The 56,482-nt window shown below is 66.7% G+C and carries 52 protein-coding genes and 2 tRNA genes (2 of these 54 cut by a window edge); 31 read left to right on the top strand and 23 right to left on the bottom strand.

Features of this window, described 5'->3' with window-relative positions:
• The 7 genes from AC1REK_RS12120 to AC1REK_RS12090 form a co-directional block, all read left to right on the top strand.
• Positions 1-13 carry the end of an HlyD family type I secretion periplasmic adaptor subunit gene (locus AC1REK_RS12120; protein WP_492267850.1) on the top strand. It extends 1,313 nt beyond the left edge of the window, so 13 of the gene's 1,326 nt are visible here — the last part of the coding sequence; the start codon falls outside the window, past its left edge; the stop codon is at positions 11-13.
• A gap of 530 nt (positions 14-543) precedes the next feature.
• A complete protein-coding gene (locus AC1REK_RS12115; protein ID WP_492267851.1) occupies positions 544-1,035 on the top strand; it encodes an RNA polymerase sigma factor in 492 nt (163 codons plus the stop codon).
• Between the two features lie 106 nt (positions 1,036-1,141).
• Positions 1,142-2,113 (top strand): FecR family protein, encoded by a 972-nt coding sequence (locus AC1REK_RS12110; RefSeq protein WP_492267852.1) that lies wholly within the window; start codon positions 1,142-1,144, stop codon positions 2,111-2,113.
• Positions 2,114-2,250: 137 nt separating this feature from the next.
• The gene (locus AC1REK_RS12105; protein ID WP_492267853.1) at positions 2,251-4,809 is read left to right on the top strand and encodes a TonB-dependent siderophore receptor; all 2,559 of its coding nucleotides are present in this window, start codon (positions 2,251-2,253) and stop codon (positions 4,807-4,809) included.
• Between the two features lie 35 nt (positions 4,810-4,844).
• Positions 4,845-5,738: an ABC transporter substrate-binding protein gene (locus AC1REK_RS12100; RefSeq protein WP_492267854.1), complete on the top strand. Its 894-nt coding sequence runs from the start codon at positions 4,845-4,847 to the stop codon at positions 5,736-5,738.
• A complete protein-coding gene (gene fhuB, locus AC1REK_RS12095) occupies positions 5,731-7,758 on the top strand; it encodes a Fe(3+)-hydroxamate ABC transporter permease FhuB (protein WP_492273795.1) in 2,028 nt (675 codons plus the stop codon). The genes AC1REK_RS12100 and fhuB overlap by 8 nt, the downstream gene beginning before the upstream one ends.
• A 2-nt stretch (positions 7,759-7,760) precedes the next feature.
• Entirely contained in the window at positions 7,761-8,828 is a 1,068-nt protein-coding gene (locus AC1REK_RS12090; protein ID WP_492267856.1) for a siderophore-interacting protein, read from the top strand.
• Positions 8,829-9,068: 240 nt separating this feature from the next.
• Here the strand turns inward: AC1REK_RS12090 and AC1REK_RS12085 are convergent, their stop codons facing one another.
• Positions 9,069-9,953 (bottom strand): LysR family transcriptional regulator, encoded by an 885-nt coding sequence (locus tag AC1REK_RS12085; RefSeq protein WP_492267857.1) that lies wholly within the window; start codon positions 9,951-9,953, stop codon positions 9,069-9,071.
• 121 nt (positions 9,954-10,074) lie between these two features.
• On the opposite strand from AC1REK_RS12085, the gene AC1REK_RS12080 reads away from it, so the two are divergent.
• From AC1REK_RS12080 to ltaE, 8 genes are all read left to right on the top strand, one after another.
• A complete protein-coding gene (locus AC1REK_RS12080; protein ID WP_492267858.1) occupies positions 10,075-11,019 on the top strand; it encodes an ABC transporter permease in 945 nt (314 codons plus the stop codon).
• On the top strand, positions 11,016-11,834 hold the full coding sequence (locus AC1REK_RS12075; RefSeq protein ID WP_492267859.1) for an ABC transporter permease: 819 nt from the start codon (positions 11,016-11,018) through the stop codon (positions 11,832-11,834). Before AC1REK_RS12080 ends, AC1REK_RS12075 begins: the two co-directional genes overlap by 4 nt.
• Positions 11,831-13,495 carry an ABC transporter ATP-binding protein gene (locus AC1REK_RS12070; protein ID WP_492267860.1) on the top strand — a complete coding sequence of 555 codons (1,665 nt, stop codon included), beginning with the start codon at positions 11,831-11,833 and terminating at the stop codon, positions 13,493-13,495. The genes AC1REK_RS12075 and AC1REK_RS12070 overlap by 4 nt, the downstream gene beginning before the upstream one ends.
• Before the next feature lie 38 nt (positions 13,496-13,533).
• On the top strand, positions 13,534-15,084 hold the full coding sequence (locus tag AC1REK_RS12065) for an ABC transporter substrate-binding protein (RefSeq protein ID WP_492267861.1): 1,551 nt from the start codon (positions 13,534-13,536) through the stop codon (positions 15,082-15,084).
• A 5-nt stretch (positions 15,085-15,089) separates the two neighbouring features.
• The gene (locus AC1REK_RS12060) at positions 15,090-16,112 is read left to right on the top strand and encodes a CapA family protein (protein ID WP_492267862.1); all 1,023 of its coding nucleotides are present in this window, start codon (positions 15,090-15,092) and stop codon (positions 16,110-16,112) included.
• 54 nt (positions 16,113-16,166) lie between these two features.
• Positions 16,167-17,771, top strand: a complete 1,605-nt coding sequence (gene ggt, locus AC1REK_RS12055; protein ID WP_492268208.1) for a gamma-glutamyltransferase — start codon at positions 16,167-16,169, stop codon at positions 17,769-17,771.
• A gap of 71 nt (positions 17,772-17,842) precedes the next feature.
• Positions 17,843-19,222 carry an L-serine ammonia-lyase gene (locus AC1REK_RS12050; protein WP_492267863.1) on the top strand — a complete coding sequence of 460 codons (1,380 nt, stop codon included), beginning with the start codon at positions 17,843-17,845 and terminating at the stop codon, positions 19,220-19,222.
• Positions 19,223-19,293: 71 nt separating this feature from the next.
• Positions 19,294-20,322, top strand: a complete 1,029-nt coding sequence (gene ltaE / locus AC1REK_RS12045; protein ID WP_492267864.1) for a low-specificity L-threonine aldolase — start codon at positions 19,294-19,296, stop codon at positions 20,320-20,322.
• 58 nt (positions 20,323-20,380) lie between these two features.
• Here the strand turns inward: ltaE and AC1REK_RS12040 are convergent, their stop codons facing one another.
• The 4 genes from AC1REK_RS12040 to AC1REK_RS12025 form a co-directional block, all read right to left on the bottom strand.
• A complete protein-coding gene (locus tag AC1REK_RS12040) occupies positions 20,381-21,661 on the bottom strand; it encodes a TRAP transporter large permease (protein WP_492267865.1) in 1,281 nt (426 codons plus the stop codon).
• Entirely contained in the window at positions 21,658-22,197 is a 540-nt protein-coding gene (locus AC1REK_RS12035; RefSeq protein ID WP_492267866.1) for a TRAP transporter small permease, read from the bottom strand. The genes AC1REK_RS12040 and AC1REK_RS12035 overlap by 4 nt, the downstream gene beginning before the upstream one ends.
• 64 nt (positions 22,198-22,261) lie before the next feature.
• Positions 22,262-23,434 (bottom strand): mandelate racemase/muconate lactonizing enzyme family protein, encoded by a 1,173-nt coding sequence (locus tag AC1REK_RS12030; RefSeq protein ID WP_492267867.1) that lies wholly within the window; start codon positions 23,432-23,434, stop codon positions 22,262-22,264.
• A 24-nt stretch (positions 23,435-23,458) separates the two neighbouring features.
• Positions 23,459-24,139: a GntR family transcriptional regulator gene (locus tag AC1REK_RS12025; RefSeq protein WP_316019154.1), complete on the bottom strand. Its 681-nt coding sequence runs from the start codon at positions 24,137-24,139 to the stop codon at positions 23,459-23,461.
• Positions 24,140-24,253: 114 nt separating this feature from the next.
• Between AC1REK_RS12025 and AC1REK_RS12020 the strand changes: the two genes are divergently transcribed.
• On the top strand, positions 24,254-25,264 hold the full coding sequence (locus AC1REK_RS12020; RefSeq protein ID WP_492267868.1) for a TRAP transporter substrate-binding protein: 1,011 nt from the start codon (positions 24,254-24,256) through the stop codon (positions 25,262-25,264).
• A gap of 258 nt (positions 25,265-25,522) precedes the next feature.
• On the opposite strand, the gene AC1REK_RS12015 is transcribed toward AC1REK_RS12020, so the two are convergent.
• The 3 genes from AC1REK_RS12015 to AC1REK_RS12005 all read right to left on the bottom strand — a co-directional run bounded on the left by AC1REK_RS12015 (position 25,523) and on the right by AC1REK_RS12005 (position 28,965).
• Positions 25,523-26,341: a methyltransferase domain-containing protein gene (locus AC1REK_RS12015; RefSeq protein ID WP_492267869.1), complete on the bottom strand. Its 819-nt coding sequence runs from the start codon at positions 26,339-26,341 to the stop codon at positions 25,523-25,525.
• A 69-nt stretch (positions 26,342-26,410) separates the two neighbouring features.
• Positions 26,411-26,950, bottom strand: a complete 540-nt coding sequence (locus AC1REK_RS12010; RefSeq protein WP_492267870.1) for a CatB-related O-acetyltransferase — start codon at positions 26,948-26,950, stop codon at positions 26,411-26,413.
• Positions 26,951-27,114: 164 nt separating this feature from the next.
• Positions 27,115-28,965: an aq_1923 C-terminal domain gene (locus AC1REK_RS12005; RefSeq protein ID WP_492267871.1), complete on the bottom strand. Its 1,851-nt coding sequence runs from the start codon at positions 28,963-28,965 to the stop codon at positions 27,115-27,117.
• A 285-nt stretch (positions 28,966-29,250) separates the two neighbouring features.
• On the opposite strand from AC1REK_RS12005, the gene AC1REK_RS12000 reads away from it, so the two are divergent.
• Complete coding sequence (locus AC1REK_RS12000; protein ID WP_316019173.1) at positions 29,251-29,739, top strand: DUF192 domain-containing protein; 489 nt, start codon at positions 29,251-29,253, stop codon at positions 29,737-29,739.
• Between the two features lie 15 nt (positions 29,740-29,754).
• Here the strand turns inward: AC1REK_RS12000 and AC1REK_RS11995 are convergent, their stop codons facing one another.
• Positions 29,755-30,528, bottom strand: a complete 774-nt coding sequence (locus AC1REK_RS11995; protein ID WP_492267872.1) for an IclR family transcriptional regulator — start codon at positions 30,526-30,528, stop codon at positions 29,755-29,757.
• A 248-nt stretch (positions 30,529-30,776) separates the two neighbouring features.
• Between AC1REK_RS11995 and AC1REK_RS11990 the strand changes: the two genes are divergently transcribed.
• From AC1REK_RS11990 to AC1REK_RS11970, 5 genes are all read left to right on the top strand, one after another.
• Complete coding sequence (locus AC1REK_RS11990; protein ID WP_492267873.1) at positions 30,777-31,571, top strand: transporter substrate-binding domain-containing protein; 795 nt, start codon at positions 30,777-30,779, stop codon at positions 31,569-31,571.
• 38 nt (positions 31,572-31,609) lie between these two features.
• Complete coding sequence (locus AC1REK_RS11985) at positions 31,610-32,764, top strand: M24 family metallopeptidase (RefSeq protein WP_492267874.1); 1,155 nt, start codon at positions 31,610-31,612, stop codon at positions 32,762-32,764.
• 127 nt (positions 32,765-32,891) lie between these two features.
• Positions 32,892-32,968, top strand: a tRNA-Pro gene (locus AC1REK_RS11980).
• A 44-nt stretch (positions 32,969-33,012) separates the two neighbouring features.
• Positions 33,013-33,318, top strand: coding sequence for an ETC complex I subunit (locus tag AC1REK_RS11975; protein WP_316019161.1), 306 nt, complete (start codon positions 33,013-33,015; stop codon positions 33,316-33,318).
• 43 nt (positions 33,319-33,361) lie between these two features.
• Positions 33,362-33,438, top strand: a tRNA-Arg gene (locus tag AC1REK_RS11970).
• Between the two features lie 855 nt (positions 33,439-34,293).
• Here the strand turns inward: AC1REK_RS11970 and AC1REK_RS11965 are convergent.
• From AC1REK_RS11965 to AC1REK_RS11920, 10 genes are all read right to left on the bottom strand, one after another.
• Positions 34,294-34,536 (bottom strand): hypothetical protein, encoded by a 243-nt coding sequence (locus AC1REK_RS11965; protein ID WP_316019164.1) that lies wholly within the window; start codon positions 34,534-34,536, stop codon positions 34,294-34,296.
• A 107-nt stretch (positions 34,537-34,643) separates the two neighbouring features.
• On the bottom strand, positions 34,644-35,417 hold the full coding sequence (locus AC1REK_RS11960; RefSeq protein ID WP_492267875.1) for an aspartate/glutamate racemase family protein: 774 nt from the start codon (positions 35,415-35,417) through the stop codon (positions 34,644-34,646).
• Positions 35,418-35,449: 32 nt separating this feature from the next.
• Positions 35,450-36,430 carry an ABC transporter ATP-binding protein gene (locus tag AC1REK_RS11955; protein ID WP_492267876.1) on the bottom strand — a complete coding sequence of 327 codons (981 nt, stop codon included), beginning with the start codon at positions 36,428-36,430 and terminating at the stop codon, positions 35,450-35,452.
• A complete protein-coding gene (locus AC1REK_RS11950) occupies positions 36,427-37,467 on the bottom strand; it encodes an ABC transporter ATP-binding protein (RefSeq protein WP_492267877.1) in 1,041 nt (346 codons plus the stop codon). The genes AC1REK_RS11955 and AC1REK_RS11950 overlap by 4 nt, the downstream gene beginning before the upstream one ends.
• A gap of 2 nt (positions 37,468-37,469) precedes the next feature.
• On the bottom strand, positions 37,470-38,369 hold the full coding sequence (locus tag AC1REK_RS11945) for an ABC transporter permease (RefSeq protein WP_492267878.1): 900 nt from the start codon (positions 38,367-38,369) through the stop codon (positions 37,470-37,472).
• 1 nt (position 38,370) lies between these two features.
• Positions 38,371-39,324 (bottom strand): ABC transporter permease, encoded by a 954-nt coding sequence (locus AC1REK_RS11940; protein WP_327521536.1) that lies wholly within the window; start codon positions 39,322-39,324, stop codon positions 38,371-38,373.
• A gap of 177 nt (positions 39,325-39,501) precedes the next feature.
• Positions 39,502-41,100, bottom strand: a complete 1,599-nt coding sequence (locus AC1REK_RS11935) for an ABC transporter substrate-binding protein (protein WP_492267879.1) — start codon at positions 41,098-41,100, stop codon at positions 39,502-39,504.
• Positions 41,101-41,306: 206 nt separating this feature from the next.
• Positions 41,307-42,959 carry an ABC transporter substrate-binding protein gene (locus AC1REK_RS11930; protein ID WP_492267880.1) on the bottom strand — a complete coding sequence of 551 codons (1,653 nt, stop codon included), beginning with the start codon at positions 42,957-42,959 and terminating at the stop codon, positions 41,307-41,309.
• Between the two features lie 131 nt (positions 42,960-43,090).
• Positions 43,091-43,309 carry a hypothetical protein gene (locus AC1REK_RS11925; RefSeq protein WP_492267881.1) on the bottom strand — a complete coding sequence of 73 codons (219 nt, stop codon included), beginning with the start codon at positions 43,307-43,309 and terminating at the stop codon, positions 43,091-43,093.
• On the bottom strand, positions 43,309-43,800 hold the full coding sequence (locus AC1REK_RS11920) for a DUF6790 family protein (protein WP_492267882.1): 492 nt from the start codon (positions 43,798-43,800) through the stop codon (positions 43,309-43,311). Before AC1REK_RS11920 ends, AC1REK_RS11925 begins: the two co-directional genes overlap by 1 nt.
• 462 nt (positions 43,801-44,262) lie before the next feature.
• Between AC1REK_RS11920 and AC1REK_RS11915 the strand changes: the two genes are divergently transcribed.
• Both AC1REK_RS11915 and AC1REK_RS11910 read left to right on the top strand, forming a co-directional pair.
• A complete protein-coding gene (locus AC1REK_RS11915; protein ID WP_492267883.1) occupies positions 44,263-45,624 on the top strand; it encodes a metal-dependent hydrolase family protein in 1,362 nt (453 codons plus the stop codon).
• Positions 45,625-45,808: 184 nt separating this feature from the next.
• Positions 45,809-46,306, top strand: a complete 498-nt coding sequence (locus tag AC1REK_RS11910) for an MgtC/SapB family protein (protein ID WP_316017269.1) — start codon at positions 45,809-45,811, stop codon at positions 46,304-46,306.
• 33 nt (positions 46,307-46,339) lie between these two features.
• Here the strand turns inward: AC1REK_RS11910 and AC1REK_RS11905 are convergent, their stop codons facing one another.
• Positions 46,340-46,507, bottom strand: a complete 168-nt coding sequence (locus AC1REK_RS11905; protein ID WP_492267884.1) for a hypothetical protein — start codon at positions 46,505-46,507, stop codon at positions 46,340-46,342.
• A 135-nt stretch (positions 46,508-46,642) separates the two neighbouring features.
• Positions 46,643-46,906 (bottom strand): hypothetical protein, encoded by a 264-nt coding sequence (locus tag AC1REK_RS11900; protein ID WP_492267885.1) that lies wholly within the window; start codon positions 46,904-46,906, stop codon positions 46,643-46,645.
• Between the two features lie 279 nt (positions 46,907-47,185).
• Here AC1REK_RS11900 and AC1REK_RS11895 point away from each other — a divergent pair, with 279 nt between their 5' ends.
• The 3 genes from AC1REK_RS11895 to AC1REK_RS11885 all read left to right on the top strand — a co-directional run bounded on the left by AC1REK_RS11895 (position 47,186) and on the right by AC1REK_RS11885 (position 50,037).
• Positions 47,186-48,874 carry an ArnT family glycosyltransferase gene (locus AC1REK_RS11895; RefSeq protein WP_492267886.1) on the top strand — a complete coding sequence of 563 codons (1,689 nt, stop codon included), beginning with the start codon at positions 47,186-47,188 and terminating at the stop codon, positions 48,872-48,874.
• Positions 48,875-48,940: 66 nt separating this feature from the next.
• Positions 48,941-49,693 (top strand): glycosyltransferase family 2 protein, encoded by a 753-nt coding sequence (locus tag AC1REK_RS11890; RefSeq protein ID WP_316017265.1) that lies wholly within the window; start codon positions 48,941-48,943, stop codon positions 49,691-49,693.
• Entirely contained in the window at positions 49,693-50,037 is a 345-nt protein-coding gene (locus AC1REK_RS11885) for a lipid-A-disaccharide synthase N-terminal domain-containing protein (RefSeq protein ID WP_316017264.1), read from the top strand. Before AC1REK_RS11890 ends, AC1REK_RS11885 begins: the two co-directional genes overlap by 1 nt.
• A 9-nt stretch (positions 50,038-50,046) precedes the next feature.
• Here the strand turns inward: AC1REK_RS11885 and AC1REK_RS11880 are convergent, their stop codons facing one another.
• Both AC1REK_RS11880 and metC read right to left on the bottom strand, forming a co-directional pair.
• A complete protein-coding gene (locus AC1REK_RS11880) occupies positions 50,047-50,748 on the bottom strand; it encodes a transporter substrate-binding domain-containing protein (RefSeq protein ID WP_492267887.1) in 702 nt (233 codons plus the stop codon).
• 14 nt (positions 50,749-50,762) lie between these two features.
• Positions 50,763-51,953 (bottom strand): cystathionine beta-lyase, encoded by a 1,191-nt coding sequence (gene metC / locus AC1REK_RS11875; protein ID WP_492267888.1) that lies wholly within the window; start codon positions 51,951-51,953, stop codon positions 50,763-50,765.
• A 278-nt stretch (positions 51,954-52,231) separates the two neighbouring features.
• On the opposite strand from metC, the gene AC1REK_RS11870 reads away from it, so the two are divergent.
• From AC1REK_RS11870 to AC1REK_RS11855, 4 genes are all read left to right on the top strand, one after another.
• Entirely contained in the window at positions 52,232-53,257 is a 1,026-nt protein-coding gene (locus AC1REK_RS11870) for an amino acid ABC transporter substrate-binding protein (protein ID WP_316017261.1), read from the top strand.
• Between the two features lie 143 nt (positions 53,258-53,400).
• The gene (locus tag AC1REK_RS11865; protein ID WP_316017260.1) at positions 53,401-54,420 is read left to right on the top strand and encodes an amino acid ABC transporter substrate-binding protein; all 1,020 of its coding nucleotides are present in this window, start codon (positions 53,401-53,403) and stop codon (positions 54,418-54,420) included.
• Positions 54,421-54,574: 154 nt separating this feature from the next.
• Positions 54,575-55,600 carry an amino acid ABC transporter substrate-binding protein gene (locus AC1REK_RS11860; RefSeq protein ID WP_492267889.1) on the top strand — a complete coding sequence of 342 codons (1,026 nt, stop codon included), beginning with the start codon at positions 54,575-54,577 and terminating at the stop codon, positions 55,598-55,600.
• Positions 55,601-55,740: 140 nt separating this feature from the next.
• Positions 55,741-56,482, top strand: partial view of an amino acid ABC transporter permease gene (locus AC1REK_RS11855; protein ID WP_492267890.1) — the 5' portion only. 452 nt of this gene lie beyond the right edge of the window; the window shows 742 of its 1,194 coding nt (coding positions 1-742); it begins with the start codon at positions 55,741-55,743; its stop codon lies off the right edge, out of view.

Below are 56,482 nucleotides of genomic sequence, written 5' to 3'. Positions count from 1 at the left end.
CAGGGAAAGGTGAGTGCCGGCAGGCATGTTCGTGAGAACGACGGAGCAGAAAGGAACCTCGGAGAGGGCCTCCTGCAGGAGCCGGTCAAGCGAAGTCGGGATCTCCCGGACACCGCGCCGGCATCAGGAGGGGGAATAGAATCCGCTTTCCGACCACTCCCGACGTCCGTTAATGGCGCCGTCTCCAATGTCAGGCGAAGTCTTGGCAGGCCATCTGTCACTTGGTCGATTGGTGGTCAGATGCCGCTCGGCTCAGGTGCAGAGCTTCTCAGAACTCGGCACATCGCATCTTCGCCAATGGAATGAGCCGCGGATTGCCGCTCGAAAATGATGAGGCAAATCAAAACGTAAAGCGTGAAGACCACGGCACTAGCCTCCGTACTTAGAATCAATGTAAATCATTGAGATTGCATCGATTTTTTGATCAACCTATCAGGGGGGCGTGCTCGCGGGCCTCGGGCCGTCGCGGGTATTCGATTGGGCACCCGCATTTTACCTCCGGTGATGACGACAACCACGAAGCTCGATGACGAGAATGAGCTCATGTCGGTCTATCTCCGGCAGTGGAAAGTCCTGCGCGGCTTGCTGCGCAGGCATACCGGTTCGCTCGAGCTCGCCGAGGATGCGCTGCAGGAAACTTGGCTGAGGCTGGCGGGTCTCAAGGCCCAGTCGGGTGTGATCCATGACCGGCAGGCTTTCATCCTGCGCATCGCCGGTAACATCGCGATCGACCTGGCGCGGAGGGAGAAGCGGCACAGCTCGCGCTGCATCAACGATGACGTGCTGCTGGAAGCCCTGGCGGATAGCTATCCGTCACCGGAAACCTTCGCGATCGATCGCGACCAGCTGCGCCAGCTGACGCGGGCGCTGATGCAGCTCCCTGCCAAACCGCGGGCAGCGCTGCTGATGAACCGTTGCGACGGCATGTCTCATCGCGATATCGCAGGCCGGCTGGGCGTTTCGGAGAGCATGGTCGCTCGCTACCTGGCCCAGGCGCTGCGTCATTGCCGCGATCATTTCCGCGGCCTGCTCTAGTTTTTCCGAACCGAGTGCATGTTTTGCGATCTCGCATCGTCTTGATTAGCGAGGTGCTCTCGCACCGCATGCACGGATGTCGGCGCCGCCACGGGATGAAAATCGGTTGAAGAACGACCCGGACCAGCAGGGAGTGCCGGATGTCGCCCTGAGCGACGAGGCGATCGACTGGCTCGTCGCGCTCAATTCCGGCCGTGCGACCGACCAGGACCGCGCCTCCTTCGCAGAATGGCGTGCCCGGAGCGCCGCTCACGAGCTGGCGGCGCGCGAAGCCGAGGCTGTCTGGCACGGCGTGGGCATCGCAGGCGATCGGGCGAGGACATCGGAGCGCAAGGCTTCGCGCGCGAAGCTGACCCGCCGCGCGGTGGTGGGGGGAGGCGTGCTCGTCGCGGGAGGCTGGGCGCTTGGCCAGTCCGGCGCCTTGAGCTTTCGCGGCTTCGCCGACCACGTCACGGGCACGGGCGAGCGGCGGACCGTCATGCTGCCCGACGGCTCGTCGGTGCTGCTCAATGCGGGTACGGCCCTCTCCGTCAATTTTGGTGAAGGGAAGCGTGCGCTACGGCTCCTCGCCGGCGAGGCGACCTTCACCGTCAGGCCCGATCCTTCGCGACCGTTCGTCGTGGAAGCCAGTGGCGGCTGGACGCGGGCAGTGGGAACGGCCTTTAACATCGACATCCGCCCCGGAGAGACCGTGGTGACGGTGCTCGAAGGCGTCGTGGAAGTGGCAGGCGCCGCATCGGCCACCGAAGCCGTCGTCGTGCGGGCCGACCAGCGCGTTCGCTATGCTGCGAGCGGCCGCCTTTCCACTCCCCAGGCGGTCGACGCCGACATCGAGACGGCCTGGCGGCGCGGCAAGCTCATCTTCAACCGCAGACCGCTCGGCGATGTCGTCGCCGAGATCGAGCGCTATCGCAGCGGGACGATCATCATCGCCGGCACCCGGCTGCGCACGCTCGAGGTGACGGGGGTGTTCGACCTCGACGATCCCGAGGCAATCCTGAGGACGATCGAGGAAACCCTGCCGGTACGCGCCCTGCGGCTGCCGCTGGTGACCGTGCTGCGCGGTGCCGGGGCGTAGATTTTATCGTTCAGATACAATCATTTGCAGCAGTTTTCGATTTTTCTTTCGCCTTGCGGTGCAAGATTGCCGAGGTCGCTTCGTCCTTGAAGCCGAGGACCTCGGCATGGCGCATCGAAGCACAGCCGACGTTCTCGATGCGCGACAGGAACGGACAGGCGGTATTCATGGGCGACGGGGCGACAAACCGGGGGCGCGGCTACAGGACGAGGCGTTCGATCGAGGCGGTTCTACTCGGATCGGCCGCAATTTATCTCGCTGGAGGGTTCGCTGCTGGCCTGACCGCGCCAGCCTTTGCCCAGACTGCGACGACGCAGCGCGCCGTCTCGCAGCCGATCCCGTTCAACATCGCCTCGCAGGATCTCGGTGGCGCGCTGACCCAATTTGCCGACCGCGCCGGCCTCAGGCTGCTCTTCCGTTCCAGCCTTGTCGCCGGCAAGAAGAGCCCTGGCGTATCCGGCACCTTGCCACCCGAGGCAGCGCTCAGCCGGCTGCTCGCCGGGACGGGGCTCAGCCATCGCTTCACGAGCGGCAACAGCGTCACGATCACCGATCCGGCGGCAGCGTTCACCTCGAGCTCGGCGCCCGAAGGCTCGATGCTGCTCGATACGATCGATGTCGATGGCGAGAACGCCTGGGGGCCGGTGCAGGGCATCGTCGCCACCCGTAGCGCGACCGGCACCAAGACCAACGCCTCCATCCTCGAGATCCCGCAATCCCTGTCGGTGATCACCCGGGACCAGATCTCGCGCCAGGGCGCGACCAATATCGAGCAGAGCGTGCGCTACACGCCGGGAGCGATCGCCGAGGTCCTCGGCCCCGGCACCGAGCGCGACAAGATCTATCTGCGCGGTTTCGAGCCGAACTACTATCTGGACGGCATGATGCTGCCCTATGGCGCTGCCGGCCAGGGTGCCCGGGCGGAGCCCTACGGGCTCGAGCGGATCGAGGTGCTACGCGGCCCGTCCTCGGTCCTGTTCGGCCAGAATGCACCGGGCGGCATCGTCAACATGGTGAGCAAGCGGCCGACGACAGAGCCGCTGCGGCAGATCGAGCTGCAATATGGCAGCTTCCAGCAATTGCAGGGCGCCTTCGATCTGTCCGGCCCGGCCAATGCGGACAAGACCTTGCTCTATCGCCTGACGGGCGTGGTGCGCGGCGGCGACACGCAGATCGACTACGCCAAAGACGATCGCGTCTTCATCGCGCCGAGCTTCACCTGGCGGCCCAATGACGCGACCAGCTTGACTGTGCTCGGCCAGTACCAGCGCGACGATGCCGGCATCTCGGTCATGTACTACCCCGCCTGGGGCACGCTCTATCAGAACCCGTTCGGCAAGATCCGGCGCGGAACCAATGTCGGCGAGCCCGACCATGACCGCTTCAAGCGCGACTTCTACGCGATTGGCTACCTGTTCGAGCACAAGTTCGACCAGAACCTCGTGGTGCGCCAGAACCTTCGCTATGCCGAAGCGGACGTGAAGCAGGGCGATTCCATCTACGGCATCGGTCTGAGCATTAATCCGGCGACCGGCCTGCCGAGCAATTACCGCTCGCTGAACCGCTTCCAATGGGATGTCGATCGGCGCCAGCGCTACTTCACCGTCGACAACCAGATGGAAGCGCGCTTCGAGACCGGCCCCCTGAAGCACGACCTGCTGCTCGGGCTCGACTATCGCCGTTCGCTGCTCGACCAGACCGTCTATGGCGGGCTTTCCTCGCCGATCGACATCTTCACGCCGGTCTACGGCAACTACTCGGTGCTCGGCACGAAGGCGGCGGATTCCTCCGAGCGCCAGTCGCAACTTGGGCTCTACGCCCAGGACCAGATCCGCTTCGAGCGCTTCCTTCTGACGCTCGGCCTGCGCCAGGACTGGGTCTCCGGCAACAACTTCAACCGGCTGACGCGGCGCGACACCAGGATCGACGATGCGGCGCTGACCGGGCGCGTCGGGCTGACCTATCTCTTCGATTCCGGGTTTGCGCCCTACATCAGCTACTCGACCTCGTTCCAGCCGGTCAGCGGCTCCGGCTATGGCGGCGTGCCGTTCGAGCCGACCGAGGGCGAGCAGTACGAAGCAGGCATCAAATACCAGCCGACCTGGTTCAAGGGGCTCTTCACCGCCTCGGTCTTCCAGCTCAAGCAGACCAATGTGCTCACGCCCGACATGGAACACCGCAACTGCGTGCGCTATCCGGGAACATGCGGCAACTTCAACACGCAGACCGGCGAGGTGAAGGTTCGCGGTCTTGAACTGGAAGCGCGGGCCAGCCTGACCGACGGCCTCGACGTGATCGGCTCCTATGCCTATCTCGACACCGAGGTGACGCGCAGCAATACGAGCAATCTCGGCAAGCGCCAGCCACTGGTCCCGCAGCATCAGGCCTCGCTCTGGCTGGACTACACCTTCCGCTACGGAGCGTTCGACGGGCTCGGCCTTGCCGCCGGCGTGCGCTATACCGGCTCGTCCTATGGTGATGGCGACAACCTGCTGCGGGTGCCGTCCTACACGCTGGTCGACGCGGGCGTGCGCTATGACCTCGCCAAGCTGAGCCCGCAACTCAAGGGCGCGACAGTCTCGGTCAATGCGACCAATCTCTTCGACAAGGAGTATCTGACGACCTGCGCCGCAACCAGCGCCTGCTTCTACGGAGCCGGCAGGACGGTGACGGCAAAGCTCTCCTACACTTGGTGACGATGCACTCGGCGGCCTACGTCGCTGGTGGCGCGATGACGACACGGCGAGCCCTTCTGGGCTCGCTCGGCGGCTTCTGCCTGGCTCCCGGCGCCGTCGCGCAGCCCGCGAGCCGCTCGGCACGCGTCGCTGCGATCGATTGGGCAGCCGCCGAGAGCCTCCTCGCTCTGGGAATCGAGCTGGTGGCGGTCGCAAACACTGGGCTCTACCGGCAATGGTCGACGGAGCCGGCATTGCCGGCGACGGTGGCCGATCTCGGCATGCCGGAGGAGCCCAACCTCGAACGCCTGCTGGAGCTGCGCCCCGACCTGATCCTGGTCTCGGGCTGGCAGGTCGCCCTGCGCCAGACGCTGGCGCGGATCGCCCCGGTCCAGATCTTCTCCGTCTTCGAAAGCAACCGCACGCCCTTGAGCAACGCGCTCGCCTCGATGCGGGCGCTCGCGCGCGAGTTCGGCGTCGAGGAGGTCGCGGCAGCCTTCGAAAGCCGGCTCGAGCACGGCTTCGAGCAGAGCCGAATGCGGCTGCAGGCGACACGGCGGCCGGCTGTCCTCCTCGCGGTCCTGCTCACCGACGGGATGCGGATCACCATCTACGGCAAGGGCAGCCTGCTCGGCGACGTGCTGGATCGGCTCGGCCTCGAGAACGCCTGGATGGGGGCGATGCCGGTTTTCGGCCGGATCACGATCGGCATCGAGCGCCTCCTGGAGCTGCCCGATGTCTGGTTGCTGTATATGGATCAGGGGCACCGCACGCGGGTGGCGCTGCAGCGCCTGCGGGCGAATTCGATCTGGCGCGCGCTGCCTGCCGTCGCGGCTGCACGCGTCCGCCCGATCGCGGCGGTCTGGCCATTTGCCGGCGCACCGACAGCATTGCGCTTCGCCGGCATCGTGACTGACAGAATGTCAGATGGCGGCGCTGGCCATGGTTGAGCACGGGCTGACCGATCGGACGAGGCCCCGCTGGCTTGTGCTGGCGCTCGCCTCGATCGTGCTTCTGGCGATCGCCCTCAACCTCTGGGTTCTCGCCGGCGCCTGGACAGGCGGCGGCGACCCGGGCCATCGCACCCTGCTGATCCGGGAACTCCTCCTGCCGCGCATGGCGACTGGCTTGCTGGCAGGGGCCGCCCTGGGGCTTGCTGCGACCCTTTTCCAGCATGCCCTGCAGAACCCGCTCGCCGAACCGACGACCCTCGGCATCTCCGCCGGCGCGTATTTGGCGCTGACCGGCGCGACGCTCTGGGCGCCCTGGCTGTTCGAGTCCGGGCGTGAATGGATTGCGCTGCTGGGAGCCGGGCTTGCGATGCTGGCCGTGTTCTCGCTGTCGGGCGGGGCTGCCTCGCCCCTGACCATGATCATTGCTGGCCTGCTGGTCAGCCTGCTGTGCGGGGCGCTGGCCGCCTTGCTCGTCCTGCTGAACCATGACTACCTCACCGAGATCTTCATCTGGCAGAGCGGGTCACTTGCTCAGATCGGCTGGAACACGCCCCTGCGCTTTACGGTCGCGCTGGCGACGACGGCGATACTCGCGACCCTGCTGATACGCCCGCTGACGCTGCTCGAACTCGGCGATGACGGCAGTCGGTCCCTGGGAATGCCGGCCGGGTCCATTCGCTGGGCCGCGCTGTCCCTCGCCACGGCGCTGAGCGCCATCGTTGTCGCAAGCGTCGGCGTCCTCGGTTTCGTCGGTCTCGGCGCGCCGGCTCTCGCCAGGTTGGTCGGGGCGCGGCTGCTCGCTCATCGTCTCGTTCTGGCCTCGGTTTTCGGCGCCTTGCTGCTTACCCTCGCAGATGCAGTCGTCATGTTGCTGCCGACGGCGCAGCCGATTCCCGCGGGAGTCGCCACCGCGGCCCTCGGCGCACCTCTCATCCTGCTTCTGCTGTCGCGGTTGCGGCCATCGTCTCTGCCTGGGAGGCAGGCATCCGCGGAAGCGTCTTTCGAGACGGGCCCGCGGCCGAAGCTGCTGTTGGCCGGCGTCCCCGTCCTGCTCGCGATCGGCCTGCTGGCGCTGCTACTCGGCCGTGGCGGCGATGCCTGGCACGGCTTTCGACTGGACGGCTTCTCGTCCGCATTCGTGGCCTTGCGCCTGCCACGTGTCCTTGCAGCCGCTGCGGCCGGCGGAATGCTGGCACTGGCGGGAACGCTGCTGCAGCGCTGGACCGCCAACCCCCTGGCATCCCCCGAAGTGCTCGGCATTTCGTCGGGAGCCTGTCTCGGCGTCGCGGGCTTGATGCTGCTGATGCCCGGGCTCGACGGAGCCTGGCTCGCTGCCATGGGCGGGGCCGCTCTTGCTCTGACCTGCCTCGTCCTCATCGGCCGCTCCGGCAAATTCTCCTCAGAACACATCCTGCTCGGAGGGATCGCGCTCTCGGTGCTCTCATCTGCGGCTCTGGCGATCCTGATGACCAAGGGAGACCCGAGGGTCGGCTTCCTGCTGAGCTGGATGACCGGCTCGACCTACCGGACCACGCTCGCGGAAGCCGAGTTGGCGGCCGTGACCGCATTCTCTCTGCTCGTGCTGTCGCCATTGCTGGCGCGCTGGCTCCTGATCATGCCGCTGGGCGAGCCGGTCGAGCGCATGCTCGGCGTGCCGTTATCCGCCGCACGCATGCTGGTCCTGCTGGTCGCCGCCACCGCCACCGCCACCGCGACGATGATCGTCGGGCCCTTGAGTTTCGTTGGCCTGCTTGCGCCGCACCTTGCGCGTCAGCTCGGCTTTCGGCGCCCGGTCGAGCAAATCGTCGCCGGCACTTTGCTTGGGGCTACGATCATGGTGCTGGCGGACTGGCTGGGGCGGGTCGCGGCCTATCCCTGGCAGATTCCATCCGGCCTGATCGCGACTCTGGTCGGCGGCCTGCTTTTCGTTGTCCTGCTCGCCCGTTCGCCCTCCACGCACGCCGCTGGCGCGATCGCAGCCGGGCAAGGACGACCTGCCCGGAATGGAGACCGGTGACGATGTCTGCGGATCCGATGCTGACGACGACGGCGCATGTGGCGCTGAAGGAGCCGGAGCTCATGCTTCGCAAGCTCGTCCGTGCCTTCTCCGAGCACGCCGCTGTCGTCGGCTCGGCGCCGTCCTGTCGCCTGGAGACGCGGGCAGGGAGCGTCGCGCTGACCGCCGCGGCAGATGCGCTGGCCATTCGCATCGACGCCTCGAGCCAGCATGCCCTGTTCGCGCTCAGGGCCGCTCTCGCTGAGCGGCTGCTCTCGCTGTCGCAGGACGATCGGCCCTCGCTTCTCTGGGCAGGCGCCGGAGCCGCTGAGCGCGAGATCCCGTCCTTCAAGGCGGTCTCGGTCGCGCGAGCCCGAAGCATCACCCCGTCGATGCGACGCGTCACCCTGGCCTGCGACGACATCTCCCATTTCGAGCGCGACGGGATGCACGTCTCCGTGCTGATCCCGACCTCAGGCAGAGAGCCGATCTGGCCAAGCCTCGGCGAGGATGGCCGTGTGATCTGGCCGGTGGGAAAGGACGAGCTCGCCCGGCGGACCTATTCGATCCGGCGCATCGACCGCGAGGCGCGCGAGCTCGACATCGACGTCGTCCTGCATGGAGATTCGCCGGGGGCGACGTGGGCGAGGACCGCCCGCGCCGGCGATCCGATCGGCCTCATCGGGCCATCGGGAGGCGAGCTGCCGGCGGCGGACTGGTATCTGCTCGCCGGGGACGAAACCGCGCTGCCGGCGATTGCGCGGATCGCCGAGGAACTGCCGGCGCAAGCCCGTGCCACGATCCTGCTGGAAGTGCCCGATTTGCGAGAATGCCAGTCGCTTTCCGGCCGAGCGCGCCTCGATGTGCATTGGCTACTGCGTAACGGCGCGCCGGCGGGCTCGACAGCCCTGCTCGAAACCGCGATCCGGTCGCTCGACTGGCCGCGTTGCGACAATCCCTACGTACTCGTCGGTTGCGAGAAGCGAGCGGCTCGGGAAATACGTGCCATTCTCCGGCGAGACAGGGGAATGGCCAAGGACCGGCACCTCGTGGTGGCCTATTGGCAGCGCTTTGCGGGCGATCACCGATGAAGCTGGATGGCAGGCCGCCGATGCACGAGCCCTCCGCGACAGCGCTGCCGTTAGGGTTGCCGACTTGAGAGCATTTCAGACAGCATTCGGATCACTTCAGGAGATCGCTCGTGAGCGCGACATCCACTTCTCGCCCCTGAAGAAGGCTCTCATGAAGCATGGCCCTGCCATGCTCGTTGGTGCGGCCGAACCGCAGCACCGGATGAGTGAACCGCCGGCTCCGCCTGCCGCTGTTTGATTTCACGACTGCTTGTCGGACGTCAGCTCGAGCAGGAGATGGCGCAAATGGCTCGTCAGCTGCCGCTTCCGTTCGTTCTCCATCAGGCCGATTTCGCGCCTCGCATCTGGGAAGTCGAGATGCTCGATCCTCAGCCTCGGATTCTCCTCCCAGGAGGAGTAGCGGCCGAGGGGTACGATGGTGACGCCGGCATCCTGCTCGACCAGCTCGACGAGGGTCCGCGAGAGCTGCATCTCCAGGCTCTCGCCGAAAGCCATCTTTCTGTCCCGGACGAACCTGTCGATCAAACCGCCGGTATGGGTGGTGAGTGAAGGGCGCAGGAACAGACGCTCGCGCATCAGGGCTTCCATGGAGAGGCCCTTTGCCGACTGCCGGTTCGCGATGAACACGAAAGGCTCATAATAGAGCGTCGTCCAAAGCGTCCCGGTCGCTATCGGGCGCGGGCTCCGGACGGCCACGGCCGCATCGGATTCGCCGGCCTCCACCCGCGCGCTGAGATCCGAGGAGTAGCCGACGGCCGGCCTGATCGTGAAGCGCGGGTAACGCTCGCGCGCCTGAAGCGTCGCTTTCACGAGCAGGCTCATGCAGGAGGCGATGGCCTCGGCATAGATCGCGCCGACCGGATCGCCATCGTCATCCGAACTGGATATCAGCTCGTCGAACTGGTCGATCAGCCGCTGAGCACGCGGCAGGAAACGCAGGCCGCGCTCGTTGAGCGAGAGCTTCTTGCCGATCCGGTCGAAGAGCTGATGGCCGAGCGAGTCCTCCAGCAAGCGCATCTGCTGGCTGACGCCCGCCGGGGTGAGCCCCACCTTCTCCGCGGCGGCGACGAAGCTGCCGCATTGTGCGACGCACAGGAAAGTCCGCAAAGCCCGGATCGTCGCCATGATCCCCGTCGACAATTTTTAATTGCTTATCTGGCAAGAACTTCTCGTTTTTCTTTCTAGGAAGCAAGCGCTAGCCATGCCTCGAACCCGGCCTTGAGCCGGGACCAACCGGGGAGGTGGCATGCTCCGCTTTGCGCTGACACGAATAGGGATGGCGCTGCCGACGCTGCTGATCGTGGCGGTGGCGGTCTTCGTCCTGATCCGCCTGATCCCGGGCGATCCCGCCCAGCTGATGCTGGGGGATCTGGCGACGCCGGCGAGCCTCGCCGACCTGCGGGCTCGGCTCGGGCTCGATCAGAGCCTGCCGGTCCAGTTCGGCATCTGGTTCGGCAAGGTGCTGACCGGCGATTTCGGCCAATCGATCTCGTCGCAGCAGGCGGTGCTGCCGCTGATCCTGTCGCGCTTCTGGATCTCCGCCCAGATCGTTCTCGTCGCCGTCTTGCTGGCGAGCTTCGTCGCGGTACCGGCGGGCGTCATCGCCGCCTGGAAACAGGATTCCCCGATCGATCTCAGCCTCGTCGCCACAGCGACGCTGCTTCTGTCGATCCCGACCTTCTGGCTTGGCCTGCTGCTCCTGCTCTTCTTCGGCCTGAAGCTCGAATGGCTGCCGGTGGTCGGCTATGTCTCGATCTCAGAGAACCCGTGGTCCGGCATCCTCTACCTGGTCATGCCGATCATGACGCTGTTCCTGCACGAGATCGGTGTGATCCTGCGCATGGCCCGTGCTTCGACGCTGGAGGTCCTCCGGCTCGATTACATCACGCATGCCCGTGCCAAAGGTCTCTCGGAGCGTGCCGTGCTCTGGCGCCACGCTTTCAAGAACGCCTTCGGCCCGACCTGGACCTTGATCGGCCTCGTCCTCGGCAACCTGCTCGGCGGCATCGCGGTGGTCGAGACGGTGTTCACCATCCCCGGTCTGGGCCGTCTGCTGGTCGATGCGATTTTCTCCCGCGACTATCCGGTGATCCAGGGCTGCATGCTCTTCGTCGCCTTCACCTATGTGCTGGTCAATCTCGTGATCGACCTTTGCTACCCGGTCTTCGATCCCAGGGTGACGGCGCAATGAAACTCCCCGCTCCCAACGCCCTGGTCGGCGGCACGCTGATCGCCCTCCTGCTCGCGGCCGCCGGCACTGGCGCGCTGTGGACGCCCTATGATCCGCTCAAGCTCTCCTTCCGCGAGAAGCTGGCGGCGCCCTCGGCGATGCACTGGCTCGGCACCGACGAATTCGGCCGCGACGTGCTCTCGCGATTAATGGCGGGGGCTGCGACTTCGGTCTGGATCAGCATCCTGACAGTGGCGCTCGCCGTCGTCATGGGCACCACGATCGGCCTGTTCTCCGGCTACATGCGCGGCTGGACTGACCGGGTGATCATGGCCTTCAACGATGCGTTGCTGGCCTTCCCGGGCATCCTGCTGGCACTCGGCCTGCTCGCCGTGGTCGGCGCCAACAAATACGGCATCATCGTCGCGCTGGGCATCGCCTACACGCCCTCCGTCGCCCGCATCGTGCGCGGCACGGTGCTGTCGCTGCGCGAACGCGAGTTCATCGCGGCCTCCCGGGTGATGGGCAACTCCGAGGGCTTCACCATGGCCCGCCACATCCTGCCGAACTGCATCGCGCCGCTGACCGTGCTGGCGACCTCGATGTTCGGCTATGTGCTGCTGGCCGAGAGCGCTCTCTCCTTCCTCGGCCTCGGCGTGCCGCCGCCGGCCCCGACCTGGGGCAACATGCTGGCGGGCTCGCGGCCCTATATCGATCAGGCCGTCTGGCTCGGCATCTTCCCCGGCCTCGCCATCTCGCTGACCCTGCTCGGCATCAACCTGCTCGGCGACGCCGTGCGCGACAAGCTCGACCCGCGGATGAGGGGTGCGCGATGACCTCCACCAAGCCATTGCTCGACGTCGCCAACCTCACGCTGAAGATCGGCTCATCCGGCCGCACCGTCGTCAACGACGTCTCCTTCCAGGTCTTTCCCGGTGAGATCGTCGGCATCGTCGGCGAGTCCGGCTCGGGCAAGACGCTCGCCGCCCGCGCCGTGATGGGCTTCATCCCGCCGGCGGTCCGGCTCGAAGGCGGCGCGATCCGCTTCGACGGCCAGGATGTGATGGCGATGTCGGCCAGGGACCTGCGCGCCATGCGCGGCTCCCGTGTCGGCATGGTCTTCCAGGAGCCGATGACCTCGCTCAACCCCTCCATGCTGATCGGGCGCCAGCTCGAGGAAGGCTTGGCGCTGCATCGCAAGCTCAACGCAGCCGGCCGGCGCGAGCTCATCCTGGACATGCTCCGCCGCGTCGGCATCCGCGACCCCGAAGGGGCCTTCAACGCCTATCCGCACCAGTATTCCGGCGGCATGCGCCAGCGTATCATGCTGGCTTCGGTGATGCTGCTGAAGCCGGCGCTGCTCCTCGCCGACGAGCCGACCACCGCGCTCGACGCCGTCGTCCAGCGCGACGTGATGGAGCTGATGGTCGACCTGACCCAGGCCAACAACACCGCCGTGCTCTTGATCTCGCACGATCTCGGCATGGTCGCGCGCTATTGCAGCCGCATCGTCGTGATGTGCCAGGGCGACGTTGTCGAGCAGGGCAAGAGCGAGGACATCCTCGCCCGGCCACAGCATCCCTATACCCGCAAGCTGCTCTCGGCCATGCCGCACCGGCTGCCGGCACGCCATCTGCCGGAGGCTAAGACTCCGATCGTCGCGGTGCGCGACCTCGTCGTCGAATATCCCGGCCGGCAGGGCTTCTTCCGGAAGGAACAGGCGAAGCGCGCTCTGCACGGCATCAGCCTCGACGTGAAGCCTGGCGAGGTCGTCGCGGTCGTCGGCGGCTCCGGCTCGGGCAAGACGACGCTCGGCCAGTCGATCGTGGGGCTGGTCAAGCCGGCCGGCGGCGAGATCCGCTTCAACGGCAAGCCGATCGCCAGGAGCGACGCGGCGTTCTGGGATTATCGGCTGAACTGTCAGATGGTCTTCCAGGACCCGTATTCCTCGCTCGACCCGCGCATGACCATTGGCCAGCTCGTCGCGGAGCCGCTGCGTCTCGTGCCCGATATGAGCCCGGCCGACAGGACGGCGCGCGTCGCCGAGGTGCTAAGCGAGGTCGGCCTCGCCGACGGTTTCGCCGAGCGCTATCCGCATGAGCTCTCCGGCGGCCAGCGCCAGCGCGTCGCCATCGCCCGCGCCGTCCTGCGCCGGCCGAGTTTCGTCATCGCCGACGAGCCGGTCTCGGCCCTCGACGTCACCGTGCGGGCGCAGGTGCTGGAGCTGTTCGCAGAGCTGCAGAAGAAGCACGGCTTCTCCTGCCTGTTCATCAGCCACGACCTCGGCGTGGTCGAGCAGGTCGCCGACCGCGTCGTCGTCATGCAGGACGGCCGCATCGTCGAGGAAGGGCCGCGCGACGACATCTTCGACAATCCCCGGCACCCCTACACCCGCAAGCTCCTCGCAGCCGTCCCGGGCCTCGAAAGCACGGGTGACGGCGGTGTCCGGCTCTTCTGGAGGCGCGCCGAAACCGACAGGGCAACGGCCCTGGCCTGAGCCGTCATCGTCCAAACAACCAAGAACGAGGGAAGACCATGCGCAAGACATCGCAGGCAATCGTCGCGGCCGTCATCGGATTCGGCTTCGCAGGGGGACCGGCAGGCGCCGCCACGCTCAGGGCCTATCTCGATGCCGACATCCGCAGCACCGATCCCGGCGTCAACCGCGACGGCAACACCGACGGCGTCGTGCTGCACATGGTCGAGGGCCTCGTCGGGTATGATGCGAAGGGCCTCGTCAAGCCGCTCCTTGCCGAAAGCGTCGCGGTGTCCCCGGACGGGCTGACCTATACGTTTAAGCTCCGCCCGGGCGTGAAGTTCCACAATGGCGAGACGCTGACCGCCGAGGACGTCGTCTGGAGCTTCAACCGCTATCTCAACCCGAAGACCGGCTGGCGCTGCCTGACCGATTTCAACGGCGAGATCGGCCTGAAGATCGAAAGCGTCACGGCGGTCGACCCGCTGACCGTCGTGGTCCGGATCAACGAGCCATCCTCGCTGTTCCTCGCCAATATCGCGCGCAGCGACTGCGGCATGACCGCGATCACGCATCGCGCCTCGCTGAAGCCGGATGGCAGCTGGGACAAGCCGATCGGCACCGGGCCGTTCAAGCTGGCCGAATGGCGCCAGCGCGAATTCGTCAGCATGACCCGCTTCGACCAGTACGCGAATCTCGGCGGCGCTCCGGACGGCTATGTCGGCAGCAAGCGCCCGCTGGTGGACGAGGTCCGCTTCCTCGTTATCAGCGACCCGGCCACCGCCAAGGCGGCCTTCGCCCGCGGCGACATCGATATCATGACGAAGCTCTCCTATTCGGAGGCGAACGAGCTCAAGGCGAACCCGAACGTCACCATCTCGGTGCAGCCCGGCCTGTCCTCGACGACCTTCATCCTGCAGACGCGCGACAAGCTGCTGTCGAACGTCAAGCTGCGCCAGGCGATCGCGGCGGCGGTCAACCAGGAAGAGCTCGTCGGCAGCGTCACCTATGACCTCACCACGCCCAACAACTCGGTCGTGCCGGTCTCTTCGCCCTTCCATGGCGCCGTCCAGAAGAAGGGCTACCAGCACGATCCGGCGCGCGTGAAGAAGCTGCTTCAGGAAGCCGGCTACAAGGGCGAGACGCTCAAGATCATCACCAACAAGCGCAACCAGGCGAATTTCGACACCGCCATCGTCCTGCAGTCGATGCTGCAGAGCGCCGGCATCAAGGCCGAGGTCGAGGTGCTCGAATGGGGCGTCCAGACCGATCGCTGGCAAAGCGGCAACTACCAGATCATGGCCTTCAGCTATTCGAGCCGGATGGACCCCGCGCTCAACTACGAGGCGATCGTCGGGCCGAAGGACACGCAGCCGCGCAAGGTCTGGGAGGACAAGGCGGCGATCGATGCGCTGGCCGAGGTCACCAACGAAACCCGCAGCGCGGAACGCCAGAAGCTGTTCGACCAGTTGCACACGGCGATGATCGAGCAGGTTCCGCTGATCCCGCTGTTCAGCACGATCACCGCAGGCGCCAACCGCAAGAGCGTCAAGGGCTTCTCGTCCAACGTCTTCAGCGCGCCGCTGCTCTGGGAAGTCGAGAAGAACTGACACCCATGCGCCACTCGCTCCACCTAATCGGCGACATCAATCTCAAAGGTGTCGCCAACCCCTCCCGGATCTTCGATGTCGTCGGCCCGCAACTGGCGCAGGCGGACATGGTGTTCGCCAATCTGGAGTGCTGCCTGTTCGATGGCGCCGATGGTGCCGCCGAGAAGCGGGGCTTCTACGTTCCGACGACCGCAGCCGCGTTGCTGAAGGCTGGCGGCCTGCAGGTGGTCGGGACCGCTAACAACGTCAATATCGGCGCCGAGGCGATCACCTCCACGCTGTCCGCCCTCGCTGAGGCCGGGATTGCCTCGGTCGGCGCCGGGGTGGACCGGGCTTCTGCCTATCGCGCGGTCGTCGTCGAGCGGAACGGGCTGCGCTACGGCTTCCTGCAACGGACGGCGGTGTATTGGCCGGATGGACATGAGGCGAAGCCCGGCCAGCCCGGCGTCGCCGTGCTCAAGGCGCACACCGCCTATCGCCCGCAATACGAGCAGCAGGCGGCGCGCACGCGTCCCGGCGTCCCGCCCGAGGTGGTGACCTGGGCCGACCCGGCCTCGCTGGCCGAGGTCTCGAAGGCCGTCACCGAACTGAAGGCGCAGGCCGACATCGTCATGGCCTCGTTCCACTGGGGCTACCGGCGCGAGGTGCTGCAGTATCAGCGCGAGTTCGCTCATGCCGCGATCGACGCCGGGGCCGACATCGTCCTCGGCCACGGGCCGCACATGATCCTGCCGCTGGCGCTCCATGCCGGGCGGCCGATTGTCTATGGCGGCGGCAACTTCTCCTTCCTCTACGCCCATGACAGCAAGCCGCATCCGGACTGGGTCGGCATGATCATGCAGGCCGAGATCGCCGAGCGCGCGATCCGGCGCCTGACGCTGTCCTTCGTCCGGCGCGACCAGGAAGACCGGACGATCCTGCGTTCGGTCCAGGACGAACCCGCCGAGCGCGACGCGCTGATCGCCTCGTCCGCAGCCAACGGCGCCACGCTGGCGGTCGAGGGCGACAGGCTGGTCCTGCAGCTCTAGCGCCGCGCGACGTTGGCAAAACCATAAAGACAAGGAGCGCCGCAGATGGTGACGATGAAGAACGCGATGATCGTCGCGCCGCAGCCCGAAGCGGTCGAGGCCGGCGCCGAGGTGCTGGAGCGCGGCGGCAACGCCATCGATGCCGCCATCGCCTGCGCCTTCATGCAGGGCGTGGTCGACCCGCTGATGTGCGGCATCGGCGGCTTCGGCTCGATGCAGGTCTATATGCCGCGCCGCGGCGTGCATGAGATCGTCGAGTTCTATGCCCGGGCCCCGCTCGCTGCGACGCCCGAGATGTGGCTGCCGCATCTTGATGGGCAGACACGCGACGGCTTCGCCTTCCTGCTCAAGGACGGCATCAACGAGTTCGGCCATCTCGCCGTCTGCACGCCCGGCAGCATCAAGGGCTATGCCCATGCGCTATCGCAGTTCGGCACGATGGACTGGCGGGACGTGATGGCTCCGGCGATCCGACAGGCGCATGCCGGCGTGCTGGTGCGGCCGCACATGCACTGGTTCTGGACCCAGGACCAGAGCAGTGGTGGCGAGGTCAATACCGGCAACAAGCTGCGCTACAGCCGGACGGGCCGCGAGGTGTTCTTCCGGCCGGACGGCAGCCCCAAGCGCCCCGGCGATATCCTGACCAATCCCGATCTCGCCGAGACGCTGGAGCATCTGGCCCGAAGCGGGCCTGACGATTTCTACCATGGCGCCCTGGCGGCGAGGATGGCCGCGGATTTCGCGGCGCAAGGCGGGCTGCTGAGCGAGCGCGATTTCGCGGCCTATGAGCTTTCCGTCGCCAGCCCGATCTGGGGTTCGTATCGGGGCCGGCGGATTTCGACCTCGCCGCCGCCGGCGAGCGGCATGTCGATGCTGCAGATCCTGCACATCCTCGACAATTTCGACATCGGCGCGCTGAAGCACGGCAGCGCTGCGCACATCACCCTCCTCGCGGAGGCGATGAAGCGCATGACCATCGACAAGGACCGCTTCATGGGCGACCCCGCCTATGTCGACGTCCCCGTCGAGCGGCTGATCTCGCAGGACTACGCCGCCGAGCAGGCGCAGGCGATCAGGCGCGGCGAGCGCGCCGAGATCAAGAGGCTCGACCGCTCTCAGCGCGAAACGACGCATGTCTCGGTGATCGACCGCGACGGCAACGCAGTCGCGCTGACCCATACGCTGGGCAGCCCCTCCGGCGCCATCTCCGACGGGCTCGGCTTCATCTACAACGGCACGATGAGCCGCTTCGATCCGCGTCCCGGCCGAGCGGCGTCGATCGCGCCCGGCAAGCGCCGCGCCTCTTCCGCCGCGCCGACCATCGTCTTCGACGGCGAGACGCCGCGCATCGTCATCGGCGCCCCTGGCGGCAGCTATGTCGCGCCGGCGGTGGCGCAGGGGATCATGAACATGATCGATTTCGGCATGTCGCCCTTCGAGGCCGTCGCCGCACCGCGGATCATGGCGGTCTCGAACGCGATCGACATCTCCAACCGCATTCGCCGCAGCGTCAGCGAGGAGCTCGCCGCCGCCGGCTATGACGTCAAGCGCTCGGCCCAGACATTCCCGTTCGCCGCCCTGCACGCGATCGGGATCGTCGACGGCCTGTGCTCGGGCGGAGCCGATCCGCAGCGCGACGGCATGGCGATATCCGTCTGAGACTCGGCTACGATCGGCGAGACCACCCTTCACACCGGGAAGGCAAAGCCGTAGCCGGCTGGAGGCGTTTGATGTTTCTGAGCGTGTTCGACGTCTTCAAGATCGGGATCGGCCCGTCCTCGTCGCATACGATGGGGCCGATGACGGCGGCGGGGCAGTTCCTCGACCTGCTGCGCCGGCATCCGTCTCGCGATGATGCGGTGGCGGTCGGCGTCACGCTCTACGGCTCGCTCGCCTTCACCGGGAAGGGCCATGCCACCGACCGCGCCGTGGCGCTCGGCCTCCTCGGCTGGATCCCGGCCGAGTTCGATTTCGACGTGGCCGAACGCCAGCTTCACGCGCTGGGGACGACGCATCTCCTGCACCTCGACGGCCTGCCGCCGCTCGCCTTCGACCCTGCCGCCGACATCGTCTTCGACTACGGGCCGCCTCTGCCCGGCCATGCCAACGGGCTCGTCTTCCGCGCGCATGATTCCGGTGGCGCCGAGCTCTTGTCCGCGACTTATTATTCGATCGGCGGCGGCTTCGTGGTGACGGCGCAGGAACGCGAGGCGCCGCCAGCCGTGACCGAAGGCTCGTCCTGGCCCTATCCGTTCGCGAATGCGACGGCGATGCTGCGCATGGCGCGTGAGAGCGGGCTCTCGATCGCCCAGATGAAGCGCGCCAACGAGAACCACCGCCAGGCGCCGGACGAGGTCGAACGCGGTCTCGCCCGTCTCTGGTTGGTGATGAACGGCTGCATCGAGAGGGGCCTGGTTCAGGAGGGCGAACTGCCGGGGGGCCTGCGCGTGCGTCGCCGGGCCGCGAAGATCCATCGTCAGCTCGAGGCCGAGCGGCAGAGCAACCGTGCCCAACCGCACGCCGCCTCGGACTGGCTCGGCGTCTACGCCATGGCGGTGAACGAGGAGAACGCGGCCGGCGGCCGGGTGGTGACGTCGCCGACCAACGGGGCGGCCGGCGTCGTGCCAGCAGTGCTGCGCTATTATCTCGACCATTGCGTCGGGGCCGAGCCCAGCAAGGTCGCCGACTTCCTGCTGACGGCTGCGGCGATCGGCGGGCTGATCAAGCACAATGCCTCGATCTCAGGCGCGGAGGCCGGCTGCCAGGGCGAGGTTGGCTCGGCCGCGGCGATGGCAGCCGCCGGCTTCTGTGCGGTGCTCGGCGGCTCGCCCGAGCAGGTCGAGAATGCGGCCGAGATCGCCCTCGAACACCATCTCGGCATGACCTGCGATCCGGTGGCGGGGCTGGTCCAGGTGCCCTGCATCGAGCGCAACGGCATCGGTGCGATCAAGGCGGTCGCGGCCGCCTCGCTCGCCTTGCGCGGCGACGGCTCGCATTTCATGCCGCTCGACAACTGCATCGAGGCGATGCGCCAGACCGGCGAAGCCATGAGCGAGCGCTTCAAGGAAACAAGCCTCGGTGGGCTGGCGGTCAACCTGCCGGAATGCTGAGCGCTACCTTTCGCAAGCCGGACCTGACCGGCCTCGATGAGCAAACACGTGGCCAAGGGGGACCTGGTTGAATGATCGTGGATGATTTCCGTTCGGATACGGTGACGCGCCCCAGCGCCGGCATGCGCGCTGCCATGGCAGCGGCCGAGGTCGGCGATGCCGTCTATGACGACGACGCGACCACCAAGCGGCTGGAAGCGATGACCGCCGAGCGACTGGGCAAGGAAGCCGGCCTCTTCTTCCCGACCGGCACGCAGGCCAATCTCGCCGCGATGATGGCCCATTGCGGCCGCGGCGAGGAATACCTCGTCGGCCAGATGGCCCATACCTATCGTCTCGAAGGCGGCGGCGCGGCCGTGCTGGGCTCGATCCAGCCGCAGCCCCTGCCCAACGAGCCGGACGGAACCATCGCGCTCCACGCCATCGCCAACGCGATCAAGCCGGACGACTTCCATTTCGCGATCACGCGGCTGCTGGCGCTGGAGAACACCTTCAACGGCCTCGCCCTGCCGGATGCCTATCTGGAGGCTGCGACCGGACTCGCCCGCTCGCGCGGCCTTGCGACCCATCTCGATGGCGCCAGGCTGATGAACGCCGCCGCGGCGAGCAACCGCGACGCTGCCTGGATCGCCGGGCAGTTCGACACCGTCTCCCTATGCCTGTCCAAGGGGCTCGGAGCCCCGATCGGCTCCGTCCTCGTCGGTCCCAAGGAATTCATCGAGAAGGCCCGCCGGATCCGGAAGATGCTGGGCGGCGGCATGCGTCAGACCGGCGTCATCGCCGCGGCTGCGATCTACGCGCTGGAGCACAATGTCACCAGGCTCGGCGAGGATCATCGGCGCGCCGCGAATCTCGCGGCGGTGCTGGCGCGTTTCCCCGCGCTCGGCGCCGGGCCTGCCCGCACCAACATGGTGTTCATGGCGCCAAAGGAGCTCGACGCCGCCGCCTTCGCCACGTTCCTGCGCGGCCGCGGCATTGCCGTCGGCGGGCGCTACGGAACGCTACGTTGGGTGACCCACCTCGATGTGGACGATGCCTCGCTCGCGCGTGTCGCCGAGGCCTGCGAGGCCTACTTCGACAAGCGGGAAGCGCGCGCCTGATCGCGGTTGCCGGGCTGAATGGCGAGCCAGGGCGAGCGGTCGGCTCGTCCTGCCACTGTCAGCCACGCATCCAGGCGAGTGGGGTCAGCACGATCGACGGGAAGAGGATCAGCAGCACCAGGACCACGACCTGGGAGACGAGGAACGGCCAGACGCCGCGCATCACCGCGCCCATCGAGACGCCCGAGACGCCGCTCACCACGTTGAGCACAATGCCGACCGGCGGCGTGATCAACCCAATGGCGTTGTTCATGATGAAGAGCACGCCGAAATAGACCGGGTCGATGCCGGCCTGCTTGACGATCGGCATCATCACCGGCGTCAGGATCAGCACGGTCGGCGTGAAGTCGAGCGCCGTGCCGACCACGAGCACCAGCAGCATCAGGATGATCATGACCAGGGTCGGGCTGTGCATGAAGGGCTCGAGCGCCCGCGACAGCTCTGCCGGGATGTTGGCCTGCGTGATCAGCCAGGCCGAAACGAGGGCAGCCGCGATCAGGAACATCACCGCTGAGGCGGTCTTGGCCGCGTTGAGCAGCAGGCCGAAGAGCATCGAGACCTTCAGCTCGCGATAGACGAACATGCCGATGATGAAGGCGTAGGCGCAGGCCAGCACCGCCGCCTCCGTTGGCGTCACGATGCCCCATTTGATGCCGCCGATGATGAGGACCGGCATGAACAGGGCGAAGAACCCGTCGACCAGCGCCTTGCCGCGCTCGCGATAGCCCTGGCGCGGGAAGGTCTTGACGTCGTCCTTGCGCGCGGTGAGCCACCAGGTGGCGACCAGCGCAGCCCCCATCAGCAACCCCGGCACCACGCCGGCGAGGAAGAGCTGCGAGATCGAGACGTTCGCGGCGACGCCGAAGATGATGAAGCCAATCGAGGGCGGGATGACCGGGGCGATGATGCCGCCCGTCGCGATCAGCCCGGCGGAGCGGGCGAGGTCGTAGCCGGCGCGGCGCATGATCGGGATCAGGATCGCGGCGAGCGCCGCGGTGTCCGCGGCGGCCGAGCCGGAAATCGCGGCGAGGATCAGGGCTGCCAGGATCGCGACATAGCCCAGCCCGCCGCGCAGATGGCCGAGGCAGGCGAGTGCGAAGTTGATGATCCGCTTCGAGAGCCCGCCGGCATTCATCAACTCGCCGGCGAGGATGAAGAAGGGGACGGCCAGTAGCTGGAAATTGTCGGCGCCGACGATGATCGTCTGGGCGACGATCTGGCTGTCGAAATTGCCCATCCAGAGCATGAGCGCCAGCGCGCAGAAGATGAGGGCGAAGGCGATCGGCGCCCCGACGGCCATGGCGGCGCTCAGGGCGGAGAGGAAGACGGCGACCGTCACGGCATCTGCTCCTTGAGCTTGGCGGCCTCGCCGGTGAGCTCCCCGGCGAAGGCGGCGATCTCCGCTTCGGAGAGGCGCCCGGTCGCCGTACGCAGCAGCCGCGCGCCGGCGATGAGGCCGATGCCGACGCTGCTGAAGAAGCCGATGCCGTAGACCCACAGCATCGAGATGCCGGTCACCGGCGCATAGAAGGTCGCGTTGATCTCGGCCTGCTGCCAGGTGCCCCAGAAGAACACCGCGCAGCACAGCACCGTGATGAGATCGGAGAGGACGAGGCAGGTGACGCGGCCGCGGCGGCCGAGCCATGCGACCAGCGTCTCGACGCCGAGATGCATGTTCTCGCGCGCCACGACGACGGCGCCGATGAAGGTCAGCCAGACGAAGAGGAAGCGCGAGAGCTCCTCGGAGACGACGAGCCCGGAGTCGAAGGCATAGCGCAGGACGACATTGCCCAGCACCATCAGCGTCATGGCCGCGAGCAGTAGGACCATGATGATTTCGAGGCTGCGGAAGGCCCAGTGTTCGAGTCGTTGCATGCTTCCTCCCGCCTTCATGGCGGAGCCGTTCACCGGCTCCGCTGCGGTGCTTCTCGTTGAGCGGTCAGGCCTTGACGCTGTACTTCAGCAGCTCGGCCTCATTGACCTCGACGCCGAGGCCTGGGCCGGTCGGCACGGCAATGGCGCCGTCCTGCAGCACGAAGCGCTCGACCAGGAGGTCGTCGCGCAGCGGGTTGTGGGTCCGGTCGAACTCGATCATCGGTTCGTTCTGCAGCGGCACGCCGGCCGCAGTGAACGGCACCTGCGGCGCGACCGCGATCGCCTGCAGCGCCGCCGCCACTGCGATGCCCGAACCCCAGACATGCGGTACGGTGAGGACGCCGAAGCTGCTGGTCAGCGCCAGGATCTTGGTCCATTCGGTGAAGCCGCCGGCGCAGCAGAGGTCGGGCTGGGCGATGTCAATGCACTGGCCGAGCATGAGGTCGCGGAAGCCGAAGCGGGTGTATTCGCATTCGCCACCGGCGACGGGCACGTCGATGACGTCGCGCACGCGGCGATAGCCTTCCCGGTCCTCCGGCACCACCGGCTCCTCGAACCAGAGCACGTTGTGCTTTTCGAGGCTGCGCCCGATGCGGATCGCCGAGGCCGCGGTATAGGCGTGGTTGGCGTCGACCATCAACCCGATCTCGGGCCCGATGGCTTCACGCACCACGGCAAGGCGCTGCGCGTCGAGATCGATCGGCAGCAGGCCGATCTTCATCTTGATCGCGGTCATCCCCGCCTCGCGATAGCCGCGTGCCTCCTCGGCGAGCTCGCGCAGCATGCGCTCAGTGTCGCGATAGTGGTCGGGGTAGTAGCAGCCGGTGCCATAGGCAGGCACGCGCGTGCGGAAGGCGCCGCCGAGCAGCGCGTGAACGGGCCTGCCGAGCGACTTACCCCAAAGGTCCCACAGCGCGATGTCGATGGCGCTCAGTGCCTCGATATAGGTGCCCTTCTGGCCGAAGTCGCGGCTGAAGGAATAGAGCTCCTCGAAAATCCGCACGGGCTCGTCTGCCTGCCGGCCGATGAGCTTGGGCGCCAGGACCTTCTCGACGCAGGCCATGGGCGGCTCCGGTGGCCCGTACTGGCCGCCTTCGCCCCAGCCGACGAGGCCGTTGTCGGCGGTGATCTTGACCAGGAAGCTGTTGCGCTCGGGAAAGGCGGCCTGGGAGGAGAAGAAGCGCTTCGCCCCCAAGGGGGTGCGCAGGATGTAGGTCTCGATCGAACGGATCTTCATGTCGGCAAAGTCTCGGTCTTGAGTTCAGCCGCGGGCGGCGAGGGCGGTTTCGGTGCGGGCGCGCGTTGCCGCCAGATGATCGGCCATCGCGCCGGCAGCACGGGCACTGTCGCGCGTCGCTAGGGCTTCGAGGATGGCGATGTGCTCGGCGAGCGAGGGATCGAAGGCGTCGGGCACGCTGTGCTGGACGGTGTTGCGGCACCAGATGATCGAGTCGCGCAGCCCGATGACGAGCCGGGCGAGGCGGGCATTCGGGCAGTGGTTGAGCACGAGGTCGTGGACGAGATCGTCGATCTTGCGCAGCCGCTCGAGCCGGCGCGCGGGGTAGACGATCTTCTCGATCGCGCGGTGCTCCTTGAGCGCGGCCTCGATTTCCTGAGCCGGGATGTGCGGCGTCGCCTTCTCGGTGATCAGCGGCTCGAGCGCCTGCCGGATCTCGAAGATCTCGAACAGCGCGTTGCTGTCGATCTTCGCGACGAAGACGCCCTTGCGCGGCGAGATCGTGACGAGCCCGTCGGCTTCGAGCTTCTTCGCGGCATCGCGCAGCGGCGTGATGCTGATGTCCCAGCTCGTCTTGTAGTCATCGAGATTGAGCCGCGCGCCGGGCGCGAGGCGGCCCGACAGGATCTCGTTGCGCAGCATCCCCGCTACGCGCTCGCCGAGCGAGAGCTTGTAGTCGGGGTCCATCGTCAAGGGTTCTGACAAAGACACGGCTCCGGTGAGAGGGCTGTCTATTGATAATGTGTGATGCATCACGTATCAAGCATCAAGATGTCAAGAAGCCGCCCGGAGGCGGCATTGTGTGAAGTGGAGGAAACGATGACGAAGCTTGCCCTGGCCGCCCTGGCCTCGACCGCCCTTGTCACCCTGGCCGGCGGTCCGGCTGCGGCGCAGATCAAGGAGAGGACGATCAAGCTGTCGGCGGCTGTGCCGCAGGATCACCCATTCGGCGCCGGCGCCGCTGCGCTCACCGCCTGCGTCGCCGAAAAGTCCGGTGGCAAGCTGAAGATCCAGAGCTTCTGGAACGCCCAGCTCGGTAGCGATCAGCAGGCGGTCCAGGCCGTCCGCTCGGGAACGCTCGACATCGTCGTCGCCTCGACCTCGCCGCTGGTCGGATTGGTGCCGCAGCTCGGCGCCTTCGACCTGCCCTTCCTCTTCACCAATGAGAAGGAGGCCGATGCCGTGCTCGACGGGCCGGTCGGCCAGAAGATCTCCGAGCGCCTTCTCGGCGTCGGGCTGGTCAATCTCGCCTATTGGGAGAACGGCTTCCGCAATATGACGAACTCCCGTCAGCCGATCCGGAAATGGGAGGATCTGCAGGGGATGAAGGTGCGCGTCATGCAGAACAACGTCTTCCTCGACACCTTCAGCAATATGGGCGCCAATGCGGTGCCGCTCGCCTATGGCGAGCTCTATACGGCGCTCGAGACCAAGGCGATCGACGGCCAGGAGAACCCCTACGCCAATATCTATTCGGCCAAGTTCTACGAGGCCCAGAAATATCTCTCGATCACCCAGCACGCCTATACGCCGGCAGTGGTGATGTACTCCAAGCGGCTCTGGGACCAGCTCTCGAAGGACGAGCAGGGCGTGTTCACCGCTTGCGCCGCGGTCTCGCGCGACAAGGAGAGGCAGGTCAATCGTGAACAGGCCAACGAGGCGCTGGCGAAGCTCAAGGAGCTCGGCATGACCATCAACGAGGTCGCGCCCGACGAGCTCAAGCGGATGCGCGAGAAGGCGAATGCCGTCTACCAGAAGCATGCCGCCGCGATCGGCGCCGAGACGCTAGACGCCGTGCAGGTGCAGCTGAAGCAGATCCGCGGCAACTGATCGCTCGCGGACGACGCTTTAGAACAGGTCATTCGACCGGGTTCGGGCGCGGCGGCACAATATCGCTGCGCCCAGACCTGCTGAGATTCGTGGCCGTGGGCTTCCGGACAGTGCTCTCATATGCGCTATTGCTCGGCCCCGGTCATTCGCGGCGAGCTTCAGCTCGGCTCCGTCAGCCGTTCGCTATGGCGCCATCCAAGACAGTGTCCTTGGCCGCAGGAATTCGGAGTTGCGGCGATCGGGGTACTTGGCGACCGGCTAGAGATGCAGGTCGCGCATCGGCGTGGCGATGATGCGGCGCGCCTCTCGCAATTGGCGGAGCACCAGACGCGCCTTGCGGACGAATACGCTGCTGCCGGCGAGCAGCTCGGCCTCGCGGGCCGCGAAGGCGGATTTTCCGGTCATCGCTGGGATCGCGCTGAGCGGCGCGGGGGAAACCGGCGCGCCGAGCGTCTGCAGCTCGGCGAGTTCCGGCCGCGGGTTCCGCAGGCTCTTTCCGATGGCGATCCGCGCTGCATCCAGCCGTGTCGCTTCAGCATCGAGCACGGGCTTCTGCATCACGGCGCTCGAATCGCGCCACTGAATGCCCTTGCGATAGGCCGGCACCCATTGGACCTGCGCTTCCAGCAGGTTCAGCCCGGCATAGCGGGCGAGGGCGGGAAAGGCATCGTCGTAGAAACGCCAGCAGTCGACCGGGAAACGATGGCGCGGACCGCCGCCGGGGGAGGTGATGAAGGCAAGCCCGTTGCCCTTCAGCACGCGCGAAATCTCGAGCATGGTGATCCAGAAGAACTCGGCATGCTCGAAGACCTCGGAACAGGTCACGACATCGACCGAACCGGTCGCGATCTCCTTCCAGTCATAGGGATCGGCCACGGCGATATCGACGTTGAGACCCGGCTCGATATCCATGCCGCGCAGCGTCCAGGCCGGATTCGTCATCACGTCGCGGTTGGACAGGCTCTGGCCGTCCACGATCGCGGAGCCGACATCGAGCACTGTCAGCTGAGCGGTCTCGACCTCGGCGAGATAGGTCTTGCGAAAAACCCGCGCCTTGTCGTTGGCAGAAGCGTGCATGAACCAGTCCGAGCATGAGGAAGGCCCCTCTCGTACGGGCAGGGGGCGGTGATGACAATCGTTTTCCGTTCAATCGCCCTGCAGCGCGACGAGATCCTCGACGCGGTCCGACATCAGCAGCGGAATCCGGCGCTTGATCTCCGCTTCGGGCCATTCCCACCAGCGCAGGGCGAGCAGGGCTTCGATCCGCTGCGGCGACATGCGGTAGCGCACCACCTTGGCCGGGTTGCCGGCGACGATCGCATAGGGCGGCACATCGCGCGTCACGACGGCGCGGGCCGCTACGACGGCGCCATGTCCGATCGTCACGCCGGAGAGCACGAAGCACTGCGAGCCGAGCCAGACATCGTGGCCGATCGAGACATCGCCCCGCGAGGTGTGGCTGCCGTCCAGTGTCCTGGCGTCCGGCCAGAGGCTCGGGATCGCCGGGAAAGGATAGGTCGTGACCCAGTCGAGGCGGTGATTGCCGCCCATAAAGATCTCGACGCCGTCGGCGATCGAGCCGTAGCGGCCGATCCGCAGGCTCGTGCCCGTTCCGGGAAAACGCACCTTGGGCCGGCCATAGGTATAGGGCGAGACGATGATCTGGCCCGGGTACCGGGCGATCATATGCGCGAGATAGATCCGCGTCTGGTTGTGCCTGTTGAAGGCCTTGCGCAGTTGGACACGGGGCCCATCGGGAAGGCCGGCCCACCATGCGGTGAACCGGCCCGGGCGCCATGCCTCGTCCTCCGGCGGCAAGCGAAAGCCGCCGGATCCAGTCATTGCCTGTGTCACTCGGTATCGGCCTTCACGTCGATTTTCTCGAAGATCTCAGTCGGCTCGGCGAGCGTGATCACATCGGCGAGGCCGAGGCCGGCCGGAGACTTCGCAGTGGCCGAGACGCTCAGCTTGCCGGGCTTGGCGACGAAGCGCGCGACCGCGCCGGCCAGCGCCTTGGCGCCGTCCGATGGGCCGAGAAGCGCGGCGAGGCCGAGGCTCGCAATGGTACCGTACTCCCGACGGACATCCTCGACCTTGCGCTTCGATTTGCGCGCTTCGTTCTCGATCAGCTTCTCGGCGAGGCCGAGATTCTGCAGCTTGATGTCGAGGTTCTTCGCCGTCGCACCGAGCAGTGCCACCTGCGCCAAAGCGAGATCGGTGGAGAACACTTCCTTGCCGACATTGCCGAGCGTTCCGGTGGCTTCGAGCTTGCCCATGCCGACACCGCCGAGCGAGAGCGCGCGGATCGCGAACTCCTTGCTCGCCTCCCGCCAGGCAAGGTCGAGCTTCGCGGACAGGTCGAGATTGCGGTAGCCCATCGCCAGCAGGTCCTTGGCGGAGGGGTTCGAGGCGCTCTCGACGACAGGGATCGTCAGCTTGTCGAGGGTCAACGCCATGTTGGTCGGAATGCCGTTGACCTGCTCGCCATGCTTGAGCTCGAAGGTGCCGAGACCGACCTCGATCGGCGGTAGCGGCGCGGCGCCGCGCTTGCCCTGCTGGGGGGCGGTGATCTGGATGCCGCTCAGGCGGATGGTGCCGAGCTTGGGGATGAAGCGGCGCAGATCGTCCGCGCTCGGGTCGAAATCCGGTTCGGCCAGGGCCTTGCGCAGCTCCTTGATCGTGTTCTCCAGCGAGAAGCCGAAATACCCCGCCGAGGCGATCGAACCCTTGCCGCCCCCGCCCTCGAACTTCAGACCTTCCATCACGAAGCCCGATTTTTCCGGCGTGTCCTCGCCGAAGGCGATCCGCGAGAAGCGCAGGTCGACCGGTTCCGGCTTGGCGCCTGGCTTCGGCGGCGTCTTGACCGCCATTACGACGTCGCGGATCTCGCCGCTGCCATAGTCGACGGAATCGAAGAGGGCGAGCATGGCCAGCAGCATCTGCCGGTCTCGCGCCTCGGTGATGGCGGGATCTTCCTTGCTGTTCAGATCCTTCGCCGCCTTCTCGGATTCCTCGCCGAGCGTGACGATGCGCGCCATCAGCTCGCCCATCGGCTCGTTGCCGACGCGGGCCTTGAAGTTGCGCAGCGCGGCCTTGCCGGCCGAGACCTTGCCGAGCTCGCCGAGATCGAGCGTGTAGCCGTCCTGCTCGATCCGGCCGAAGACGGTCTGCATCGCAGGCTCGGTGCCAGGCGCTGCCTTGTCCGCGAAGACACGGGCGATCTGGGTCAGGTCGAGCCCCTCGAAGCTCGTGCGCAGGATTTCGCCGTTCATCTGGCCGGAAGCCGAGCCCTCGACTTTGATCGAGCCGGCCTTGGCCTCGCCCCGCGCGATCTTGCCTTCCCGAATCTCGGAGAAACGGATGTCGCGATAGGTCGTGATCTGCTTCTGCGGGCCGAAGCTCTGCTCCATCACCAGGCTCGGCGCGCTGATCTCGGCGGCCGTGAGGCGGCTCATCCGGGCGACCGGGCTTTCATTGCTGCCGGGCCCCGCCTGGAAGATCGCCTGGAAGCCTGCGCGGTCCAGCGGCGTGCCCTTGACGTCGAGCTTCGGGATGGTGAGCACGAACTTGCCGAGATCGAGCCGGACATTGTCGAGCTGGAAGTCCTCGGCCGATGCGGTACCGGCCAGCAGCAGGAGCAGCAAACCCGCCGCCGGGAGCGGGTGCACGCGCCTGAGGCGCTGGCTGGGCAGAATGGTCATCGATATCTCCTGGAGCATGGTGTCGAAGCCCCGCGCGACAAGGACGAGGCCAAGCCGCCTTTGTCGAGCCGAGAGGCAAAATCGCTTCCGGCCGGGACCAACGTTCCGTTCGGCTTCGAATTGGCGCTGAAACTGCCGCAAGGCGAAGGCGAAGGGAAGACGCAAGACGGGCGGACCGGTGAAAAGCTTGACGGCGCGCCGGCCTTGCCTGCCATTGGCCGCAGATTCGCCATCGCGTCCCGGCAACGCTCTGCGGCATTGGTGGCCTTTTTGGGGAAACGGATCATGCAGGCTTCGGGACGCTGGGTGCGACTGGCCATTTGCGGGGTGTTGGCGCTCGCCTTCGCAGCTCTGGCACCGGAGCGCCCGCAGGCGCAGCAGGCCGCCCCTGCCGTCGGGCTCGAGCCGCTGGCGATCGTGAGTGCCAGCGGCCGCCACGAGTTCCAGGTCGAGGTGATGCGCACGCCCGAGCAGCGCGCCCGCGGCCTGATGCACCGCCAGTTCATGCCGGCCGATCGCGGCATGCTTTTCGACTTCAAGCGCACCGAGCCGGTCGCGATGTGGATGCAGAACACCTACATCTCGCTCGACATGCTCTTCATCCGCGCCGACGGCACCGTGGCGCGGATCGCCGAGCGCACCGAGCCGCTCTCGACCCGCACCATCCCTTCCGGCGAGCCGGTGCTTTCGGTACTTGAGATCAATGGCGGTGTTGCCGAGAAGCTTGGCATCAAGGCCGGAGACAAGGTCGAGCACGCGCTCTTCAAGCGCTGACCGGAGTAGCCGGGGTCAGCCCAGCTCGGCCGAGATCGCGCGACAGGTCGCCAGCAGCTCGGCCAGCACCTCGTCGTGCCGGGTGCGAGCACTCCTCCGGTTCAGATAGGGAATGACGATACTGGCGACGGCGCGGCCCTGCCGGTCGAGGATTGGCGCGCTGATGTCGGTGACGCCCGGCATGTCATGGCTTTCCGCAACGAGGAAGCCGCGGGCAGCGATCTCGTCGAGCATCGCCCAGAACCCTGGATCTTCCAGGCCGCCGGCCAACTGGGCGGGCTGCAAGCTGCGTTCGCGCGCTTCGCCATCCTGAAAGGCGAGGATCACGCGGCCCGAGGTCGCATCATGTGCCGGACGCCGATAGCCGAGCCGCAAGGTGAAGCTGATGTCGCCCGTTCCCGCGGCATTGGCGATCACGACCGTCTCGCCCTCGTTGAGCACGACGAGATGGGCCGATTGCGCGGTCTTCTCGCTCAGCCTTTCCATGGCCGGCGCCGCGACTTCGACCAGCTGCCGCGCTCGCGGCGTGCGCATGCCGAGCTCGAACAACCGGTTGCTGAGGGTCAGCTCCTCCGTCGCCGGGTCGCGGTTGAGATAGCCGCGCTCGACCAGCACGAACAGCATGCGGAAGATCTCGCCCTTGGAACGACCAAGGCTTTCGGCGACGGCGCGGGTCGAGAGCGGCTTCTGGGCCGCTGCCAGCAACTCGATGATCTCCAGCCCCTTCTCCAGCGCCGGGGCGGGATAGGGCCCCGGGCGACTGCTCGGCTCGGCGTGAAGCTGCTCCATGCAAAGGCTCCCGATCAATTCATTAGTGAAGCTTGACTGCATATACGCAGCTGTTAGCCTTGCCTTACGTCACTATCAAGCTGAAAGTCGTATTTGCGCTCCGCCAGCCGCAGAGGGCCAGTATTTATTCGCCGGAGGAGGCAGGCATCGAATGAACTCGCGCATGGCCTGACGAGCGACGAGGTCGATGCCTGCAAGACGAAAGCAACGCTGCATCGCAAGAAGTGATCGGAAGAGGGAGAGCGATCATGAAGGCAGGTTTCAGGGCGGTCGTGGTGGCTTTGGGTTTTCTTGCGGCGGGTTTGCTGTCGAGCGTCGAGGCGCGGGCCGACAAGCTCGCTGATATCCTGTCCAAGGGCGTAGTGCGCATCACCGTCTTCGCCGACGTGCCGCCCTTCGGGATGATGAACGCCAATCGCGAGCTTGAAGGTTTCGACATCGACATGGCGAAGCTGGTCGCCAAGGCGCTGGGCGTGAAGCTCGAGCTGCTGCCGGTGCCGGCCGCCAGCCGCATTCCCTTCCTGCTCACCGACAAGTCGGACATGAACATCGCGGCGATGTCGATCACCGCCGAGCGCGCCCGTCAGGTCATGTACAGCGCGCCCTATGCCGACACCTCGCTGGCGGTCTACGGCGCCAAGGGCCTCGCCTTGAAATCGGCCGCGGATATCGGGCGCAACCGCGTCGCCGTCGCCAAGGGCACGACCGAGGACCTCGTCCTGACCGCGCTCGCCCCGGGTGCCGACATCATGCGCACCGAGGACAATGCGACGGCTGTCCAGGCCTATCTCTCCGGGCATGCGCAGTTGCTGGCCGCCAACAGCGTCGTGGTCGTCGAACTCGCGAAGAAGAACCCGGCCAAGGAATTCGACTTCAAGTTCGCGCTGCGCCGCGCGCCCGCCCATGTCACCGTCCGGCTCGGCGAGCACACCCTGCTGCGCTGGCTCGACACGCTGATCTTCCAGAGCACTCTGAACGGCGATCTCGACGAGCTGCACAAGAAGTGGCTCGGCGGCCCGATGCAACCTTTGCCGGCACTCTGAGCCCGGCCGGGCAGGGCGGCGCGACGGGAAGGGACCGCATGTCGAAGCATGATTTCTCGCGCGAGGAGTTCGCCGCGCGCCGCGCAGCCGTCAGCCGGGCGATGGCCGAGCGAGGGCTGGACTGGCTCATCCTCTTTCACCCGGTCTCGATCCGCTGGCTGACCGGGTCGGACGCCAAGAGCTATCAGGAGTTCCAGTGCCTGCTGGTGCCGGCTTCCGGCCCGCTGACGATCATGGCGCGCGAGGGCGAGCGCAACGAATTGCAGGACGAGGCACTGGTCGACCGGATCGAGACCTTCGGCGGCGGCGAGAACGAGGATGCGATCCCGCGCTTCGAGCGTCTCGCCGACGAGCTTGGCCTGCTGCGTGCGCGATGCGGCATGGAGGTGCCGGCCTATTACCTCCACCCGCATCACTATGTCCGCCTGCGCGAGTTGCTCGGCTCCAGCCTGGCGGCGGAAACGACCAGCCTCGTGCCCGATCTCGGCCTGGTGAAATCGCCGGCCGAGCTCGCCTACATCCGGCGCGCGAGCGCCATTGCCGACGAGGCGATGGCGGTGTTCGCGGCGGGTCTGCGGCCAGGCCGCAGCGAGCTTGCCTTGGCCGGCAACGTCTATGGCGCCCTGCTTGCCCGCGGCAGTGGCCTTGCCGCCAGTCCGATCAACCTCGTCGCGGGCGCACGCTCCGGCTATAGCCATGGCGCGCCGACCGAGCGCCTGCTTGCGGCGGGCGATTACGGCAGCGTCGAATACGGCGCGACCTGGCGTCGCTATACTGCGACCATCGGCCGGCAGTTCAGCCTGGGACCGCCGACGCCGCGCATGCGCGAGCTCTACGACATCGTCCGGCGCGCCTGCGATGCCTGCATCGCCGAGATTCGCGACGGTGCCCCGGCAACGGCGCCGCATGAGGCGGCCAAGCGGGTGATCGGCGCTGCCGGGCTGGAGCAGGGCAGGGTCCACACCTCGGGCTATGGCCTCGCGCCAGGGTTTCCGCCGACATGGGGCGAGCCGGTCCACATGATCGGCGGCAGCGACTATGTGCTGCGGGCCGGCATGGTGCTTAGCGTCGAGCCGCCAGTCTTCCTCGGGAATGAGCGCCTTGGCGCGCGCATTATCGACAATGTGCTGGTGACACGCGATGGCTGCGAACTGCTCTCGCGGACCTCGCGGGATCTGATCGTCGTCGGCTGAGTTGGCGCGCGCGCAAACGGGCATGTTCCCAAATCGCCGCCTTGGTGCTATTGCGTTGCGCGTCGCAGCGCGCATCGAGAAGCCGGGGCGACGGTTCGGCAAGCGTTTTCATGCACTTGCGGAGCTTCGGGGTATAGCGCAGCCCGGTAGCGCATCTGCTTTGGGAGCAGAGGGTCCCAGGTTCGAATCCTGGTGCCCCGACCATTCTCGAAAAGGCCCGGCCGCTGGCGGCGAAGACGAGGAAGAGCATGACGGCGCGCATCTATTGCCCCGCTCGGACGGCGATGCAGTCGGGCACGGCCAAGACCGGCCGCTGGCTCCTCGAATACGAGCCGGAGCGGCCGCGTGAGATCGAGCCGCTGATGGGCTGGACCTCGTCGAGCGACATGAAGAGCCAGCTCAAGCTCTGGTTCGACAGTGCCGATGAGGCGGTCGCCTACGCCGAGCGCAACGGCATACCCTATCGCCTCGAGCAGCCGCACGAGCCGAAGCGGCGCCCGATGGCCTATTCGGACAATTTCAGGTTCAACCGCGTCGGGCAGTGGACGCACTGACGCCTTGCACTTCCGGCGGGGCGCCAGCCCTTCGCATCGCTACGGGCCCGTAGCTCAGCTGGATAGAGCAGCAGCCTTCTAAGCTGCTGGTCGCAGGTTCGAATCCTGCCGGGCTCGCCATTGATCACGTAGTAGTCCGCCTTTGTTCTGATCGCCGTTCTGACAGCTAGACTGCTGGTCATCCTGGCTTTCGACCGCCGGTCACCTGCATGACGCGGCTTTCCAGGGCGGCAATGCGCTGGCGCATTCTGCTTGTCGGAGCTGGTTCGGCGCCCCCCGACAGTCCTTACGGTATGACGAGCCCTCGCGCCCGCGATTTGCTGGTGAGGCGGCATGTGCAGCCGGTCCCGATCGTTGCGCGGCGCGTCAGCGTGCATGTCCGCTGTGGTGTCTCGCAGCGACGCCCGGTCCGGCGCGGGCCCTGGCCTTCCACAAGGCCATAGCGAGGCACATAGGCGGGGGCTGCCATCGACCGTGGTCCCACGGGGTTGATGCCATAATCGATCGGCGGGCCGGCGCCCGGGATGCCCCCTCCGTCAGAGTGCAGCCTGATGTCAGGCACATGATCGGTGATGGAAGGTGGCCCCAGGCCGCGCCGCGGACCATCCGGCGTGAGCGGGGCGTTGCCGGGCGTGCCGATATACTGGGCGTTGGCGGGAAGGCTCAGCAGCAAGGCCAACGCCGCCGCCGTCCTTGCAATGGCAAATGCCTTCATGGCGGACCACCGTGCAGCTTGGGGCGGGATCAGGAAAGCCCAGTCAAGTCGTCGGGGCGCAGGATCGCGCGTCGCGCACGATGATAGCGGTGGATCATGGTGCGAAGCCAGCCTGATTAAATCGTCGGCTCCGGCCCGTCTCGCCCGGTTCGGCAAAGGCCGGACGCTTCTGGGGGCCTTCTGATGATTGGTCCGGCCGCGCGCGGGGCCGGACCAATCGTGCATGTCAGGTCGCGGTCGCCGCGGCCGTAAGGGCTATCTCAGTAGACCCAGCGGCAGACCCGGCGGCGGCGGCCGAACCGGTCGCGCGTCACGGTGCAGACCTGGCGACGCCGGCGCGGCCCGCGATAGTACTGGGTAAACTCCGCAGGCGCCTCGTCGAGCTTGGCGACGGTGTCGAGAGGCAGGTCGGACGCCTTTGCCGCCTCGCTCGCGACCATGCTGCCAACCGCGGTGACAGCGGCGCCGCCGAACATGGCAGTGAGAAATGAACGTCGATTCATTGGAAGCTCCTTCGGGTGAGGGCCCCAACAGAGTCGCGCAAAGTTAACAAATGGTTGCCGGAAACGGTGGTGTCGGTGGCATTCGTCGCCCGAGATTGGGCACCCCCTCATGCTCCGGAAGTGGATGGCGGGCGAATGTCGCCTTGTCCCAGAATGCGGGCGAGAGCGTCGGAAAGGCCGGTGCTCGCCACGGGGGCCGGCAGCGCCAGATCCCCGGCGGGTGGCTTCGGCGATGGATTTCGCGCGGCTTCGAGCACAGCGGCGAAGCCGGCCTTCGTCGAGCAGATCACCGGGACGTCGACATGGGGCTGCACACGTTCCGCCAGCCCGGCGAGGCCGGCGCCGCCGAGGATGACCGCGCCGGCGCCATCCCGCTCCACCGTCCTCCGGCAGGCCTGCGCGAGAAGCGCGATCGATCCTTCCGGGTCGCTGGCGATGTCGCCGCCGGTCGGCGCCACCGTCTCGACGGCGGCGAGGCTGGGGCCGAGGCGAAGCGAGGCGACGAATTCGGTGAGGATCGGCCCCCAGCGCTCGCCGCCGGTTACGATCGAGAAGCGCCCGCCGCGCTCGGCGGCCTGACGGCAGGCCGCCTCGGCCATACCGACGACCGGGACGTTCGCCAGCTCCTTCAGCGCCATAAGCCCTGGGTCGCCGAAGCAGGCGAGATAGACCGCATCGCACTCGCCGCCATGCTCGGCATAGGCGTCGAGCGCCGCATGGCCGGCGATGGCGCCGGCGCTGCGGCTGGAGATGTAGCGCGCGCCGAAGCGGCCCGTCGCCGGCCTGAGCTCGACATCGGTCGGCGTGAGCGGCGCGAGCACGCGCATGACCAGCGCGGTCATCTCGGGGCTGGTGTTGGGATTGAGGACGAGGATGCGCAAGGAGGTTACCGGAAAGGCTTGTGAAATCGTTTTCAGGCGGGCTGCAGCGTCGCCTCGGCTTGGACGCAGCGGACGATCCGGTCTCCGCCCAGCTTCACTACCGGCGGTAAGCCGATCTGGCAGGCTTCGACAGCCTGCCGGCAACGCGGCGCGAAGGAGCAGGAGGCGGGCGCCTCGTTCAGCGCCGGCGGCGCTCCGGGAATGGCCTCGAGCCGCTCGCCCTTCCTGGCGCCATGCAGGTTCGCGGCGAGCAGGCCCTTGGTATAGGGGTGCTGCGGGTTGCTGATCAGCTCGCGCACCGTGCCGGTCTCGACGATCTGTCCGGCATACATCACGGCGAGCCGGTCCGAGACCTCGACGGCGACGCCGATGTCGTGGGTGACGAAGATCACGCCCATGCCGAGATTGCGCTGGAGCTGGCGCAGCAGCAGCAGGATCTGGATCTGCACGGTGGCGTCGAGCGCGGTCGTCGGCTCGTCGGCGAGCAGGAGCTTCGGCCGGGCCGCGAGCGCGAGCGCGATCATGGCGCGCTGCCGCATCCCGCCCGACATTTCGTGCGGATAGGCTTTCAGCCGCCGCTCCGGCGAGGGAATGCGGACGAGCTGGAGCAGCTCGAGCGCGCGTTGCATCGCCGCGCGCCGGCCGATCTTCTCGTGCCGGGTGATCGCCTCGGCGATCTGCTCGCCGACCGTGTAGACCGGATCGAGCGCCAGCATCGGGTCCTGGAAGATCATCGAGGTGACGCGGCCGCGATAGTCGGCGAGCTCCTGCGGCCCGAGAGCCAGCACATTCCTGCCGTCGACCATGACGGAGCCACCGATCTCGGTGCGGCTCTCCGGCAGCAGCCTGAGCAGCGTCTTCAGCGTCACGCTCTTGCCCGAGCCGGATTCGCCGAGGATGCCGAGCACCTTGCCGGGCTCCAGCGTGAGCGTCACGCCGTTGACGGCATGCACCGTTTGCGCGCCCCGGAAGCGCACGGTGACGTTCTCCATCGCGACGAGGGGCGCGCTCATGCGGCGTCCTCCAGCGCCGGCGCGCGGCTATGGCCCGAGCCGGCGATCTCCATATGGCAGGCGGCGAGCCGCGTGCCTCTCCCGGTCGGCGTCAGCGCCGGCTTCGCCTTGGCGCAGACGGTCTGCGCCTGCGGGCAGCGCGGGTGGAAGCGGCAGCCCTCGGGTGGGTTGATCGGGTTCGGCGGATCACCGGCGAGCGGCGCCTCCATCGTGCGGTTGTCCGGGTCCATGGACGGCATCGCCGAGAGCAGCGCGCGGGTATAGGGGTGGCGCGGATCCTCGTAGAGTTCGTCGACCGGGCCGATCTCCACGACCTCGCCGAGATACATCACCATGACGCGGTCGCTGATGAAGCGGACGACGTTGAGGTCGTGGCTGATGAAGATGTAGGTCAGCCCGAACTCCTCGCGCAGATCCATCAGGAGGTTCAGCACCTGCGCCTCGACCGACTTGTCGAGCGCCGAGACGGCCTCGTCGAGGATGACGAGGCGCGGTCCGAGCGCGAGCGCGCGGGCGATGTTGACGCGTTGGCGCTGGCCGCCGGAGAGCTCGTGCGGGTAGCGCGCCGCAAAGCGCTCCGGATCCAGGCCGACGCGGGCGAGCAGGTCGCGGGCGCGGGCAACGGCACCAGTCCTTGCGACGCCATGGACGGTCGGCCCGAAGGCGATCGAATCCTCGATGGTCAGTCGCGGGTTGAGCGAGGCATAGCTGTCCTGGAAGACCATCTGCGCCTGGCGGCGATAGTCCTTGAGCGAGAGCGCCGCGCTGCCGACCGCCTCGCCGTCGAACAGCATCTGGCCGGCATCCTGCGGGATGAGCTGCATCACTACGCGGGCGGTGGTCGACTTGCCGCAGCCGGATTCGCCGACCACGCCGAGCGTCTCTCCCTTCAGCACCTGGAAATCGACGCCGTCCACGGCACGCACCACGGCGCCGCGCCCGAGCGGGAAGTGCTTGGTCAGCGCGCGAGCTTCCAGCAATGGCGTGCCGGCGCCGCCGCGATCCGACCCGTCCTCGACGTAGAGTGCCAGCGACATGGTCAGCCTTTCACATCCATGGCCGAGCGCAGCCCGTCCGAGAGCAGGTTGAACGAGATCGAGGTGATGAAGATCGCGACGCCAGGGAGGGCCGCGACCCAGGGCTGGACGTAGATCGCGGTACGCAGCGTGTTCAGCATCAGCCCCCATTCCGGCGTCGGCGGCTTAGTGCCGAGGCCGAGGAAGGAGAGGCCCGAGGCGAGGATCATCGAGACCGAGATCAGGCTGGTCGCGTAGACGAAGATCGGGCCGAGCACGTTGCCGAGGACATGGACGCGGATGATCGTGCCCGGACCGGCGCCGCTCGCCCTGGCCGCCTCGACATAGTCCATCGAGCGCACCTGCGTCGTCACGCTCTCGGCGATGCGGGCGATCGGCGGGATGAAGACGATGGTCAGCGAGAGCAGCGAGTTGAAGATGCCGGCGCCCAGCGCTCCGGACAGCGCGATCGCCAGCAGCACCGAGGGGAAGGCGTAGAAGATGTCGACGGTGCGCATCGTGATCGTGTTGTACTTGCCGCCGAAGAAGCCGGCGGAGACGCCGATCAGCGAGCCGAACACGAAGGCGATCAAGACCGGCACCACGCCCATGAACAGCGAGAGCCTGGCGCCATGGATCAGGCGCGAGAGCATGTCGCGGCCGAGTTCGTCGGCGCCGAGCGGGTAGCCGGGCGTACCGATCGGCCGCAGGCGCCGGAGCATCGAGGAGCGCGTCGGGTCGGCCGGGGCGATATAGTCGGCGAAGATCGCCATCAGGATGATCAGCAGGACGACGATGCCGGCGCCGACCGCGACCTTGTCGCGCCGGAAGCGCCTGAAGACGCCCGACCAGTAGCCAGCTGAGCGCGCCGGCGTCGGCGCGCTGGTGGTTGCGGGGACGCTCGTCGCGGTGACTGCACTCATCTCAGCGCCTCCTCACACGGGGATCGAGCAGGCCCTGGACGATGTCGACGAGCACGTTGAGCCCGACGAAGAACATGGCCAGCACCAGGATCGTGCCCTGCAGCAGGGGCAGGTCGCGCTGGAAGATGGCGTTGCCGAGCAGGAAGCCGGTGCCCGGCCAGGAGAAGACGGTCTCGATCAGGATGGAGCCGCCGAGCAGGTAGCCGAGCTGCAGGCCCATCACGGCCAGCGCCGTCGGCGCGGCGTTCTTCACGACATGGCGGAAGACGCCGAAATCCATCAGCCCCTTGGCCCGCAGTGCCGGCACGAATTCCTGGTTCAGGATGTCGGCGACGAGCGCACGCACGGTGCGCGAGATGATGCCCATCGGGATCACCGACATGGTGACCGCCGGCAGGATCATGTGGCTGACATGCTCCCAGTCCCATTTCCAGGCGGCCGAGCCCCCGGGACCGGCGCCGCCCGGCGGCAGCCAGCCGAGCTGCACCGAGAAGACGATGACCAGCACCATGCCGAGCCAGTAATGCGGCACGGAAACGCCGAGCACCGCCAGCATCGAGGCGAACTTGTCGAGGAAGGAGCCGCGGAAATAGCCGGCGACGAAGCCGAAGAAGCAGCCGAGCACGAAGCCGATCACGGTGGCGAGGCAGGCGATCAGTAGGGTGTTGCCGACCGCGCGCCAGACCTCGCCGGCGACCGGGCGCCCGGTCGCGATCGAGGTGCCGAGATCGCCCTGGACCGCCTTCCACAGCCAGAGGCCAAACTGAACCGGGAGGGGACGGTCGAAACCGTAGAGCTTCCTGATTTCCTCCTGCATCTGCTGGGAGGCATCGGGAGGCAGCACCGAGGTGAGCGGGTCGCCGGGCGCGATATGGACGAGCAGGAAGCAGAACAGGCTGACGCCGAGCGCCACCGGCAGGACGTAAAGGATGCGCTTGGCGAGATAGGTCAGCATGGGAGGTCCCGCTTGTCATTCCGGGGCGCGGCGTAGCCGCGAACCCGGAACCCACGACTGGGCACTCCGTTTGAGCCGGGCGACGGAAGCAGCGCTCGCCGCCCGGTCGTGGGTTCCGGGTTCATCGCTCCGCGATGCCCCGGAATGACAGCGGAGGCAGTCGCGCCCATCATCCCATCACTTGTCCATCGAGATCGGCGAGAAGTCCTGGAACCAGTTCTGCGCCTGCACGAAGCCCTTCACCTTGGGCGACATGGCGCGCGGATTGACGTCGTGCGTCACCATCAGGAAGAGCGCGTCGTCGACGTATTTCTCATGCGTCTTCTGCAGGATCTTGGTCTGCTCGGCCGGATCGAAGGTGGTGCGGATCTGGTCGAAGAGCTTGTCCATCTCGGGGTCGCAATAAAGACCCCAATTGGTGCCGGCCGGCGGCTTCAGATCGCATTGCAGATGGCGGATGAAGCCGGTGAACGGGTCCTGGATGAAGTAGGTGTAGTTCATCCCGGTGCCCTTGCGCGACGAGTCGTGGTTCGCGCCGGCCCGCCAGATGTTGATCAGCGTGTTCCACTCGACCACTTCGAAATCGACCTTGATGCCGACCTCGGCGAGGTTCTGCTGGACGAACTCGTTCATCGGCAGCGGCTGCATCTGGCCCGAGCCGGAGGGCGAGATCAGGATCTTGGTCTGCAGCGGCTTCTCCGGCGAGAAGCCGGCCTCGGCCAGAAGCTTCTTTGCCTCGGCCTGGTCGAGCTTCAGCTTGAACTTCGGGTTGCCGAACCACTGGTGGCCGGGCGGATAGAAGCCCTCGGCCGGGATCATCATGCCGCCGAGGAGCTCCTTCAGGCCCTCGCGGTCGATGGCGAGATTGGCGGCCTTGCGCACGCGGATATCGTTCCAGGGCGAGCCCTCGATGCGCGAGAGGTGCCAGGTCCAGTTATGCGGATAGGCGTTGGTGACGATCCTGAAGCCGGCGCCTTTCAGAGAGGCCAGCAGGTCCGGGGAGGGCGCCTCGATCCAGTCGACCTGGCCCGAGCGCAGCGCCGCGGCGCGCGCATTCGGCTCCGGAAGCGGCAGCAGCACGAGCTTGTCGAGCTTGGGCACGCGCGCCTTGTCCCAGTAGTCCTTGAACGGCGCGAGCTCGGCCCGCTCGCGCGGCTGGAAGGCGGTGAGCTGCCACGGGCCGGTGCCGGACGGGGTCTTGGCGAAGGCTTCCCAGCTCTTGCCGAGCTTCTCCCATTGCGTCGGCGAGGACATCATCACCCAGGCGATCTGGTAGGGCAGCGTCGCGTCGGGCGATTTGGTGGTGATCTCGACCTTGTATTTGCCCAGCACCTTGTAGGTGGCGACGGCCGGAATCCGCGAGCGCCCCTGCGCCGCCTGGCGCTGGTCGAATTGCGGGCTGTCGTTCTTCAGGAGCTTGTCGAGGTTCCAGACCACCGCCTCGGCAGTGAATTCGGAGCCGTCATGGAACTTCACGCCTTCGCGCAGGGTGAAGACCCATTTCGTCTTGTCGCCGGCGTCGACCGCCCAGGCGGTGGCGAGGCCGGGCTTCAGGTCCGAGGGCTTGTCGGCGCTGGAGAGGTCCCAGTTGATCAGCGCGTCGTAGACCGTATAGCCCATGAAGCGCATGCCTTCGCCGCCCTGGTCGGTCTGGCCTGTCGTCAGCGGAATGTCCGAGGCGGTCATGCCGATGCGCAAGGTGCCCTGCGCGAGGCCCTGCTGGGCGAAGAGAGCGACGCCGGCGGCGAGCGACCAGGCGAGAGCGGAACGGACCATCGTGCACCTTTGAGCTGGAAGAGTTCCTGATCCGGCTTAGCAAGCGGCATGCCATGCTTCCGGGGGGAGGGCTGGAAGCCTTGCCGGGATGCTCGCCCTCGCGGCGGGCATCCACGTCCGGGACACGGCATTCGGCCGGCGAAGCGAAGCCGTGGATGGTCGGGACGAGCCCGACCATCGCGCAGGGCGTGAGGCCTATGGGCCCGTCACTCCATCGACATCGGCGCGAGGTCGATGAACCAGCTCTTCGGCTGGACCACGCCCTTGACCTTGGCGCTCATCGCGCGCGGGCCGACATCGTGCGCCACCCAGACGAAGGGCGCTTCCTCGACGATGCGGGCATGGAGTTTGGCCAGCGCCGCATCCCGCGCCGTGCCGTCGAAGGAGGTGCGCGCCTCGGCGATCAGCTTGTCGAACTCGTCATTGCCGAAATAGCCCCAGTTGTTGGAGACCGGCGGGAAGGTCTTGGTCGAGACGAAGCGGACCATGGCGAAGAACGGGTCCATCGCCGCATAGGTGACGTTGGTGGCGTTGGCGCCGCGAGCATTGGCGTGCTTGGCGCCCTCGCGCCAGTTGGTGAAGACGGCGTTCCACTCGCCGACCTCGAGCGCGACGTCGAAATAGCAGTCCTTCAGCGCCTGCTGCATGAACTCGTTCATGGGCAGCGGCTGCATCTGGCCGGAGCCCGAGGCCGAGGTCAGCACCTTCACCTTGGCCGGCTTGGCGGCGGAGAAGCCGGCTTCCGTCATCAGCTTCTTGGCGGCTTCGAGGTCGTATTTGATCTCGAACTTCGGATTGCCCCACCAGGGATGGCCGGGCGGCACGGTCCCCTTCGGGATTTCCATCAGCCCGCCGAGCAGTTCCTTGAGCTCGGTCCGGTTGACGCAGAGATTGGCGGCGTGGCGGACCTTCTTGTCGAGCCAGACCGAGCCTTCGGCGAAGGAGAGTTGCCAGGGCCAGACATGCGGCTGGGCGTTGGTGTAGACGGAGAAGCCGCGCTGCTTGATCTGCGGAACCGCATCAGGCGCCGGCGCCTCGATCCAGTCGACCTGGCCGGCGAGCAGGGCCGCGGTCCGGGCATTGGCCTCCGGCAGCGGCAGCAGGACGACCCGGTCGACCTTCGGCACCCGCGCCTTGTCCCAGTACTCCTTGTTGGCGACCATCTCGAAGCGTTCGCGCGGCACGAGCCGGACGCCCTTGAACGGCCCCGTGCCCGAAGGATCGGCCGAGAAGGCGGCCCAGGCCTGCTTGGCGCGCTCGCCGGCATCGGTGACCGAGGCCGAAACCGCCGCGAGCTTGGCGGCCCAATGCGCGGGCGAGGCCATGTAGAGATTGGTCAGGTTGATCGGCAGGAAGGCGTCGGGCTCGGAGGTGGTGAGCTCGACTGTCAATGGGTCGACGACCTTCGCCGACTTCAGCGTCGGCATGCGCGACACCGTAACGCCCACCTGATCGGCAGCAAAATGTGCTGCCTCTTTGTTGAGCACCTTTTCGACGTTCCAGACTACCGCTGCGGCATCGAAGGCCGAGCCATCCTGGAATTTCACGCCGGGGCGCAGCTTGAACACCCATTTGGTCTTGTCGCTGGCGTCGACGGCCCATTCGGTGGCGAGCCCGGGAATGACGACGCTCGCCTTCTCGGCCGAGGACAGGTCCCAGTTGGTCAGCCCGTCATACATCGGGATGCCAGTGAAGCGATTGCCCTCGAAGCCCTGGTCCGGCTGGCCGTGTGTGCGCGGAATATCGGCGGCGGTCATGCCGATCCGCAGGACCTTCTCCTGGGCGAGCGCCGCCGTGCCGAGTGCGGTTGAAATCCCCAGCGCCAGCAGCCCGGCGCGCGCAAAAGTCTTCGACGACATTGATCATGCTCCCCTGTGCAGCCCGGCGTTGGTTCGCGCGGATCTGCCGGGGAGCTAGCAACCGGCATGCCAGAGCGGCGGAGAGGCCTGCTTCGTGGGAGGCGTTGTCCTGTCGATCTTCCGGCGCTCGCTCACTGGCGCCGGCGCGGCAAGGATCGGGCGAGGTAGCCGAGCGCGAAGCCGACCAGCGCAAGCGAGATGCCGGTGCAGATGACGCCGGCCGGCGTTATCCGGGCGCGGCCCTGCAAGGTGACGTGCCTGCCAACGCGCAGGTCGAACTCCGCTCGCATTTCCTCGGGGTGCGCGGGAAAGGCTTCCGCGGCCACCGGCCTGGTTTCGATCTCGGGCATCATTCACCCCCTGTTTCACGCTTCGCCCGCAGGTAGAGCAGTGGCAGCAGGATGATCTGCGCGATCGTGACTGCCAGCAGTGCCCCGAAATTGTTAGGCGCGAAATTGCCGCCGGCGAATGCGTCGTGAACGTGATTAGCCGCGACGCCGAAATAGAAGAGCACGACGCAGAGGACCACTGCAGCCTTGAAGGCGAGAGGCCGCCAGAACGAGACGATCGCAGTGATCCCCATCGCCATGTCGGCCACGCCGATCTCGTACTCGAACGGGCTCGGTTGCCATCCGATCGATCGCGACGCGATCTCCGGAAAGAAAACATGGAAGCCGCCCGACCAGACGCCGCCGAGGCCGACGGGTAGCAACAGCAGCCAGTTAAGGAGCCGCGTGCCATGGGATGGCGGTGCCTTGAGGCAGCAGGCCATCACAAAGGCCAAGACGAACAGCAACGGCGTCAGGTTGCCGAGCACGAGGCGGATGATCGCTTCAATCATGACCGTCTCCGGACGAGCCTGGTGCCCAGAATGACTGAAACTGCCGGTCGACGCCATCGAGCCGCCGGCGCGGCCGGCATCGTGTTTGATCTGGATTAAGCACGCGCGTGCCGGAGCTCTGTAGCAGGGAATGGCTGCCACTTGCCGAAGTGGAGACGGTCCACTTTCTGGTGAGGACGAGATCGAAGTGATGGATGCGGTTCTGGTGGGAGGTGGAATGCTCTCGGTGGCGGGTGTCTCGTGGTGGGCCACTGTCCGTTGGAAGCTGTAGATACTTCCGGCGGTTATGCGGACTTCATAAAGTCCTGTTGGAGCGGCTGCCCGCGCTGAGGCGGCCTGCTGTATCGCCGCGCCTTGTGCCGGGCGCCTGAAGCGGGGATGCTGCCGGCGAGCCGGCCGCTCCGTGAGTCCCGTTTTTCGGAGAGGCTCGGCGCTTCGTCATTCTGCTTCGGGAGCCGTGAGATGATAATGCTGACCCGGCGGCGGCTCCTCGCGACTCTTCCCGTCCTGGCTTCGGGCCTCGCGAGCCAGCTGCGGGCGCAGCCGGCGGCGCCTGCCGGGTCCGCGATCACGCTATTCCAGGACGTCCGCATTTTCGACGGTACGGGCACTGCGCTTTCGGCGCCATCCCATGTCCTCGTCCGCGGCAACCTGATCGAGCGCATCTCGACGACGCCCATTCCCGCTGAAGCCGGAACACTTGTGATCGCAGGCGGCGGGCGGACCTTGATGCCGGGCCTGACCGACATGCACTGGCATGCGATGATGGTGCGCTCGACGCCGTCGCAGGCGATCTTCGGCAATCTCGGCTTCAACTATTTGTCGGCCGGCGCCGAGGCGACCGCCACGCTGATGCGCGGCTTCACCACCATTCGCGACATGGGCGGGCCGTCCTTCGGCCTCAAGCAGGCGATCGACGCCGGCGTTCTCCCCGGGCCGCGCATCTACCCCTCGGGGGCGGTGATCACCGTGACAAGCGGCCATGGCGACTTCCGGCAGCAGACCGAGCTGCCGCGTTCGCCGGGGACATTGTCGCGCATGGAGCAGATCGGCGGCAGCATGCTGGCCGACAGCCCGGACGAGGTGCGCCTGCGCGTCCGCGAGCAATTGATGCAGGGCGCCTCGCAGATCAAGCTGACCGCCGGGGGCGGCGTCGCATCGCCGTTCAGTCCGCTCGACGTCTCGACCTTCACGGCCGAGGAGCTTCGCGCTGCCGTCGAGGCCGCCGAGAACTGGGGGACCTACGTCACAGTTCATGCCTATACGCCCGCTGCTATCAAGCGTGCGATCGCGGCCGGCGTGAAATGCATCGAGCATGGCCATCTGATGGACGAGGCATCGGCCAAGCTGATCGCCGACAACGATATCTGGCTCAGCACGCAGGCCTTTCCCGATGAGATGGCCGAGGCGTTTCCGCCGGGCTCCGGCGAGCGCGCCAAGGCCTATTCGGTGTTCGCCGGAACGGAGAAGACCTTCGAGCTGGCGAAAAAGTACAAGCTCAAGATCGCCTTCGGCACCGACATCCTGTTCTCGGCGCAGCTCGCGACCCGGCATGGCGAACTGCTCGCCAAGTTCGCTCGCTGGTTCACGCCTGCCGAGACACTCGCCATGGCGACCGGCACGAATGCCCGCCTTCTGGAGCTGTCCGGCCTGCGCAATCCCTATCCGGGCAAGCTCGGCGTGGTCGCAGCCAACGCCCTGGCGGATCTCTTGCTGGTCGACGGCAATCCGCTCGAGAACATCAACCTCGTCGCCGATCCCCACAGGAATTTCGTGGTGATCATGAAGGATGGCCGGATCTTCAAGAATACGTTGGCGCGCTGACCGGAGCGCGGGGTCGACTCGGGCCGGCTGCGTCCGCCGGACCTCCTGTTGCTCGAATGGGCCGCTTGTCCGCCGAACCGCCGTTCCTGCGCGAGCGGAACACGGTAGGCCGTGCTTGGTTGGAGTGCCTTGAGGGCGCGCCTTCCAGCTTGGAGGCCAGCCGGAAGAAGCGCGGGGGGGCCTCATGATCATGATCGGTGAGATGGAGTTAATCGGCAGGCTGCTCATCGGCACTGCCGCCGGCGTCGCCGTCGGCTTCGAGCGGACGCGCAAGCAGAAGAGCGCGGGGATTCGGACCTTCGGTCTGGTCGGGCTTGGGACTGCTGCGGCGGCCTCGATCTTCAGCGATCCCAGCCAGACCGATGCGGCGAGCCGCGTCGTGCAGGGTATCGTGACCGGCATCGGTTTCCTCGGCGCCGGCACCATCGTGCTACGCGATCGCGAGCTGCACCCGCGCGGCCTGACGACCGCGGCCGCGATCTGGGTCACGGCCGCGCTCGGCTGCGCCGCCGGCCTCGGCGACTGGCCGATCGTCGTGACGGCGGTGTTCGTCGCTCTTCTGCTGCTTGCGGTCGATCATTCCATCGAGCGCTGGGCCGGCGGCGATCGGGACCTGGAGGCCGAGGCTTCGGGCGCCACGCAGGATCGCGAGGGCGCGCCCTCGAAGGCGCCGGAACCCTGATCCGATGCAGCCTTGGCGCCGGTCTCGCGGCGATCAGTGGATGGATTCGTCGCGGCGCAGTTCGAAGGCGAGCATGGCCTCGGCCAGTGCCTCCAGTTCGCGCGCCTTCTCGGGACTGTCGGGCGTGATGCTCAACTCGGCCACGCGCCGCTGCGCCTGCTCGAAGTCCTCGTCAGTGTGAACGGCGATAGGTGTCTTCATGTTCAAGCCCCCTCGCTGCTGCCGCGAAGTGAGCTTGCTCGCGCAACCACGCGGCTTCAACGGACAAGGAGGGGGATGGTCGGTCCCGGATGGGCGTGCCGCGGGATTCCGCCGTACCGCGAAGGCAGTAGGGCGCTACTCCTCCCGTCCCCAATTGCGCAGTTGCCGGATCGACGGTCTCGCCCGCCAGAGATCAGCCGCGAGTCGCAGACCGAAGAACAGGGCGAAGCTCGGCAGGGCTATCGCCACCGGCACGGTCGCCAGGCCCATCGCACAGCCGCCTGAATCGCCCGGGCCGCATTTCGGATCGAGGATCATCGCCGCGATCACGATCAGAACCGCAAGCACCGGGCCGACGACGAGGCCGAGGAGGCCGCTCTTGAAGGCGCGCCACAGCATCTCCCGCGGTCCTCCCCAAGCCTGCGCCCGGCCAGCGCGCGGTCACGATAGCGCGTGCGTTACGCAGCGTCGCCGCCGCACATGCGTGCGCCGTGACCCGGCCGCCATCTTGCCGCTGGCGGCGCGAGGCCGTAAACGCGCCGGAGCCGCGCCGCCATGATCACGCCCGAAAGCGGGGCCATGCGCTGCGCCCGATTGCGGGATCTGCCCGCGACCTCCCAGCGGCGTTCGGGTGGTCTGGTTCTGTAGCCCCGCAGATCGCGGCGGCAAGGAGTGTCGATGTCCTCGTTCGGCTCTGGGCTCGATCGGCTCGTTGGCTTCGCCTCGGCCAGCCATTGGCGAGCCTGCCTGCTTCTGGTCCTGATTTCGCTCGGCGCCTTCCTGCCGGGTTTTTCCAGCTTGCAGCCTTTCGACCGCGACGAGCCGCGCTTCGCCCAGGCCAGCAAGCAGATGCTGGAGACCCGCGACTTCGTCGATATCCGCTTTCAGGACGAAGCCCGGCACAAGAAGCCGGTCGGCATCTATTGGCTGCAATCGGCCACCGTCAGTGCCGGCGAGGCGCTGGGCGTGCCGGCGGCGCGCACCACGATCTGGCTCTATCGCCTGCCATCCCTGATCGGCGCGGTCGCGACCGTGCTGCTGACCTATTGGGCGCTGCTCGCCTTCGTCGGTGCGCGCCTCGCGCTGCTCGGCGGCGCGTTGATGGCCGCCGCCGTGCTGCTCGGCGTCGAGGCGCGGATCGCCAAGACCGATGCGGTTCTGGCCGCCTGCGCCGTCGCGACAATGGGCGCGCTCGCCCGGACCTGGCTCGACTGGACGCGCTCGCTCGCCTTCGTGCCGAGCCGCCATAACTGGCTGGTGTTCTGGGGGGCGACGGCTCTCGCCTTGCTGATCAAGGGGCCGATCGTGCCAATGGTCTGGGGGCTGGCGGCGCTGGTGCTGAGCATCAGGGAGCGCTCCCTGCGCTGGTTCGCGCCGCTGCGGCCCAAGGCCGGCCTGCTGCTCTGCCTTATCGTCGTCCTGCCCTGGTTCATCGCCATCGCGCTGAAGAGCGGCGGCGAGTTCTTCGCCGAGAGCGTCGGCAAGGACATGCTCGGCAAGGTCGGGGAGGGGCAGGAGAAGCATTGGGGGCCACCGGGTCTCTACCTCCTGCTGTTCTTCGGCACCTATTGGCCGTCGGCCGCGATCGCCGCCATGACCGTCCCCTTCGCCTGGATCCGGCGCCGCGAGCCGCAGATCCTCTTCCTGATCGCCTGGATCGTGCCGTCCTGGCTGGTCTTCGAGGCCGTGCCGACCAAGCTGCCGCATTACGTCCTGCCGCTTTATCCGGCGATCACGGCGCTGTTGCTGCTCGCAATGATCAATGGCGGCATCGACCGTTTCCGGCGCGGCGCGAGCCTCACCGCCGCGCTCGTCGTGCTGGTGCCGGCGGCGCTGGTCGGCGTCATCCTCTACGGCAACTGGACGCTGGACCGCACGCTGCCCTGGCTTGCCTTGCCGGTCCTGGCGCTGGCGCTGTTCTTCGCTTTCCTCGGCTTCCTTGCCTTCCAGCGCGGTGAGACCGAGGGCGCGCTCTGGCGTGGCGTGATCGCGAGCCTGCTGCTCAGCGCCGGTGTCTTCGGCCTCGCCGCGCCGAGCCTGCGCTCGCTGCAATTGTCGCCGCGGCTGGCGGAGGCGGTGCGCTCGGTCGGCTGCGCGGCGCCAAAGGTCATGACCGTCGGCTATCGCGAACCCAGCCTCGTCTTCCTCGTCGGCACCGATCTCGCGATGGGCTATGACGGCGCCGCTGCCGCCGCCTTCCTGCGCGAGCCCGGCTGCCGTGTCGCGCTGGTCGAGCAGCGCGTCTCGCAGGGCTTCACCGAAGGCATCGCCGGATTGACGCCGGCGCCGCGCCTCGCCACCACGATCCAGGGCTTCAACCTCAATGGCGGCAAGCGCCTCTCGATCAGCGTCTATGTGCGCGACTGATCGGCGCTTGCCCCGTGGCGTCGCTTGACGCAGTTTGCGCCCGTAACTGCAGAAAGACCCGTTTCCGTGACCGAATCCGTGCCTTCCGCCGGCCCGCCGCGCCTCAGCATCGTCGTTCCCGTGCGCAACGAGGCGGGCAATATCGCGCCGCTGGTCGGCGACATCGAGGACGCCTGCAGCGCGATCGCGCCGTTCGAGGTGATCTATGTCGATGACGGCTCGAGCGACGGCACGGCCGCGGCGCTCGCCGAACTCGCTGGGAGCAGGCCCTGGCTGCGCATCGTCCGCCATGCTCAGTCCTGCGGTCAGTCGGCCGCCGTTCGCAGCGGGGTCCGGGTGGCAACGGCGCAGATCGTCGCGACGCTCGACGGGGACGGCCAGAACGACCCGTCCTTCCTGCCGGCGATGCTGGCGCAGCTCGAAGCGGCCGGGCCGGGCGTCGGCCTGATCCAGGGGCAGCGCGTCGGCCGCAAGGATACCGGTTTCAAGCGCTTCCAGTCGCGCATCGCCAACAAGGTTCGCGGTGCCGTGCTGAAGGATGCGACCCGCGACACCGGCTGCGGGCTGAAATGCTTCCGTCGCGAAGCCTATCTCGCTTTGCCCTATTTCGATGCGCTGCATCGCTTCATGCCGGCGCTGGTCGTGCGCGAAGGCTATGCCGTCGCCCATCATGACGTGCGTGACCGCCAGCGCCTGACCGGCGTCTCGAATTACGGCTTCTTCGACCGGCTCTGGGTCGGCATGCTGGACCTGATGGGCGTATGGTGGCTGATCAGGCGCCGGAAGCGGGTGCCGCAGATCGTAGCGGAGGCGCGCTGATGCTCGTCGACCTGCAGAACATGATCGGGGACTATTTCCACGACGTCTTCGTCAACAATGTCGACTGGTGGGTGCTGCTCGGCGTCGTCGCGCAGGGCCTCTTCACCATGCGCTTCGTGGTGCAGTGGATCGCCAGCGAGAAGGCGCAGCGCTCTGTCGTGCCGATGACCTTCTGGTGGTTCTCGATCGGCGGCGGCACGCTGCTGCTCGTCTACGCGCTCTACCGGCGCGACCCCGTCTTCATCCTCGGGCAGGGCTTCGGCGTCTTCGTCTACCTGCGTAATCTGCAGTTCATCCTGCGGGCCAAGGCGCGCGGAGAGGATACCAATTCCGGACCGGGCTGAGCGGCGCGCTCAGTACTCATCCGTGCCGAAGCCGTGGCGCGCCATCATGGCGCGTTGCCACTCGCTGCCCAGAAGTCTGGCGAGCGCATCGTCGAAGCGCCGGCGCAGTGCCGCGCTTGACCTGCCGAAGGCGAAGGCGCCACTGGCGGGCGCTCCGTCGCTGGCGGTGACGACTGCAAGCGACGGATCCGGCCGGCGGGCGAGATGGCCGCGATGCGCCATGGCGACGCTGGCATAGGCGTCGGCCCGGCCATCGCTGACCGCCTGCACGGCTTCCTCCTGTGTCGCCACCCGCAGAATTTTCTCCGGCGCGATGCCGGCGCGCAGGCCAGCCTGCTCCTGCACCTGCCCGCCGACGACCACCAGCCGGGCATTGGCGCTCGCCACCGCCCGATAGCTCCTCAGTCGCCCTTGCTCGCCCGAGCGTACCAGCAGTCCGTCAGCGAGCGACCAGACCGGCCGGCTGAAGTCGATGATCGCCTGCCGCTCCGGGGTGATGAAGAGCGGCGTCGTGAGCGTCCAGCGGCCGGAGGTCAGGCCCGGCAGCAGCTCGGCGAAGGTGGTGAGCCGTGCCTCGAAGCTGGTGACGCCGAGCGCGGTGAGCGTCGCGGCCACGAGCTCGACATCGCTGCCCGCGGCTCCGCCGCCCCTGCCCGGGTAGCAGAAGGGCGGCTCGTCGAGATAGGCGAAGACCACCGGCCCCGGCGTCACCGGCGTATCGGGCCTCAGGAGGCCGCTCTCAGCCGTGCGAAGCCGGCGTCGAGGTCCTCCTTGAGGTCTTCGAGATCTTCCAGCCCGATATGCAGCCGGATCGTCGGCCCGGCGAAGCCCGGCTTGGTGGCCGTGCGGTAGGCCGTGCAGTCGAAGGGCAGGACGAGGCTCTCATAGCCGCCCCAGGACGCGCCCATGCCGAACAGGGAGAGCCCGTCCAGCATCGCGCCGACCGCCTTGGTCGGGACCGGCTTGAGTTCGATCGCGAACAGCGAGGAGGCGCCGGTGAAGTCGCGCTTCCAGATCGCGTGGCCGGGATCGCTCGGCAGGGCAGGGTGCAGCACACGCGCCACTTCCGGACGCGCCGCGAGCCAGTTCGCCATCTCGATGCCGGCCGGCATCTGCTCCTTCAGGCGAATGTGCATGGTGCGGATGCCGCGCAGGGTCAGGAAGGCATCCTCCGGCGCGATGATCACGCCGAGCGTCTCCCAGGCCTCGCGCAGGCGCTTGTAGAGCTCCGGCGTCCGCGCTGAGACCGTGCCGATCAGCACGTCGGAATGGCCGGCATAGTACTTCGTCCCGGCCTGGACTGATAGGTCGACGCCGAACTTGTGGGAATCGAAGAAGAGCGGCGTCGCCCAGGTATTATCCATCAGGACCAGCACGTCGCGGGCATGGGCCGCCTCGACGATGGCCGGGATGTCCTGCATCTCGAAGGTCTGCGAGCCCGGCGCCTCGGTCCAGACCGCCTTGGTGTTGGGCTTGAACAGCCCGGCGATGCCGGCGCCGATGGCGGGGTCGTAATAGGTGACGTCGACGCCCATGCGCTTCAGCATCTTGTCGCAGAAGATTCGCGTCGGCCGGTAGACGCTGTCCGTCACCAGAAGGTGATCGCCGGAGGAGAGCACGGCCAGCATCGGCAGCGTGCAGGCGAGCAGGCCGGAGGGGCAGACCACGGTGCCGGCGCCGCCCTCCATCGTGTTCAGCGCCGCCAACAGCGCGTCGATCGTCGGGTTGCCCTGCGTGCCATAGGTGTAGCGCGCCTTGCGGACCATGAAGTCTTCCATGTTCGGATAGACGACGGTCGACCCCCGGACGATAGGCGGATTGACGAAGCCATAGGAATCGGCCGGATCGCGGCCGGCAAGGACAAGGCGGGTCTTCTCGCGCAGGCGCGAGAATTCGGGCGATGACAGCTTTTTCATGGGATCTCGGCCGGGCCGCGGGGCAGGAACGGGGCAGGAATCGGAGGCGGTCACACTTGACCACCCCCTGAAACTCGCATGTGATGTTTGAGGTGAAAAGAGGCAGGCGCGCAGGGGAGCCGTTGCTTGACGCTCATGGGTCGCTCTGGCAATCGACCGACGCCGGACACCACTCAGGAGTTGTGCATCAAACGGGACAACCAAGTCGCGACGATGCCAGGTTACCGGCACATTCCCGTCGGCAGTTGCCGGTGGGGAAACCAATGGGAGAGAGTACTATGAAAAAGATCATGGCAGCCGCGGTCGCCGGGCTGGGCCTGGCGTTCGCCGCGACGACGGCGCAGGCGCAGGCGCCGCAGACCCTGGCCCAGGTGAAGAGCCGCAATACCTTGAACTGCGGCTCCAATACGGGCCTTGCCGGCTTCGGTCTGCCGGATGCCCAGGGCAACTGGGTCGGCCTCGACGTCGATCTCTGCCGGGCGATCTCGGCGACGATCTTCAACGATCCGACCAAGATCAAGTTCATCCCGCTTTCGGCCAAGGACCGCTTCACCGCGCTGCAGTCCGGCGAAGTCGACGTGCTGGTCCGCAATTCGACCTGGACGATGTCGCGCGATACCGCCCTCGGCCTGCTCTTCACCGGCGTGAACTACTATGACGGCCAGGGCTTCATGGTCCGTAAGAAGCTCGGCGTCACCTCGGCGCTGCAGCTCTCCGGCGCCTCGGTCTGCACCCAGCAGGGCACCACGACCGAGCTCAACCTCGCCGACTTCTTCCGCGCCAACAACCTGAAGTACGAGGTCGTCGCCTTCGCCACCTCGGACGAGACGGTCAAGGCCTATGACTCCGGGCGCTGCGACGCCTTCACCACCGACGCCTCCGGCCTCTATGCCGAGCGCCTGAAGCTGACCGCGCCGGACGACCACATGGTCCTGCCGGAGATCATCTCGAAGGAGCCGCTTGGACCGGCGACGCGCAATAACGACGCGCAGTGGTTCAACCTGGTGAAGTGGGTGCATTTCGCCATGGTGAATGCCGAGGAGCTCGGCGTGACCAAGGCCAATGTCGACGAGATGCTGAAGTCGCCGAATCCGGAGATCAAGCGCCTGCTCGGCACCGAAGGCAAGTTCGGCGAGGCCATCGGCCTGACGCCCGACTGGGCCTACCGGATTATCAAGCACGTCGGCAATTACGGCGAGAGCTTCGAGAAGAATGTCGGCCAGGGCTCGCTGCTGAAGATCGCGCGCGGCCAGAACGCGCTCTGGACCAAGGGCGGCCTGCAATACGCCCCGCCGGTGCGTTGATTTGATCGGGGCGGCCGCTTCGGCGGTCGCCCCTTTTTACCTCCAGAAGCGCTGGAAAAGCTGGTTTGCGCGGGCCGGGTGGGCCGGCTTTTGCCAGTCGACAGAGAACGGGCCGAACCCGTTCCACGAGACAGGGGAAAGGCATGATCAGAATCATCGGCGCGGCGCTGCTCGTCGTCGCCAGCGTATTCGGCACTGCGCATGCGCAGGCGCCCCGGACTCTCGATCAGGTCAAGAGCCGCGGCGCCCTGAACTGCGGTGCCAATCCGGGCCTGATCGGCTTCGGCGCTCCCGACGCGCAGGGCAACTGGAGCGGGCTCGACGTCGAATATTGCCGCGCCATCGCCGCCGCGATCTTCGGCGACGCCTCCAAAGTCAAGTTCATCCCGCTCTCGGCCAATGACCGCTTCAAGGCGCTGCTGGCCGGCGAGGTCGACGTACTGATCCGCAATTCGACCTGGACGATCTCGAACGACACCCCGCCCGGACTGCTCTTCGTCGGCGTGAACTATTTCGACGGCCAGGGGATCATGGTCCGCCGCAAGCTCGGCGTCACCTCGGTGATGCAGCTCTCCGGCGCCTCGATCTGCGCCCAGCGCGGCACCACGACCGAGCTCAACCTCGCCGACTTCTTCCGCGTCAACAAGCTGAAGTACAAGGTCGTCTCCTTTGATACCGGCGCCGAGACGATCAAGGCCTATGACGCCGGCCGTTGCGACGCCTTCACCACGGATGCCTCATCGCTCTACGCCGAGCGTCTCAAGCTGACGGCGCCGGATGACCACATGGTGCTGCTGGAAATCATCTCGAAGGAGCCGCTCGGCCCGCTGACGCGCGACAACGACTCGCAATGGTTCAAGCTGGTGAGATGGGTCCACTTCGCCATGCTGAACGGCGAGGAACTCGGTGTCACCAAGGCGAATGTCGACCAGATGCTGAAGTCGGAGAATCCCGAGATCAAGCGCCTGCTCGGCACCGACGGCGCGTTCGGCGAGGGCCTCGGCTTGACCAAGGACTGGGCCTACCGGATCATCAAGCATGTCGGCAATTACGGCGAGAGCTTCGAGCGCACCGTCGGCAATCGCTCGGTATTGAAGATGATGCGCGGCCAGAACGCGCTTTGGACAAGTGGTGGCCTGCAGTACGCGCCGCCGATCCGGTGAGCTGAGACGGGAGCGGACACGCCAGATTCGTACGCTCCACACGCCTTTCTCGTTGCTGCCAGGAAAGGAGACCGGGCGGACCGGGGGCTGGTCCGGGACTTGCTAGCTAACCGAGAACGGGCAGGAACCCGTTCCGAAAACAGGGGACAGCAAGATGAAGAAACTCATGGGCGCGGCGCTCATCGCCGCCGCCGGCGTGATGGGAGTCTCTGCAGCACAGGCGCAGGGCGGCGGTGTTCTGGCCCAGGTGAAGAGCAAGGGAACGCTTACCTGTGGCGTCGGCCCCGGTCTCGCCGGTTTCGGAATGCCCGACGCGCAAGGCAACTGGAGCGGGCTCGACGTCGACCTCTGCCGTGCCATCGCCGCGGCGATCTTCAACGACCCTTCCAAGGTCAAGTTCATTCCACTCTCGTCGAAGGACCGCTTCACCGCGCTGCAATCGGGCGAGGTGGACCTGCTCTCGCGCAACACGACCTGGACGATGTCGCGCGACACCTCGCTCGGCCTCAACTTCGCGGGCGTCAACTATTATGACGGCCAGGGCTTCATGGTCCGCAAGAAGCTCGGCGTCGAATCCGCGATGAAGCTCGAAGGCGCGTCGGTGTGCACGCAGCAGGGCACCACGACCGAGCTGAACCTCGCCGACTTCTTCCGCACCAACAAGATGAAGTACGAGGTCGTCGCCTTCGCCACCAATGACGAGACGGTCAAGGCCTATGAATCCGGACGCTGCGACGCCTTCACCACGGACGCGTCGGGGCTCTATGCCGAGCGCCTGAAGCTCAGCGTTCCCGCCGATCACATCGTGCTGCCCGAGATCATTTCGAAGGAGCCGCTCGGGCCCGTCGTGCGCCATGGCGACGATCTCTGGCTCGATGTCGTCAAATGGACGTATAATGCCATGCTGAATGCCGAGGAGCTCGGCATCACCAAGGCCAATGTCGACGACATGCTGAAATCGGAAAACCCCGAGATCAAGCGCCTGGTCGGCACCGAAGGCAAGTTCGGCGAGGCGATCGGCCTGACCAATGACTGGGCCTACCGGATCGTCAAGCATATCGGCAATTATGGCGAGAGCTTCGAGCGCAATGTCGGCATGGGCTCGTTGCTGAAGATCGCGCGCGGCCAGAATGCGCTCTGGACCAAGGGCGGCCTGCAATACGCGCCGCCTATTCGCTGAACTTTAGCGGCGTGCGGCTTTCGGGCCGCGCGCCGTCCACCTTGTCTCCGCATGGGTGAGCCGCACAAAAATGGCCGCGATCGGTCTTTCGAAGGATCGATTCCGGACCTCGGCCGCCAGATTTGAAAAGGGCGTCAGACGTGTCCACGATTTCCACGGAGCCGGTCCGACCGGGCAGAGCATCGCTTCTCTACGACCCCAAGATCAGGGGGTATGTCTATCAACTGGCCTTGCTCGCCGTCGTCGGCTTTCTGATCTACTCCGCCGCGTCCAACGCCATCGAGAACCTGCGGGCGCAGAAGATCGCCTCGGGCTTCGGCTTCTGGCACAACGCCTCGGGCTTCGACGTCAACCAGAAGCTGATCCCCTATGATGCCTCGACCGGCACTTATGGGCGTGCCTTCTGGGTCGGCCTGCTCAACACGCTGCTCGTCGCAGCGATCGGCATCGTGCTGTCGACCTTCCTCGGCTTCTTCGTCGGCGTCGCTCGGCTTTCGACCAACTGGGTCGTGGCGAAGATCGCGATGGTCTATGTCGAGGTCATCCGCAATCTGCCGCTGCTGCTGCAACTGTTCTTCTGGTACAATGCGGTGCTGAAACCGCTGCCCAATCCGCGGCAGTCGATCCAGCTGCCGGCGGGGGCACTGCTCAACAATCGCGGCCTCTACATTCCCGATCCGCATCTCGGCCCCGGCGGCAGCCTGATCGTCTGGGCCTGCCTGCTCGGTATCGTCGCAACGCTGGTCTTCCGTCACTGGGCCCACAAGCAACAGGCCGCGACCGGCAAGCAATATCCGATCGGGCTGGTTGCGCTCGGCCTGATCGTGCTCCTGCCGCTGGCGGTCTATTTCGTCACCGGGCGCCCGGTCTCCTTCGTCTATC

The organism is Allobosea sp. GW823-FHT02B03 (assembly GCF_058797755.1).
This window is presented reverse-complemented; position numbering and strand designations above follow the sequence as displayed.

Coding starts and splice junctions, on each gene's coding strand:
- AC1REK_RS11905 (WP_492267884.1), bottom strand. CDS start 46,507: ATGAAGACACCTATCGCCGTTCACACTGACGAGGACTTCGAGCAGGCG.
- AC1REK_RS11990 (WP_492267873.1), top strand. CDS start 30,777: ATGAAGGCAGGTTTCAGGGCGGTCGTGGTGGCTTTGGGTTTTCTTGCG.
- AC1REK_RS11915 (WP_492267883.1), top strand. CDS start 44,263: ATGATAATGCTGACCCGGCGGCGGCTCCTCGCGACTCTTCCCGTCCTG.
- AC1REK_RS11935 (WP_492267879.1), bottom strand. CDS start 41,100: ATGGTCCGTTCCGCTCTCGCCTGGTCGCTCGCCGCCGGCGTCGCTCTC.
- AC1REK_RS12085 (WP_492267857.1), bottom strand. CDS start 9,953: ATGGCGACGATCCGGGCTTTGCGGACTTTCCTGTGCGTCGCACAATGC.
- AC1REK_RS11885 (WP_316017264.1), top strand. CDS start 49,693: ATGCTCGTCGACCTGCAGAACATGATCGGGGACTATTTCCACGACGTC.
- AC1REK_RS11965 (WP_316019164.1), bottom strand. CDS start 34,536: ATGAATCGACGTTCATTTCTCACTGCCATGTTCGGCGGCGCCGCTGTC.
- AC1REK_RS12065 (WP_492267861.1), top strand. CDS start 13,534: ATGCGCAAGACATCGCAGGCAATCGTCGCGGCCGTCATCGGATTCGGC.
- AC1REK_RS12080 (WP_492267858.1), top strand. CDS start 10,075: ATGCTCCGCTTTGCGCTGACACGAATAGGGATGGCGCTGCCGACGCTG.
- AC1REK_RS12090 (WP_492267856.1), top strand. CDS start 7,761: ATGTCTGCGGATCCGATGCTGACGACGACGGCGCATGTGGCGCTGAAG.
- AC1REK_RS12035 (WP_492267866.1), bottom strand. CDS start 22,197: ATGCAACGACTCGAACACTGGGCCTTCCGCAGCCTCGAAATCATCATG.
- ggt (WP_492268208.1), top strand. CDS start 16,167: ATGAAGAACGCGATGATCGTCGCGCCGCAGCCCGAAGCGGTCGAGGCC.
- AC1REK_RS11870 (WP_316017261.1), top strand. CDS start 52,232: ATGAAAAAGATCATGGCAGCCGCGGTCGCCGGGCTGGGCCTGGCGTTC.
- AC1REK_RS11950 (WP_492267877.1), bottom strand. CDS start 37,467: ATGTCGCTGGCACTCTACGTCGAGGACGGGTCGGATCGCGGCGGCGCC.
- AC1REK_RS12050 (WP_492267863.1), top strand. CDS start 17,843: ATGTTTCTGAGCGTGTTCGACGTCTTCAAGATCGGGATCGGCCCGTCC.
- ltaE (WP_492267864.1), top strand. CDS start 19,294: ATGATCGTGGATGATTTCCGTTCGGATACGGTGACGCGCCCCAGCGCC.
- AC1REK_RS12030 (WP_492267867.1), bottom strand. CDS start 23,434: ATGAAGATCCGTTCGATCGAGACCTACATCCTGCGCACCCCCTTGGGG.
- AC1REK_RS11900 (WP_492267885.1), bottom strand. CDS start 46,906: ATGCTGTGGCGCGCCTTCAAGAGCGGCCTCCTCGGCCTCGTCGTCGGC.
- AC1REK_RS11860 (WP_492267889.1), top strand. CDS start 54,575: ATGAAGAAACTCATGGGCGCGGCGCTCATCGCCGCCGCCGGCGTGATG.
- AC1REK_RS11910 (WP_316017269.1), top strand. CDS start 45,809: ATGATCATGATCGGTGAGATGGAGTTAATCGGCAGGCTGCTCATCGGC.
- AC1REK_RS12000 (WP_316019173.1), top strand. CDS start 29,251: ATGCAGGCTTCGGGACGCTGGGTGCGACTGGCCATTTGCGGGGTGTTG.
- AC1REK_RS12015 (WP_492267869.1), bottom strand. CDS start 26,341: ATGCACGCTTCTGCCAACGACAAGGCGCGGGTTTTTCGCAAGACCTAT.
- AC1REK_RS11975 (WP_316019161.1), top strand. CDS start 33,013: ATGACGGCGCGCATCTATTGCCCCGCTCGGACGGCGATGCAGTCGGGC.
- AC1REK_RS12010 (WP_492267870.1), bottom strand. CDS start 26,950: ATGATCGCCCGGTACCCGGGCCAGATCATCGTCTCGCCCTATACCTAT.
- AC1REK_RS12060 (WP_492267862.1), top strand. CDS start 15,090: ATGCGCCACTCGCTCCACCTAATCGGCGACATCAATCTCAAAGGTGTC.
- AC1REK_RS11925 (WP_492267881.1), bottom strand. CDS start 43,309: ATGCCCGAGATCGAAACCAGGCCGGTGGCCGCGGAAGCCTTTCCCGCG.
- fhuB (WP_492273795.1), top strand. CDS start 5,731: ATGGTTGAGCACGGGCTGACCGATCGGACGAGGCCCCGCTGGCTTGTG.
- AC1REK_RS11865 (WP_316017260.1), top strand. CDS start 53,401: ATGATCAGAATCATCGGCGCGGCGCTGCTCGTCGTCGCCAGCGTATTC.
- AC1REK_RS11985 (WP_492267874.1), top strand. CDS start 31,610: ATGTCGAAGCATGATTTCTCGCGCGAGGAGTTCGCCGCGCGCCGCGCA.
- AC1REK_RS11940 (WP_327521536.1), bottom strand. CDS start 39,324: ATGCTGACCTATCTCGCCAAGCGCATCCTTTACGTCCTGCCGGTGGCG.
- AC1REK_RS11920 (WP_492267882.1), bottom strand. CDS start 43,800: ATGATTGAAGCGATCATCCGCCTCGTGCTCGGCAACCTGACGCCGTTG.
- AC1REK_RS12070 (WP_492267860.1), top strand. CDS start 11,831: ATGACCTCCACCAAGCCATTGCTCGACGTCGCCAACCTCACGCTGAAG.
- AC1REK_RS12005 (WP_492267871.1), bottom strand. CDS start 28,965: ATGACCATTCTGCCCAGCCAGCGCCTCAGGCGCGTGCACCCGCTCCCG.
- AC1REK_RS11945 (WP_492267878.1), bottom strand. CDS start 38,369: ATGAGTGCAGTCACCGCGACGAGCGTCCCCGCAACCACCAGCGCGCCG.
- AC1REK_RS11955 (WP_492267876.1), bottom strand. CDS start 36,430: ATGAGCGCGCCCCTCGTCGCGATGGAGAACGTCACCGTGCGCTTCCGG.
- AC1REK_RS11995 (WP_492267872.1), bottom strand. CDS start 30,528: ATGGAGCAGCTTCACGCCGAGCCGAGCAGTCGCCCGGGGCCCTATCCC.
- AC1REK_RS12115 (WP_492267851.1), top strand. CDS start 544: ATGTCGGTCTATCTCCGGCAGTGGAAAGTCCTGCGCGGCTTGCTGCGC.
- AC1REK_RS12075 (WP_492267859.1), top strand. CDS start 11,016: ATGAAACTCCCCGCTCCCAACGCCCTGGTCGGCGGCACGCTGATCGCC.
- AC1REK_RS11895 (WP_492267886.1), top strand. CDS start 47,186: ATGTCCTCGTTCGGCTCTGGGCTCGATCGGCTCGTTGGCTTCGCCTCG.
- AC1REK_RS12020 (WP_492267868.1), top strand. CDS start 24,254: ATGACGAAGCTTGCCCTGGCCGCCCTGGCCTCGACCGCCCTTGTCACC.
- AC1REK_RS12105 (WP_492267853.1), top strand. CDS start 2,251: ATGCGCGACAGGAACGGACAGGCGGTATTCATGGGCGACGGGGCGACA.
- metC (WP_492267888.1), bottom strand. CDS start 51,953: ATGAAAAAGCTGTCATCGCCCGAATTCTCGCGCCTGCGCGAGAAGACC.
- AC1REK_RS12100 (WP_492267854.1), top strand. CDS start 4,845: ATGACGACACGGCGAGCCCTTCTGGGCTCGCTCGGCGGCTTCTGCCTG.
- AC1REK_RS11930 (WP_492267880.1), bottom strand. CDS start 42,959: ATGTCGTCGAAGACTTTTGCGCGCGCCGGGCTGCTGGCGCTGGGGATT.